Below are 57,671 nucleotides of genomic sequence, written 5' to 3' on the forward strand. Positions count from 1 at the left end.
TTACATCGGTTACGCCTTCTAGCTTTTCAAAGTCACTTTCCATACACCAAAAACAACCTCCAGCTAAAACGGCTTTTTCGGTTTTAGCTGCATGAGTAAATGTGCTAAACAATATTGCGGCAGATGTTAATGCGAGTGCGAGTGATTTTTTCATAAAATTATCCACCTAAAGTGTGAGTTTAAATACTTATGAAGTTAGACCCGCTAAGTGCTAATACTATTTCATTGTAGAGGCATAGTTTTAGCTGGCTAACTTATATATGGTGCAAACTAATGTGCTTATGATGTTTTATAAACGTAAAGCTGGTATTTAGATCACTTTTTAGTTAGTAGCATTGTTTAATTAGTTTAGCCAAATAAGCGTTATTTAATGGGGTGTTGAATTATGCTGGCTTGTTCATTAAAGTGACAACATTCGAGATATAAATTAGCAGGTGATAAATGAACCAGTTAACTGAAAAATCAATAAGCTGCCCTTATTGTGGAGAAAGTATAGAAGTATTACTTGATGCAGCAGATATTGATGAGCAATACATAGAAGACTGCCAAGTATGCTGTAAGCCTATTTCGTTTGTAGTATTTGAAGATGAGGACGAGTTAAACGTTAATGTTTACAGTGAAGACGATGCATTTTAATTAGATATTAGGCTGCAAAATTGCAGCCTTTTTATTGTGTATGTGTTTGGTTAGCTATTTTGCTCACGCGCTAATTGGTTAGGAAGAAGTTCTTCTACTATTTCGCGTGCTGGAAGTGTATAGCGTGTGCCGTCAAACATTACTGAGGTAAACTCGTTAATATTAGTAATGCCTGTTAAGGTCCAGCCTTCGCCGCGCTTTGGGCAATATACTGTGGTAGTGGGTTGTATTACTTGAAAATCGTCACTCATTACGTTCTCTTACTCTTTTTGCTTTAAAGATAATGCTTGTTAATGGGGTATGGTAAGTTAATAATGCCTGCCCATAAAGAGCTAATTTAACTAACCACTTAAATAAAATGTTTAATACCACAAAGCTTGAACGCGTTACGCTGCGTTTAATTACCCACAAACACGCTGCGTGTTTATTTAATATTTTAAACCACCCGCATGTGTCAGAATTTAACGACTACGAAACACCGCTCAGCAAAACACAAATCAAACAATTAATACAAGATGATATTAGTGCCTATTACGAAGGTGAAGTGATTAGAGTTGCAATTGAACATAATACATCTGGGGAGTTAATGGGTACTTGTGGGCTTTATAATTTAACGCCGTGTAAAAGTAATGCGTTTATAGGATTTGAGCTGCACCCCGACTTTTGGGATAAAGGCGTAATGTTTGAAGTAGTCACCGGTTTTATTGAAGCGCTACTTAAGGAAATTGCGCTTAAACATTTATCGGCTGAGGTGAGTACACACAATGCACGTTCCCATAATCTACTTATTAAGTTAGGTTTTAGCTTAAGAGAAAATTCTATTTGGCATAAATCACTTTAACTCAATACTACAATTATAAGTGCTCATCTTTTTTCAATCCTGAAAGGTCAACGCCTCCAAGTGTAAATAAAATACAAAAAATAACGGCTTTCTATTATAGTTAAGCGTAAGCAAATGAATTTGTTACCCGTGTTTTATTAAATATTTACGCTTAACAAGGATTTTATATGCTAGAAAAACTATCTCAAGATGCGCTTGTTATTTGGGCTACCATTGACCCAATAGGTACTATGGCGCTGTTTGCTGCGCTTACTTCTCATTTAACAGATCAACAACGTCGTAAAACAGCCTTTAAAACGGTCCTTTATGCTGGTTGCGTACTATTGGGTTCTATTTTAATTGGGCAGCTAATACTTAATGCGATGGGAATTAGGTTGGTGTCGTTTCAGTTAGGAGGCGGAATTATATTGTTTTTGTTTGGCCTGCAAATGATATTTGGAAACGATTCTAACAAAGCTAAACAAGACCCCGATCACGATATAGCAGTGTTTCCGCTAGCTATACCAGCAACTGCGACCCCTGGCGCTATTTTGGCGGTGATACTACTTACCGACAACCACATACACCCAATTACTACTCAGATAGGCACAGCGCTTGTTACAATTGGTGTGTTGGGTATTACTTTAATACTGTTGCTGCTTTCGGGTAAAATAATTAAGCTTATTGGTACTGGCGGCGCGTCTATTTTAACGCGTGTGATGGGGATGATTTTAGCCGCGTTTTCGGTTGAGCTTATTATGACTGCGCTTGAAATAAAACAATGGGTTAAGCTCGATTAAATAACTCCTAAACATTTAAAGGAATGCCGCATGGCAATAAAAATAACAAAACACTATTTTATTAATTTAAGTTTAGCCGTAGTCATTTTTGCTATAGGTATTTTAGCCATACGTTATTACAACCATTATGTATCGGCCTATACAGATGTAACAATTAACTCAAGCGTGCTTAATGAGTCGCGCAAAGTGTTTATAAGATTACCCGCTAATTACAATCCTAAAAAAGCGTATCCGTTAATTATTAAAACCGATGGTAACTTTAATTTAGATACATGGGACAAAGCACTTACAAAACAAGCTAAGAGCGAAAAAGGGGATAAGGCTATATTGGTGTCTATTCCTAATTTGTTTTTTACAGATACACGTAATCGCGATTTAGTGCCTCCTTATGCTCGCCAAGATGTAAATACACAAGCGCGCCCGGAGGGCGAAACACTTATAGAGCCTAATGGTGAAGCCGACAAGTTTTTAGCGTTTATTGAAACTGAGTTATTCCCGTATTTATCGGCAAAATATAAGCTTAGTAATAACCGTGTATTAAGTGGTTTTTCGGCCGGTGGCAGCTTTGTACTTTATACACTGCATACAAAGCCTGAACTGTTTAATGGCTATTTTGCTTTTAGCCCTGCGGCTTGGTATGACGACATGACAGTGGTTAATAATGTAGAAGCGTTTTTAACTACTCAAGCTAACAAAGTTAAGGCGCCTACTTATTTATATCTATCGGTGGGTGGGGCAGAGCATCCGTTAATGTTAAAAGCGTTTAATAATTTAGAGTCTGCTTTAAAAGCAAACCCTAATAATAACCTTGCGTGGCAAAGCGCTATAAACGAAGGTGCTGAGCATTCAGATAATCCACCACTTAGTGTATCAAAGGCATTAGCTGGTTATAGTGCGTTTATTAAAAAGTAGGTTAGATAGGTTTAAGTGGCAGCTGTATGTATATACAGTTGCCGCTGTTTTGTGTATTTAGAATGCTCAATCAGCTTTATAGCACTTTACTTAGTTTAATATTATTAACGACTTACAAAGGGAAGTTGGTTTAAGTTATTTTTGACAGGAAATATATTCACTGTGTTTATATACAGTACGCAGCTATTGAGTTAGAATCCAGTCAGTACCTATGAGCATATACACATCTATTTGTTACTGCTTTTAATCAGCTTTGTGATCAGTGATAAGCAGTGTAAGTACTTTGCAATTTCAATATAATTTCAATATAATTTCACCATCTTTTTACACTCTTAATGCCGTTAATATAAATTAGCTGGTGGCTTTATAGTAAAAGAACACATCATACTAAATGTTATTATAATGCTAAACTTAGCAATAGAGTCAAATTAAAAAAAAGTAATCAGTAAGGTAGTGCAAATAATAAAGCGGGAGGTTTAGGTAAAAAAGAGCATTTATAAAAATGCTCTTTTTTAAGTTACTACTATTTTGCTTTGATAGGTTTAAAAAACAATACCAGTGCAATTATAAATGCTGAAACGCTACAAATTATAAATACGTTTTTTTCACCACCAGGTATGTACTGCATAAATGAGGTAAAAAACTGACCCGAAAATACAGCCATCGTAAAGTACGATAAGTTACGGCCGCGTACTTTCACATCACTGAGCTCTACCGTCATATGGTTTAAAAGCGGGATACTAAAACCAAATCCTATACCTATTAATATTGCGCCTAAAATTAAAAGTAGGGTGCTTACTTGTGTAAAACAAATATACGATAAACTAAACGCTAAAAAGGCAAATGCCAAAACCTTGGGCTCACCAAGCTTCTTTGTTATTTTAGGCATAAAGCCTGCGGTAACTACAGCCACTAAAGATATAAATGCGAGTAGTTGGCCTATTTGTGACTCATTAAAGTTTTCCTCGTTCATTGTAATGGGCAGTAACACAGTAGACGTAAAAAATATGGTCATCGCGAGTGTTGAAATTACATAAACGCTTTTTAACGAGAGGCCATTGTTAGCTTTGTGGTGTATATGTTCTGACACTTCATCGCTATTACTAGCCAGTGAGTTTTTACTTGGCACAAACAATAAAAGCATAGCCAAAAATACCCACGCTATTAAATAAAGTAAAAATGGCAGTGCCCAAAATTGCGACGCTAATAATCCGCCTAAAAATAAAAATATAACACCGCCTAACTCTATCGCCATGCCTTGTTTTGCAATCATGCCAAGGCGTGCTTCGCCTGTGTACCAAGCAGAAATTAAAACCGTACAACTTGCCATTACCACAGCAGTTATACCGCCGAGTAAAAATCGATTAGCAAATACAAGCGTTGGGCCTTTTAAAAAGTAAGCACTGGCACCTGCAACCCCATATAAAAATAATCCAATTACTAAAAGTTTATAAGCTCCGTATTTATCTATTAATTTTCCTGCTAGCGGCGCAAAAACCACAGCGCCTAACGATGGCAACGTAATTAAAAGTACGGTGTTATCGGTTATACCTAATCCTTGTGAAATACTTACTAAACCTGGCGCAAGTAGGGTTCCCACCATAATAGTTAAGCTGGCGATACACAGTAATGTAAAGCTACCCGCTGTTTTTAACATACCCATTTTTACTCCTTAAGTTTTAAGCGATTACTTTTTAGCAAATGAATTAAAAATGCCACTTAGCAAAATAAATATAATGCTTACAGCAACAACGCCAGGCCATTGATAAAGTGCAAATGCTTTAACACCAACCATTGAGCCAACAGCGCCTCCAATGTAATAACCCAGCATGTAAATTCCATTTATGCGACTTTGCGCAGTGGGGTCAATACTAAAAACACGCACTTGGTTAGCCACTTGCGCACTAAATATGGCAAAGTCGATTAGAATAATGCCAATAACTAACGACGCTAAACTGCCATTAAACAAACCTGTAATAGCAAAGCCGATTGCCGCAAGCGTAAGTGCAATCATAATTAGAGCTTTAGATCCCAGTTTGCTGACCCATTTACCCGATGACTTAGCCCCAATTACGCCAGCCAATGCTATTAAACCAAATAAACCAGCTTGTTGAGCGTTGTAGTTAAATGGCTCGTTACTTACATAAATTGCAAGTGTTGCCCAAAGCACATTAAATGATGCAAACCAAAATGCGCCCGAAAGTGTAAAATGCTGCAGTGATTTATGTTTAATAAACAACGCCAACATACTTTTAATGAGAGGCCAGTAACGCAAATTAGTGTGTGGCTTATTGCTAGGTAAAAACACGCGCAGTAATATACCAAATAATGCTGCGAGTACTGCCGACATTAAAAATACACTTCGCCAACCAAATTGCTCACCTACAAACCCACTTAACGTTCTTGAAAGTAAAATACCGATAGTTAAGCCCATCATTAATGTGCCTAACGTGGCACCTTTTTGCTCACTCGATACAAGCGATGCTGCAAAGGGTATTAATTGCTGGGTTATATTGGCGCTTACACCAATTAAAAATACCGATATAAGTAATAAAGGTAAGTTAGGTGCAAGCATTGCTGCACTACAAGCCACTACTAATAAGCACGACAAAATAGTAATTAAATGCCTGCGAGCAATCGAGTCACCCAAAGGAGAAATAAATAATAACGCAAACGCGTAACCAATTTGTGTAAGCGCGGGAATACTCCCAAGCTGCGAATCAGTTAAATTAAATTCGTTCGCTATAAGCGGTAAAATAGGCTGGTTGTAGTACAAGTTTGCTGCTGTTGCTGCAATTGCAGTGGTCATTAGTAATAAAATAAATCGACTTAATGACTGATTTTGTTTGGGTTTGGTCATAGCTGTCTTGTGTTGTTAACATATAGCTATGGTATGAGTTCTTTACCTATAACAAAAATGATATTATTTTATAGAATCTATACAGATAATGTATTTAAGGTGCATGATGGATATTAAAACATTAAAAAGTTTTGTCAGCGTGGCTAAGCATCAGAGTTTTTCAGAAGCGGCCAAAGAGCTACACACCGTGCAACCTGCAATAAGTAGGCATATTGCACAGCTCGAAAGCGAGCTTGATGTTGTGCTGTTTATAAGAAACTCACGCGATGTTGCAATAACTCAAGCGGGTGAGCAGCTATTAAAAGATGCACGCGCTATTTTGGCTCTAGCTGACAAAGCTAAAACTCAGGTTAAACGTGCCCACAACGGGCAGGTAGGTACACTTAATATTGCGCACTTAAGCTCGGCATGTTTAACCTTTATGGCAGCACTGGTTCGAGAATATAAACAGCAATACCCAAGCGTGCACGTTACATTGTTTGAAATGACTGCAACTGAGCAAATACATGCGTTTAAAAATGATTTAATTGATGTGGGTTTTTCACGGCCTTTACCTGATTCAATTAATGATGAATTTGTAAGTCATACTATTTATGTAGATTCATTGGTGGCCATCGTTAATCAAAACCATGCGCTGGCAAATTATAAAAATATTGATTTAGCTAAGCTAAAAAATGAACCCTTTATTATTTTTAATAGAGAGGAAGCACTTGGTCTTTTTGATGAAACCATTTTGCAATGCAAACAAGCTCATTTTTCACCTAACATTATTAGCCAACCTAGGCATATGCAAACATTAGTTACTGAAGTGGCTGCTGGCCTTGGTGTGGCCATTGCGCCTTATTGCGTACGTAAATTATATAGTGAAGGGTGCCATTTTATAAAACTGAGCGACGTACTCACGCAAATTCCGGTGCTATTACAATTTAAAAAAGCCGATACCAACGCCGCTGTTAAGGCACTTGTTAAAATAGCTTTAAACGCAAAATCGAGTATTGAAAAAAGTATGGCAGAAAAAAAGCCCAGTTAAAAAAGTTAAAAGGGCTAAAAGGGTTGTGCTTAGGGAAGTTGTAGTCGTTTTTAACTTATATTTAGAGCTTATATTTAGAACTTATATCTAAAACCAAATGCTATACCGTCATCTTCCGACTGCTCCATTTGTGCTTGTTGATCGTCGTTATCACTTTCAAAGTCGCTAAAGTCTTTACGCGCTTCTACGTAGGCAATAGTGTCTTCGTCAATTAAGTAGTGAAGGCCAATAACAGCAAACTGACGCTTAAATACATCGTCTGGATCGGCGTTAAAGTTTGGCTGAATTACGTAGTCATCACCTGCATCAAACACGTTGTAGGCAATAAAAGGGCGAAAATCGTTATCAAAGCGGTAAGATGCAAATGTTTCTACACCTATTGCGTCATCAATTAAGCGACCAATATTATCGGTGTCGTGGTTTTTGTTTTTATTTATGTTGGCAGCAACGTAAAGGCCGGGCTTATCAATATTGCCCCACATAATGCCTGCACCGTAAATTAAATCTTCAACATTGCGAGTAGAACCATCGCCAAACGTTAAATCAAACTCGCCACGGTTAATACCCGCTGTAAGCGTGAGCATATCGGTAGGGGTATATGTTACAGATGCACCAAATGTGTAGTTAAATTCAACTTCTTGGGCTGCACTATCGCCAGAGTTCCATAGCGTTTCGCATTCTTCTTCTGAAATATCGCTTACGTCACAGGTATAAAATTCGCTGTTTTTAAGCTGCGCTTGTACTGCAAAACTAAAATCGTTATAGCTATTGCGGTACTGCACTAACTTATCGCCACGGCCAGTGCCATTTACAGCGCCATCGTCTTTGTTATAGGTGTAAACGCCAGCTGCATTACCATCCCATACAAAGCTATTATTTGTGCCATAAACTACGTCGTACCATGCACCCCATTGTTTACCAATGGTAAGTTGACCATACTTTTCGTGTGAAAGGCCTGCGTAACCTAAACGGTTATACAAAAACTCGTCCTGAATTGATTCAAAACGATTGTTATAAATTATATCGCTACTGCCTACAGGGTTTACACCCCATTCTACGAGTGCAAGGGCAGTCCAGTCTTTCTTGAGCTTTCGGGTAAAGCCAAAGTTAATGCGCGAAGTACCGTTAACAACTTCGGTTTCGTTTTGTGTGTTAATTACACGCACATCAAGATATCCACCTACTTTTAGAGTGTTTTTATCATCTTTGTATAACTCTACCGCCGAAACAGCGGGTGCTAATACAATACTTGCGCTAATCAGTGTCGCTAATTTTTTGCTCATCTTGTGTGTTGCCCTGTGTAAATTTCAGTGTTTTTACGTAGGTAAAAATTCAGGTTCGAAGATTAACAAAGCAATAAACGGCTCAAAAGTGAAAAAAAATCAACAAAATTGGACGGCAAACTTAATTGACATTCACTCGAGGTTAATTTTGTTTTTCAGGTGTTGCTGAGGTTTGTTTTTTTAGTTGTTTTGTAGGTAAAAAGAATTGGTAATAAGCGGTGTGTTAAAATTCTAATTTGAATTAATTTCATCTTGGTTAAAAAATAGCGACTAGTGCAAAAGCTCTAAAACTGCTTTATTTTCATAAATATAGCTTTTTATTACTATAGGTTGTACAAAAATGAGTTAAGTAAACACACATACACGTTAAAAGTGTTTTTACTCTAGGGTCTGTTGATCTTTGCGGATTAAAATTTGTTCAAATTAGGGGCTATTTAATCGCGGCTCGAGGTTTGTAACCTAGTGGGCTAAGTAAAAACCGAGCTACAAAGAGTAAATAGCCCCTAGGAAGACCCCTTTGGGCAGCGCCTGTTTGGCATTAATGCTACGTTATCGCCCATTTATGGGGAATAACCACACTACATAGACTCTGCCTTGCCTTAACACCAAACAGACTGCTGAAAATTCAACCTTGAAAGTTCAACAGACCCTAATATATATAACAAATTATAAACACTCATATCGGTTTATTATGAATGTATTTATGAATTTTAATTTATCTAAATTGAATAACAGTTTGCAAAAACACTAAATTTAATTTGTTATTTTAATTACGAGTAGCTCAGTGATAATAATTGCCTTAAACGACGTGGCTTGCCATTAAACTTTCATAGAAAAACAGGCCATTTTGGTTTAAACTGCGCGCAATTTAATTACATCCTTACTCCCTTGGAGGGTAGCGCTATTATTAGTACAGCTAATGTCACCATGCAATTTGGTGCTAAACCATTATTTGAAAATATCTCAGCAAAATTTGGCGATGGAAACCGTTACGGTTTAATTGGCGCAAATGGTTGTGGTAAATCAACATTTATGAAAATTTTAAGTGGTGAGCTTGAAGCGTCTTCAGGTAATGTAAGTACTGATCCAAATGAACGCGTTGCTAAACTAAACCAAGACCAGTTTGCCTACGAAGAATACTCAGTAATTGATACTGTTATTATGGGCCATAAAGAACTGTGGAAAATTAAACAAGAACGCGACCGTATCTATTCTTTACCAGAAATGAGTGAAGACGACGGTATGAAAGTAGCCGATCTTGAAACTGAATTTGCTGAAATGGATGGTTACTCTGCTGAATCTAAAGCAGGCGAGCTTCTATTAGGCGTAGGTATTGGTACTGAGCAACACTTTGGCCCAATGTCAGAAATTGCACCTGGTTTTAAACTACGCGTGCTACTTGCACAGGTGTTGTTTTCAGACCCAGATATAATGCTACTTGATGAGCCTACCAATAACTTGGATATTTACACTATCAAGTGGTTAGAAGATGTATTAAACCAACGCGACTGTACCATGATAATCATTTCGCATGACCGTCACTTTTTAAACTCTGTGTGTACTCACATGGCCGATATTGACTACGGTGAGCTACGTATTTACTCAGGTAACTACGACGAATACATGTTTGCAGCAACGCAAGCACGTGAGCAGCTACTTAGCGAAAACGCGAAAAAGAAAAACCAAATTGCTGAACTTCAACAGTTTGTATCTCGTTTCTCTGCTAACGCATCTAAAGCTAAGCAAGCTACATCGCGCGCTAAACGTATCGACAAAATTCAGTTAGACGAAGTTAAAGCGTCATCACGTCAAACGCCGTTTATTCGTTTCGACCAAGAAAAGCAGTTATTCCGTAACGCGCTTGAAATGAACAATTTAACGCAAGGTTTTGACGACAATACGTTATTTTCTGGCCTTGAAGGTTTAGTAGAAGTTGGCGAACGTATTGCTATTATTGGTGAAAATGGTGTTGGTAAAACAACATTACTTAATACATTAGCAGGGCGCTTAGCACCTAAAGCCGGTGAGTTTAAGTTTTCAGAAAATGCGAACATTGGTTACTACGCGCAAGATCACGCAGATGAGTTTGCAACCGACATGAACTTGTTTCAGTGGATGGAGCAATGGCAACAAGAAGGCGATGACGAGCAAGTGGTTCGTAGCTTCTTAGGCCGTATGTTGTTTTCGCAAAACGATATTAAAAAGTCAGTTAAAGTAATTTCTGGTGGTGAGCAAGGCCGCATGTTGTTTGGTAAAATTATGATGCATAAACCAAACATATTGCTAATGGATGAGCCAACCAACCACATGGATATGGAATCTATTGAAGCGCTTAACTTAGCACTTGAAGCCTACGAAGGTACATTAATGTTTGTATCGCACGATCGTCAATTTGTATCATCGGTAGCTACCCGGATTTGGGAAGTTAAAGATGGTAAAATCATTGACTTTAGAGGCAACTACGCAGAATACCTAGCGAGTAAAGAAGCTTAATTAGCTATTTACCCGTTAACCCTAAAAAGCCATGTTTAAACATGGCTTTTTTTGTTTTTGTGGCTTTGTATTAGTCGCAATTAATATGGCTTTGGGTATAATACCCGGCTTAAACAGGACATAAGTCCGCTATTTTAAAAATACATTACTGAGGAGTATTTATGACTGTTGGCATTATTATGGGTTCTAAATCAGATTGGCCAACCATGGAACATGCAGCACTTATGCTTGAGCATTTTGGCATTAAGTACGAAACTAAAGTCGTGTCTGCACACCGCACTCCTCAATTACTTGCTGATTACGCAAGTTCAGCCGCAGAACGCGGTATTAAAGTTATTATTGCTGGCGCTGGCGGCGCGGCTCATTTACCAGGTATGGCTGCTGCTTTTACATCGCTTCCTGTACTGGGCGTGCCTGTAAAATCAAAAGCATTAAATGGTGTTGATTCACTTTTATCTATTTGCCAAATGCCTAAAGGCGTTGCAGTGGGCACACTTGCAATTGGTGAGCCGGGCGCAGCAAACGCAGGTTTACTAGCCGCACAAATTTTAGGGTGTCAAAATCCAGAAATTTTTGCAAAAATTGAAGCGTTTCGTAAAGCTCAAACCGACACTATATTAGCTAATCCAAACCCTGCAGAGTAATAATGAATATTTTAATATTAGGTGCAGGGCAACTTGCACGTATGATGAGTCTTGCAGGCGCGCCGCTTAATTTAAATGTGGTTGCATACGATGTAGGCAGCAAGCAAATTAAGCATCCGCTAACTGGTGAGGTTTATAGCACGTCACTTGAGCAAGCAATATTAAACGCTGATGCAATTACTGCAGAGTTTGAGCACATTCCTGATGACGTACTAACACTTTGCTGTAACAGTAATAAGTTCTACCCTGGGAAAGCCGCTATTAAAACCGGTGGCGATCGCTCGCTTGAAAAAGCATTGCTTGATAAAACAAACGTAACTTGTGCGCCGTATCAATTAATTACTGAAAAAGCGCATCTAGAACACGCAGTTAAAACCCTAGGCAAGCCACTTGTTATTAAAACATGCCAAGCGGGTTACGATGGAAAAGGCCAATGGCGTTTAAAATCGGATAGTCAAATAGACGAAATTTGGTCACAAATGTCTGATTTTATTGCATCGGGCACCGAGCTTGCGCCACATACAATTATTGCAGAAAAAATGATCCCGTTTGATCGTGAAGTATCTATTATTGGTGCGCGCGATAAACACGGTAACGTTGCTATTTATCCGCTAACAGAAAACGAGCACACCAATGGTGTATTAACGCTTTCTATTGCCGGTAAAAATAATCACAGAGTTGAAGCGCAAGCAAACGATGCATTTACAAAAATAGCAAACGAGCTTAACTACGTTGGCGTATTAGCAATTGAGTTTTTTGATGTACAAGGCACGTTACTCGTTAACGAAATTGCACCGCGTGTACATAACTCAGGCCACTGGACGCAACAAGGCTGCCATTGCTCACAGTTTGAAAACCACATGCGTGCTGTTGCAGGTTTGCCGCTTGGCAATACAGAGCTTAAACACATTACCGCGATGATAAACGTACTAGGGCAACCTAATATCCCAGCTGACGTACTAAAATATGCAGATGTGACTAGCCACTGGTACGGTAAAACTGCAAAACCAGGTCGTAAAATGGGCCATATAAACGTATCGGCCACTAGCATGAACGATCTAGCAGATAAATTAGGTGAGCTTACTGAATATCTACCTGAGCAAGATTATCCAGGTATTTTAAAAGCGGCGGCAAATTTAATCCTTCATTAAATGGCTAACCGTTTTATTAAATGCCGAGCTTGCTCGGCATTTTTTTTGTACTTAAAAAAAGCGCAAGGTTACCTAGATTGTGAAATAATGATTGAGTCTAAAATTTTACAGTGAAATTATTTAATGAAACTTAAAGCAATTTATAGCGCACTACTTGTTGCCGCTTCTTTTAGTCCTTTTTTTAGTAACAGTGCATTTGCATCAGACTCTCTTCGTGTTGCTACTTTTAATGTAAGTATGGATGCAACTAATCACACACCTAAAGGTGAGCAAGTTAAAAGTGATGCTTTAGTTAATGCACTTAAAGCAAACCACCAGCAAATTAAGAATATAGCGGAAATTATTCAACGTGTTCGCCCTGACATTATTTTACTTAACGAATTTGATTACATCCCAAAAGAGCAGGGAATTGAATACTTTAATAAGCATTATTTAAATGTAGGTCAGCAAAAACAAGCCGCTATTAATTACCCTTACTCTTATATTGCCCCTGTAAATACAGGCCTAGCCACTGAGTTTGATTTAGATAACGATGGCAAGAAAAATGGCGTGATGGGCGATGCACAAGGTTTTGGCTTTTTTGAAGGCCATTACGGTATGGCTATTTTGTCAAAATACCCAATCGATTTTGATAAAGTAAGAACCCTTCAAACCTTTAAATATAAAGACATGCCAAATGCACAAATGCCCGTAATGCCTAAAACAGGCGAAAACTGGTATAACGCACAAGAATGGCAAGCACTTAGACTTAGCTCTAAATCGTTTTGGGATTTACCTATTAACGTAAATGATAAAACCATTCATGTTATTGCATCTCACCCAACACCCCCTGTATTTGACGGTGAAGAGGATAGAAACGGCAAACGTAACCACGATGAAGTAAGGTTAATTGCCGATTACGTTTCAAACGCTAAGTATATTTACGATGATAAAGGCGAAAAGGGCGGTTTAAAAACTTACTCTCGGTTTGTTATTTTAGGCGATTTAAACGCCGCACCAGAGGGCGATAAAGCCCGCACAAATACCACCGACCAACTACTTAAAAACCCATTGATAAACGCTCACTTTGTTCCAAAAAGTGAGGGCGCTAAAGAGCAGTATGATGTGCCTTATGCACAAAATTACAGTGCTAATTGGCAAGCGCGTGTTGATTACGTTTTACCGTCAAACTACGGCTTAAAAGTTAAAGACGGTGGTGTGTTTTGGCCAACTAAAACGAGCAATGAATATCGTTTAATTAAAGACAGAAACGCATCGAGCGATCATCGACTGGTGTGGCTTGATTTAATCGTTGAATAACGCCTATTAACAGGGGATGCGCTAGTAAACTGAGCTTTACCCTGTTTAATGGCTATTTATCTTAAAAAATTGCAATAACTTGAGTGCTTCTGCTTAAATACGGCTTAATTATAATAACCGTATAGAAGCACTATGATTTTTAATTTTTCTTCATCTAAAACGTTAGTGGCCTTAGCTGTTGCCTCAAGTGTCATGCTTGCAGGTTGTAGCGCGACCGCTAACACCTCATCAACACAGCAAAGTGCTTTACCAGCAACATCGGTTGCTGCGGTTGTAAACACGCCAGCAGATATCGGCTCACAAAAAATAACGTTAGAACAAGCAATGGCCGATCCTGATTGGATGGGCAATCAACCAGAGAGCGCTTATTGGGCTAGCGATTCGGCTACTATTATTTATGCTCAAAAAGAGCAAGGTAATACACTACGCGATTTATTTAGCCAATCGGTTACTAGCCAAACAGCAGAGCAGGTAGCACTTAATAAACTTCATACTGTGGGTTCAAATAAAGCTGTTTATTCAAAAAATAAAACAATGGCGGCCTACACGTTTAAAGGCAATGTGTTTGTTAAAAACCTAAAAACCGGTGAACTTAAACAAATTACAGCGACATCAGCAAGCGAATCTAAACCACAATTTTTAAATAATGGCGAATTAGTTTACCGCCAAGGCAATGTATTTTTTAAAGTTGATTTAAAAACAGGCTTAACGAGCGAGCTTGCTAACTTAAAACTTGGTGATGAGCCAAAAGGGATTGAAGAGCCAAGCACGTATATTGCTAAAGAGCAGCATAAATTGATTAAGTTTGTGGCGCTTCAACAAAAAAACAAAAAAGATAAGCAAGCACGTAATGAGCAAATTAATGAACAAAACGATTCAATTGCTAACACGGCTTACTACTTAGGTGATGGTAATAAAGTTGCAGAAGCACAGCTTTCGCCAAATGGTGATGCGCTGTTAGTCGTTGTACAAAAGCAAACAGATTGGCGCGGTGATGGCGATATTATGCCTAACTACATTACAAATGACGCCACTATAGAACCTAAAAAAGCACGCCGCCGTGTAGCCGATGCTAAAGAAGAAACCTCAAAGCTTGTGTACATCAATTTAACTAACAAAGAGCAAACATCACTTAGCTTTAATACCTTACCGGGCTTTGATGAAGATGTTTTAGCCGCAGTTAAAAAAGAAAACTATGCACGTGATGGTAAAACATATAAGTCTAAAAAGGCGCCTCGTGGCATTAACCTTATTATGGACTGGGGGTTTGAGCAAAGCCCAATAGTATGGAACGATGACGGCTCGCAAGTAGCTGTCATGCTTGAAGCATGGGACAACAAAGACCGCTGGCTTGCTACCGTTGATTTTAAAAACAACAAACTTGTCTCGCAACATCGCCTGCATGACGATGCATGGATTGCTTACGCGTTTAACGACTTTGGTTGGTTACATAACTCAAACACGCTTTATTACCTATCGGAAGAGTCAGGTTACAGCCAGCTTTATAAAAAACCAATTAACGGCAAAGCAACTGCGCTAACACAAGGCCAATTTGAGGTTTCTAACTTAACGCTTGCCAGCGATGACAGCGCAATTTATTACAAAGCGAATGTTGAGCACCCAGGCCTGTACGAAATTTACCGTGTTAACCCACAAACAGGTAATAGCGAGCAAGTTACTGACTTAAATGGCATGACTGATTACACGTTAAGCCCAGATGAAACTAAGTTACTCCTTAAGCACTCTACAATTACCATGCCTAATGAGCTTTACGTAGCTGACGCTAAAGCAAATACAAAAGCCACGCGCTTAACGCATACTGTGTCGGATGAGTTTTTAGCTAAAAAGCTAACAGCCCCTAAAATTGTTGCTGTGCCATCGAGCCATACAGATCAACCGATATACGCAAAAGTGTACTACCCAGCTGATTACGTAGAAGGTGAAGTAGGTAAAAACCGCAAAGCGGTTATTTTTAATCACGGCGCGGGTTACTTACAGAATTCACATATGGGGTTTTCGGTTTATTTTCGTGAATTTATGTTCCATTCATTGCTCGCTGATGAAGGTTACATAGTAATGGATATGGATTACCGCGCATCTAAAGGTTACGGCCGTGATTGGCGCACCGCGATTTATCGTCAAATGGGCACACCTGAAACACAAGATTTAGCCGATGGCGTTAAATGGATGGCGCAAAATGCCAATGTTGATACCAAAGCAGTCGGCACTTATGGCGGCTCATATGGCGGCTTTATGACCTTTATGGCATTGTTTACCGCGCCTGAGTTATTTCAATCGGGTGCGGCACTACGACCTGTTACCGACTGGGCACATTACAACACAGGTTACACGGCTAATATATTAAACCATCCTGATGTTGACCCGATTGCATATGAGCGCAGCTCACCAATTTATTACGCTGAGGGTTTAAACAAACGTTTACTCATTAATGCACCCATGGTTGACGATAACGTGTTTTTTCAAGACTCAGTGCGTTTAGTACAGCGCTTAATAGAGCTTGAAAAGCAAAACTTTGAAACAGCTATATTTCCTGTTGAACCACATGGCTTTGTACAGCCTTCAAGTTGGTTAGACGAATATCGCCGTATTCATAAATTATTTAAAGAAACGCTTTAATCTCTAATTCTTAAAGTATAAAAAAAAAACGCCGCATTAGTTTAGTTAACTAATGCGGCGTTTTTATTAGAGGAGCAATAGCTTATGCGCTATTTTTGCTTTTTTAAGAGTTCTATAGCCAGTGGTATGGCAAGTATAGTCCCACCTATAACTCCAATTAAATGTGCATCAATGGCCACTGTGGAGTTAATAAGTTTTCCTATATCGGCATTTGGGCCGCTAAATTGCTCAAACGCTATTTTAATCCATACGCCTATAAATAATAAATAACCCGATTTAAGCCCTACAGTTATATCTTTAACTGCCCCCCAAATAATTACGCCATGAAGTAAAGCACTTAACCCAGTGTAAATATGTATGCTTGGGCAAAACCAATATACACCGAGTCCACACCATAATGCCAGCAAGCATATATTAAACGCATAACGAGTAGGGGATGTATATTCACCATGCAAAAGCCATATTAATAAAACACCACTGGCATTTAATCCCAAATGAGCCCAATTAGCATGAACAAATTGGCTGGTGAAAATTCGCCACAGCTCACCTTCATCAATTAAGCTTCGGTTAAATTCAAGTAAATTATTTAAATCAAATGCAGCAAAAATGGTACTAAAAAGCAGCAAAATTATAGGCGGTAATATATAACGAGGTTGAATAGGTAAATTAAGCATTTTATTATATTTTTTTAGTCAAAATTTTTGCATATTGTGCCCGTTTAACTTTAAGATGCCAAATACAACTACGTAATTAAGTGTTTTTAGTATTTTTATGCATTTTAAACTTAACTCATTATTTGCCATTGGACTGTGCGCAGTATCACTGCCTTCATTTGCACAGCAAGCAACTCAAATTGAAACTCGCGAACCTGAAGCCGCTACTGGATTAATCCATAAAAAAGTAGTGCAAGGTGATAAATACATGGTTGCTGCTGCAAATCCATATGCCTCAAGAGCCGGTCAACAAATTTTAGCCCAAGGCGGCAGTGCCGTAGATGCTGCCATTGCTACTCAACTAGTGCTTACTTTAGTTGAACCGCAATCGTCAGGTATTGGCGGTGGTACATTTATGATGTACTACAACAAAGCAAACAATAAGCTGACTAGTTTTGATGGCCGCGAAACAGCACCTGCAAATGCAGACGAAACGCTGTTTTTAGATAAGCACGGTAAAGCCGTTAAATGGATTGAAGCAGTAGTAGGTGGGCGCTCTGTTGGTGTGCCTGGTATTTTACATGCCTTTGCAAGCGCGCATAAACAATACGGTACCTTGCCGTGGGAAGCGCTTTTTAAACCGGCTATTGAACTTGCAGAGCAAGGCTTTGTAATTTCGCCGCGTTTACATGGCTTATTAGCACGCCAGTTAAACCCAGGCGTACTGAGCATGCCGATTATTAACGAATACTTTTACCCAAATGGTAAATTAATCGAAGCGGGTAGCGTTAAAAAGAATCAACCACTTGCTGATTTATACAAAGACATTGCAAAGCAGGGCATTGATGCATTTTACAAAGGCGAAAACGCTAAACAAATGGTTAATGCTGTACAGCACTCTAAAATTGCCCCTGGTAAATTAAGTGTGCAAGATTTAGCAGATTACAAAAGTAAAGAACGCGATGCGGTATGTATACAATACCGTGCTTATAACGTGTGTTCTATGGCGCCACCAAGTAGTGGCGGTGTAGCAGTACTACAAATGCTTGGCCTACTTGAGCATAAAGATATGAGCGCACTTAAACCAAATGGCGAAAAGGCGATTCATTACTTTAGCCAAGCTTCGCGTATTGCATTTGCCGATCGCGATATGTACATGGGCGATCCCGATTTCACTCAAGTACCTACAAAAGAGCTTTTAAATAAAGATTACATTGCCTCACGCGCTAAATTAATTACCGAAACAGACCAAAAAGCCGTAGCCGGTAATCCAGTAGGGTACTTAAGTTATGCAATGGATGATTCATACGAGTTACCTTCTACTTCGCATGTCTCTATTGTAGATAGTAAAGGTAATGCAGTGTCGATGACCAGTTCAATTGAGATGGCGTTTGGCTCTACGGTTATGGTTAACGGCTTTATTTTAAATAACCAACTAACTGACTTTTCGTTATCGCCACGTAAAAACGGTAAGCTAGTAGCAAACCGTGTAGAGGCTGGTAAACGCCCGCGTAGCTCTATGTCACCGGTAATGGTATTTAATAAAGACGGCAGCTTACGTTTAATTGTAGGCTCACCTGGTGGTAGTCGTATCATAGATTACGTTGCACAAGTTGTTGTGGGTGTTATTGACTGGAATTTATCAGCACAAGACGCTATTAACTTACCGCGTACAACAAATCGTAACGATTACACCAGCCTTGAAAAAGGCACAACCATTGAAGCCATTGCGCCTGCGCTTACTAAACGTGGCCACAATGTACGTATTATTGATTTAAACTCAGGCTTACACGCAGTTGAAGTTAAAAATAATACCTTATATGGTGGTGCGGACCCTCGCCGTGAAGGTGTTGCGTTATCTGATTTAACTGATAATAACGCCACTATACAATTTTAAATTATGTATAATATGCATGTGGGCAGTGAAGCCCGCATGTATTTTCTCTCAATGGTCTGACTAGCTTAATTGTCGTTGCAATTAAACCTTTAACACTGATAATGACAGATCATAACTTAAGACTCCGTTAAAGCCTGGAAATATGACAACTAATACTGATCCTAACTACTTATATATTCATCATTCTGGCCCTGGCCTAATTGAAACACCGCTATTAAATAAAGGCAGTGCCTTTAGTAAAAAAGAACGCGAAAATTTCAATCTTGCTGGTTTACTTCCTCCTCGCTTTGAAACAATAGAAGAGCAAGTTGAGCGTTGTTATCAGCAGTATTCTAGCTTTACCGACAACCTTAATAAGCATATTTACTTACGTGCGATTCAAGATAACAACGAAACACTTTACTACCGTTTAGTGCGTGATCATCTTGAAGAAATGATGCCAATCATTTACACGCCGACAGTTGGCGACGCTTGTGAAAAATTCTCAGACATTTATCGCAGCGCACGCGGCTTATTTATTTCGTATGAAGATCGTTACCAAATTGACGACATTTTACGCAACGCTACCAAAGGTAAAGTAAAAGTGATTGTTGTAACTGATGGCGAGCGTATTTTAGGCCTAGGCGATCAGGGTATTGGTGGCATGGGTATCCCAATTGGTAAATTGTCACTTTACACTGCGTGTGGTGGTATAAGCCCAGCATACACATTGCCTGTAATGCTTGATGTGGGTACTAATAACGAAAAGCTTTTAAACGATCCTATGTACATGGGTGCACGCCATAAGCGTATTGCTCAAGACGAATACGATGAGTTTTTAGATTTATTCATTAAAGCGGTTAAACGTCGCTGGCCAAATGTATTACTTCAGTTTGAAGATTTTGCACAACCAAATGCAATGCCGTTACTTAAGCGCTACCGCAATGAAATTTGTAGCTTTAACGATGACATTCAAGGTACTGCGGCTGTAACGGTCGGTTCTTTACTTGCTGCGTGTCGTGTTAAAAATTCAACCCTAAGCCAACAAAAAGTAGTTTTTGTGGGTGCAGGTTCTGCTGGTTGTGGTATTGCTGAGCAAATTATTAGCCAAATGGTTTTTGAAGGTATTACAGAAGCTCAAGCGCGTAGCCAAGTATTTATGGTTGACCGTTTTGGCCTACTTTCAGAGGGTATGGAAGGCTTACGCGATTTCCAACAAGCACTTGCACAACCGCAAGGCTCGTTAAGTGATTGGACTTACAGCGGTGAATACGCATCACTTCTTGATGTTATGCACTGTGCACAACCAGACATTTTAATTGGTGTTTCAGGCCAACCTGGTTTGTTTACTGAGCAGGCTATTCGTGCAATGCACGCCGGTTGTGAACAGCCAATTATTTTCCCATTGAGTAATCCATCTAAGCAGGTAGAAGCGCATCCTGCTGATGTGATTAAGTGGACTGACGGTAAGGCGCTTGTTGCAACAGGTAGCCCGTTTGATCCGGTTGAACACAACGGTGAAATTTTCCCAATCCCACAATGTAACAATAGCTATATTTTTCCTGGTATTGGTTTAGGGGTTATTGCCGCTAAAGCGACACGCATTACAGATGCTATGTTAAGTGTGTCTAGCGAAATGCTTGCAGAGTCGTCGCCGCGTGCAAACACAGGTAAAGGCAGTTTATTACCAGCCTTAACTGAAATTGAAACGCTAAGTAAGCGTATTGCATTTGCCATTGCTAAAAAAGCAATCGAAGAGGGCGTTGCTCTTGAGATTACTGATGATGCGTTATGGGCAGCAATCGACAAAAATTACTGGTTACCAAAATACCGTAACTATAAACGTTGTAGTGTTTAATTAGGTTTATACGTAATTAAAAATAAATAACGTTGTAGGCACAGTTACAACGCTTAACAAAAAACAGGCAATTGCCTGTTTTTTTGTGCTTGTTCATATTTAATTAACCACGTAAGGTCTTTAATAGCATTTACAAAATTAAAGGATCGACTAATGAAAACACTGACTCTTGTTTTAGGTAGTGCACTGGCTTTAAACGTACTTAGTTTTGATGCACTCGCGGCAGCGACACCCGATGCTCCTCATATTTATGTTAAGGGCGAAGCGACTCTTACTACAATGCCAGATTACGTACAGCTTAGTGTAGGTATTACCGAAGTTGATAAAGACTTAATTGCAGCTAAAAATAAAACCGACTTAACCATCGCTAAGGCAATTAAGCTCGTAAAAGAAATTGGTGTTAAAGAGGGAGATATAAACGCCGGGCAAATCTCAATAAACCGTGATAGCCAATACAACCGCACTACCGGTAATCAAGAATTTAAAGGCTTTAAGGTTTCTCGTACGTTAACAGTAAAACTCAGCGATATAAATAAATACCCAGAGTTACTACAAAGCTTAGTTAACAACGGTATTAACGAAATTAATCAAACGCAATTTTTAGCAAGTAACTATAACGAGCTGCATAAAAAAGCGCAAAAGTTAGCAATTAAAGATGCACGGGATGCTGCAAAAGAGTTTAGTGAAGATTATGGCGTTGACTTAAAAGGTTTGTACAGCGCATCACTGAGCCCACTCAATGTGCAGTCGCAGCCTTATATGCGCGCAGAAAAAGTAATGATGGCTGATAGCGCACCAAGTAACTATGTACCTGATGCCTACCATGCTGGAGAGATTAAAGTTACTGCCTCAAGCTATGCTGTGTACTACATAGATTAAAATATAGGTTCTTCCTAGGGACGATTAACTCTATGTTGCTCGGTTTTTACTTAGCCCACTAGGTTACAAACCTCGCGCCGCGATTTAATCGCCCCTAGATTGAACAAATTTCAATCCAAATAATTCAACACGCCCTAGTGGTGCTCAAAACGTGCCACCAACTTCTCACCTTGCTCTTGGCTGATACGCGCTATTGAGTTAAGCATATTAGTTACTTCGCGTCTGTCGTATTCATTAGTTACATGTTCATTTATGTCATCAACAATTGCATTTAAATAATTAAATAAACTGTTTCGTGCATCGGTATCTTTATGGGCAACAAACAAAATATTTTTAAATGCCTCAAGCACGTTTGTCATTACGTATGCATCGCCTTTGGCGTAATTACGCAGCGGTGTAAAGTTGTCGTGTAATAACTCATCAAAGCTTGTTTCGTGAAGGTACAACAATGGGGCATTATCACTGTGCTTAAACGAGTAGTTAATATCGTTAATTGACAGCCTTTGAATAAGTAAAATACTCAGCATATCAATTGATTTAACCGCAGTACCTGGATCGTTGATACCCGGGCTCATTGCCTTAACTGCAATCTCAGATATTTGCGTTAACCCATAACGGTAATGATCGCTAATGTACTCTTCTATATAAAAAATAAAGCAGTCGAGAATTTTATTTATCAGCTCTTCATCGTTTGCTATATCTTTATTACATTTTAAAAACGGGTAACCTTTAACTGTAAAATAGCCTTGGTTAACAGAGATATACACCTTTATATCTTGCTCTGCCAAAATGGCACACAGCTTATCGGTATGTACGCCTTTATAATATCCCTCTGTTTTACTGCTTACCGAATGCCACTTGCTAAAGTCTGGAAAGTCTTCAACTGGGTTCTCTTGTTGTCTTAGTATTATTGTTTTAATTTCGTTTTTAGTTTGGCTAAACAAGCCATTTAATACGTTATCAACCTGAATGGCACGAGAGATTGAATGTATAAAAAACACAAATAAACCTAATGAAATCAAGCCAAAAACAAGTGCAAACAACACACCAATTGAAGGAATAGCCGTACTGCCACCTTCAAGTTTATTAATGTTTATAAGCATAATAATTGAGTAAATTATGCTGCCTAAATAAAAGCCCAAAACCATTTGGTGTGATTTACGCGTAATAAGCCCAGGCACTACGCGGGGCGATAAACTCGCACTGGCCGAATTTAAAACCACCATTACCATCGAAAAACTAAACACGGTAAGCGAAATAATACTCCCCGCTAAAGTGCTTAAAATAGTACGCGCGTTTTCGGCGCTATCAACAAGTACAACCGATATAAACGATTTTAGCTGCTCAATAGGGGCTAAATATTCAACCGACATAGTTATAATGGCAAATACTAAAAAGCCCACTGAAAGCATAGAAGGGTAAAAGCCAATACTGTTAATCATTTCACGGTAACTGTCGGCTACTTTGCGAGGTACAAACATAAAATCCTTATGTAATTTTCTACTTACTTAATACCCTTAGCTTAGCATAGGCATTTATTAAACTTCTGATAATGCTGCTCAAATTTATATGTTATTATCACGCCCACAATAATAAAGCGCATGCTTATGCGATAAAAATAACAGGAAAACGCCGTGATCATTTCAACTTATGCTGCATTACTTGCATTCTTTTACATTTATTTGAGCTTTAACGTAATAAAAGTGCGCCGCGCGGAGCAGATATCACTTGGTGATAATGGTAACGCAACGCTACAACGTGCTGTGCGTGCCCACGCTAACTTTATGGAGTACGTGCCAATTGCTTTAATTTTGCTTTTTTTAGCAGAATACCAAGGGCTTGCTAGCCATTACTGTCATATATTAGGTGGTGCGTTATTAATAGGGCGTGTGTTTCAAAATTTAGGCATAGTAGAAAAAAGCCTGAAATATCGCCAAATTGGTACCATTACTACATTTTTGGTGATTATTGTTAGCGCCTTTGTATTGCTAGTGACACGTGGCTAATTAAAGAAAAGTTAATGAGCAAAATATTTATAATAGGTTTACCGCGTACCGGCACTACTAGTGTGTGCCACGCATTTTTAGAGCTTGGTATTACAACGGCGCATACCGCGTATACTAATGCTTGTTTTGAAAATGCTAACGCGATTGCCGACACTCCCATATTTAATGACTTTAAAGCGCTTGATATTCATTACCCAGACTCTAAGTTTATTTATTTAGAGCGCGAACTTGGTGCATGGCTTGTATCAATAAAACAGCTTTTAGCGCGTATGCACACTAATTTAACCCGTGCAGATGGGGGCTTTAATATTCATATAAAACGTTGTTATTTAAATACGTTTAGTGAGCTTTCGCTTAATAATATTAGCGACGATAGTTACTTAGCTCACTGCTATAAAACACATTTTAATGATGCTCAAACGTACTTTAATAACCGTGACAACGATTTTTTATCCATTGATATAGCAAAGCCTGATAGCTATAAAAAGTTATGCAATTTTTTAGCGTTAAAAAGTGATAAAACTGATTTTGAAAAAATGAATATGGGCGGCAAAGTTACCGCGTGGAACGATATTAAACACCCGTTAAAAGTTGAATCTACGGCTAAAGGGCGGATAGATAAATTACTGCCTTACAAGATTTTTTAAATCAAATACGTTAAAATCCCCGCATTATTATTTAAGTTGTACAGAACATGTTTGAATTAAAATATCACACCCCATTTGAATGGACCGAAGTTGTCCTTGCTGACTTTAATACTTTTTTACAAGATCACGCCGCTGCAGAAAAAAAAGCATCGGGTATGGCTATGTCTATGCTTTCGCATTATCCAGACAAACGTAAATTAGTAAAAGCTATGACCGACTTAGCGCTAGAAGAATTAATACACTTTAAACAAGTACTTAAATTGCTTTTAGAGCGAGATGTAAACTTAGGTGACGACAAAAAAGACCCGTACATAAAACAAATACGTGCACTGTTTAGACACGGTCGTGATGGTTTTTTAATGGACCGATTACTGGTTGGCGGTGTAATTGAAGCACGTGGCCACGAGCGTTTTTCTTTAGTTGCACAAGCGCTTCCTGAGGGTAAAGAAAAAGACTTTTATGTTGCTATTGCTAAGTCAGAAGAAAAACATAAAAACCTATTTGTAGAACTAGCTTACGAATACTTTGAAAAAGAAGAAGTTGATGTTCGTCTAGAAGAGCTGCTTATAGCTGAAGCTAAAATCTGTGAAAGCATCCCGTTTACAGCCGCTTTGCATTAATTAAAACTAGCGTAAAGCGTATTTTCACTCGCTTTGCGCCACACACCTCTGCTCTTATTTCTTTGTTAACCTCTTCATGAATTGTTGATTTGCAATTTGCGAATCAAAATAATAAAAAACACGTTTATACATCTTAATCCACTGATTATAAATACAAAAACCCTTGGTCTCATACTTGCTACCTATACAGTAAGCAAATTGAGGGAAAGGCTTATGTTAAAATTTATTTTTATACTATTACTAATATCTTTTACCGCTATGGGCAGTGAAAGTCATTTAGATTATATAGAAAATGCAAATGGTGAGCGGGTACAAAAAGTATCGCACTTAGTTAAATGGACGCATACTCGCTTTGTGTTTACCCGTGATATTTCTCGTATTGCACTTGGCCACGAAACAACACTTGATGTGAACGTGGTAAATGGCCGTGAGCTACTAATTTTAGCTAAAAAGTTGGGCCGTACATCTATGATGGTGTGGTACGACGATAAAAGCTCTGAAACATTTTTACTTGGCGTAACCGAAGACTACAGCGTACTAGAAAATGCCTTAAACGACATCCATCCTGACGTACAGCTAACCATAGCGCCTGATCGCCATGCTGTTGTATTACGTGGTGAAGTACCTACTATAAATTATCGTCATGCCGCTTATGAAGCTGCAAAAAACTACCTTTATGCCAGTAGCTCACAAGCATCACAACCCGTTATCACCTCAAATCCTAACCAAGGTATGTTTAATTCACTTGCTCAACGCTTGCAAGGCTTGGGTAACGCAAACGGCGGCAGCTCTCAAAACTCGAGTAAAGTCGCTATTATTAATTTAATAAAAGTAACTCAAGCACCCAAGCCTAAAGAAGAACGTATTAGCGAAGTAATAAAATCAATGGGCGCAGATAAAGTGACCATTAAACGCATCTCGGTTGATGAGTTATCAAATGACGACAACGATGTGTTTTTACTTTCCGGCTCTGTAAAAAACCAGATAGAGCTAGTGCGCTTATTAAATACAATTAATAAATTATTCGAACCAGAGCAAGCATTACAAACTCAGGGTTCTCCTCTTGATCCTAATAATTTAATGGGCGGCGCAACGCAGGATAAAAGTTCAGGTATTGAAGTACTTGCCAACGAGTCAGGCGGTTTAATAAATGATGCTACCTCAGGATTAAATTTAAGTAATGTGAGTTCTAATATTGCAAGAGCAACGTTGCTGTCAGTGGCTGGCGGTAAAGTTTTGTCGAGTATTGAAGTTGAAGATTTACCGCAAGTGCGTGTATCGGTGCAGCTATACGAAGTAAATCAACGTAGGCTAAAGCAATGGCGCCCAGATATTAGCGTGCTCTCTAATGGATATGAAAAAGAAGCGGGTTTATTTGGCCGTGACGGTATGACTAATCGTGAATCTGGCTCTGCAACAATAGAAAATGCGCTGCAATTAATTGGCGGTCAATTAACTAATAACTTACAGCTTTCTACCTCACAGTTTGCCATTGATATGTTATTTTCATTACTTGAACAAGAAGGTATTTCTCGAACGCTTTCTCGCCCTACAATCACGGTTTTAGCCGGTGAAAGTGCCGTGTTTAAAGTCGGTGGTGAAGTACCTGTACCTACAAGTTATAGCCCTTCAGGAATTACAAGCGGGCAGCAAGGTAGTAGTGGGTCGGTGTTTAGCGGTACAGAATTTAAATCATTTGGAGTTGAATTAAATGTACGCGCCATGGTTGACGACAAAGACAGAATAACACTTGATCTAAACCCTGTAATTTCATTACCCGATACCACGTTAACCGCCGAAATTGCACAAAGTACAGGCAGCAGTTTAAACAGTAGTGCATTTAATACACGCAGCATGCAAACATCAACACGTTTAAAAGACGGACAACCTCTTATTATTGGTGGCTTAATTAGCACCGATAACAACGCAAGCCACGACTTTGTACCTGATGGCAACGGCAATAGCATGCTAGGAAAGTTAAGCGAAACAACCAGTAAAAGTGAAAACAACCGCGAGCTAATTATTGTTGTTACTCCAAACCTGGTGCGTGAGCCAATTAATACCTTACGTTCGTGGGAGCAGGCAAATATAGACACCCAGTTACTTAGTTACATACAGGAGCAAGGGCTATGAAAATATTTTATATAATTTTACTGCTTACTTTATCGGGTTGCGCTCATATTGATTACAAGCCAACAGTAAATCCTTACAACGCGTTGAGTGACATCGTTAAAAAATACCAATTAAATTCCCAACCATTAAAGTGTGAAGGTATAAATGCAAGTAACTGTTTAAACCTAGTGCATGAGGTGAATCAGTTAATGCTTGAACACCCCGATAACAAGGCAATACTTTCAATATCGGCCTACGTACTTTATAAAAGTGGCCGTGCTAATCAATCTCAACAAGTTATAAACACATTACTGAATAAAGCTAATCCACCATTAAATGCAATTACTTTAGGGGTTACGTTAGCAATAGAGCAAGGTAATTTAGCTAAAGCAAAAAGTATTGCTCAATACGGCGTTGATGTTTTTGGTACACATGCTTCACCATACCTGCAAATGGCCTCTATACATTATGCTCAGGGCAGTTACGTTATAGCTTCAAACTACTTAGAGCTTTCGGTTAAGTTTGGTTTAAATAGCACTGCCTATTTTTACCATAAAGGGTTAATTGAAGAAGCTAATACCAATAATTTATTGGCTTGTGGCTACTATGTGCAAGTTTTACGTGCAGAACCCACGCATAAAAAAGCACTTGCTAGGCGCGGTAAACTCTCCGTTTTAGGTAATTGTTATTCTTAAGGCCTTCGGGCCTTTTTTTATACCTAAAATTTGGCATTATTTAGGGCCAAAACCACTTTATTATTTATCAAAAATACAAGTAAAGCTTACGCTCATCCTACGTTTTATACGTAACCTCACAAGACTGCTTTTAATATTTACCCCTTACACTATCCATCAGTTTTAATAATACTTTCAATAACGTAAACCTAGCATTATTTATCTAAAATATTTTTAATATTGATTTGCATTTTGCAAATCAAAAATTAAAACATCTAATAAACAGTAACCATTAAAAACATAACCAACTGTATTTAATAGTTATTTATAGCTGGCATGGTCCTCGCAATATGTAAAGTGAGCATAAGCTCTTCTAATTTAAAGGCTACGATTATGAAAACTATTAAACATAACTTAAATAGCAAAAAGCAAAAAGGTTTTGTACTAACGTCAGAGCTAATCATTCTTTCTACTTCAATGGTAGCAGCACTTGTAATTGGTTTATCTACATTACGTGACTCGGTAACCAGCGAACTTGAAGATGTAGCTGAAGCAATTGGCTCACTTGACCAAAGCTATGTATTTGACGGCATGATTAACGCCGAAGGCACTGCTGAAGTGTCTGGCTCTGGGTTTGTAGATTCAGTTGATGTGTACGCAGGCGATGGCAGTTCATTCACTTTTGTTGCATCAGACTTTAGTGAAAGTGCCGCACTTGTTAATGCAACACCAAGCGGCGATGCTGCAACACGTACAGCAGCAGGCGGTTCACAAGGTAACTAACGCAAGGTACCCAATATAAGGCAACCAGGTTTGAATACCAAGCTTAAGGCTCACTGCCACAAAAGTGTGGCAGTGAAAGTTACTCTGGAGGAATATTATGAAAAGTAAAAGTAACAAAGGCGCAACCACTGCGGCTCTCACATTACTCATCACCTCTGGCATGTTAGCTTCGGCTTTGGGCATTAGACAGGTAAGCGATGAAAATAGCGTAACAGCCTGGGTAGTAAACAAAAATATGTCGGCCGGTCAAACAGTAACCGTTCACGATGTAGAGCAAAAGAGTATAGATCCAAGTAACTATTCAAATATTGCACTGAGCGTTCAAAACCCACGTGCATTAATTGGTCAAAAATTAGCAACTAATAAAATGGTTGAACAACCTTTGTTCGACACCGATTTTATTAGAGCGAAAAGCCAAAATTTATCAGAAGCCATACCGGCAGGGCGTGTTTTATATACTTTAAAACTAAACACCTTAGATATTCCGCTTTCGCGCATACACAAAGGTGACCGACTCGACATAGTCGCTAAAACTAATCGCTTAGTAAGAACAGTTGCCCGTGATGTACAGCTTATTGGTGTTTCAAAAGGTCCTAAATCGCAAGCCGCTAAAAGTGGCGTAATGGATAATTTAGCTAAAGAGTCTAATTCTGCTACGGGCGGTGTTTCATTAGTCCTTGCGGTACTTCCAAAAGATGTTTATTCGTTGGCGGGTATAGATAACGCCGACAAAGTTTCAATTATTGTGCATAGCGCTTATGACATTGAACAAGGTCGTTTGCAAAACTTTTCACGCTTACAAACCAGTCGCACAATCGAAGTGGTTAAAGGCGTTAAAAATGAAGCTGTATATGTAGCTAAGTGAGTTTTTATGTTTAATTTATCAAGCAAACATGAAGAAGTTCAAACCAGTTTAAGTACCTTTGAAGAGCTTAAAAAGCTATTGCACGATGCCGTTATCGAAGAGTACGAACAAGAACCAACCGCGCTTTTATCAAGTAATGTTCTCGAAAAAATCTCTGCTTTGTGCAGTGAAATTCCACAATTTAATCAATCTTCATTTAACCAACACCAACAAGAGCAGGTTGTTCAGGCTGTATTTGATGAAATTCAGGGTCTGGGTCCTATTGCACAGTTTATGCTGGACGATCAGGTGAGTGATATTTTAATAAACGACACGCAAGATATTTGGATTGATAAACAAGGCAAACTACTTTGCACAGCCAGTAAGTTTGATGACGAACGCCATTTACGCCGATTTGTTGATCGCTTACTTGATGGTTGTGGCCGACAAGTGAATGCGCTTATGCCAATTGTTGATGGCAAACTAAAAGATGGTAGCCGAGTTCATATTATTGTACCGCCTGCGTGTACCAGCGCAGCTATTGTGTCTATTCGTAAGTTTAATCATAAAAAAATAAACGATGACTTTTTAGTTAATAATCATTTTTTAGATAAAAACATCTTATCATTTTTAAAAAGCGCAGTTAAAACAGGCGTTAATATTTTAGTGTGTGGCAATGCAGGGGCAGGTAAAACATCATTATTAAACGTACTTGCCAACTCAATTAATCCGAATGAACGTGTTGTAACCATTGAAGAAAGCGCAGAACTTAATTTGCATCACAACCACGTTGTGCAATTAGAAGCCCACGACACAAACAGCGATGGTAAAGGTGCAGTAAGCCTAAGAGATTTAGTAAAAGCAGCCCTAAGAATGCGCGCAGATAGAATACTTGTAGGTGAGGTACGCTCAGGCGAGGTAATCGATATGCTCCAAGCAATGAACTGTGGTCACCAGGGTTCGATGACGACCATACATGCTAACAGCGCAAATGATGCCGTTATTCGTTTATCTACCTTAGTGCAGTTACACAATGCACAACTGAGCGATACCCATACAAGTTCGCTAATCGCGTCGAGTATTCAACTTATTGTGCATGTTTCTCGTTCAACTAATGGCACCCGAACTCTAAAAAGTATTGGTGAAATTAAGCGTGTTAATGGCGGCGCACATTTTAGCCCGCTTTATAGTATTAACGAAGCAGAGCCAGTACAAAGTGAGTTAATAGATAACTCAAGTGTTATTGAGTTTATGAAAGGCCAAGGCGCAAATGCAAAAGAATTAAAAGCATTACTGCACAATAACCCGGAGGCTAACAATGACTAAACTTGATTATTTATTAGCTATAGCGGCGGTTATAACCTTTGTACTTGCAACTAGTGTGTTGGTTTCTTTGTATGCTAAAAATAAAAGCAGCCAAGGCACTAAAAAAGTAGATATTTTAGAAGAAAAAGACGTACTTACTCTGTCACTACGAGTGCTAGGCTTAAACATAAGTAACGCCTGGTTTATAAGCATGGCGTGCTCGCTCTCTAGTAGCTCATGGTTTTTAGCTAAATTATATTATCCAGAGGCATCAACCAGCGCGTTTATTATTTCAATCGTGGTTTTTGTAACCTGTTTTATAACTGTGATTGACTTGGCTCATTATAAATTAGCAAAATTTGAGCATCATTTTTTAGAATTTATTGAAACCGTACAATCGTGTTTAAGCACTGGGCTATCGCTACAGCAATCAATGCAGTTTGCTGATGAACATGCAGACCCATATATAAAAAAGCAAAGCACCTTACTAATACAACGCATGAGCATGGGTAGTGATGCCGAAACGTCGTTTGCCCCTTTAATTGAAAGATACAACTGCGAAACCGTAAGATTGTTTGCTCATAGCATCATTACACATACACAAAGCCAGTGTGATTTAACCGACATGCTAAAAAGCGTATGCAACATGATGTCGCTTCGGACCCTCGACCGCCAACAGCTAAAAGCTAAGCTTTCGGGCACTAAGTACGCTGCTGTATTTAGTGGTTTTTTACCTTACGCACTAATTCCTTTATTTAGCTATACCGATCCAACCTGGTTTGAACCATTATTAAACGACCCTAATGGGATTGCATTTATAACGGTTGCGCTTCTTTGTCAGCTATTTGGTTTTTTATGGCTACGCCTTAGCTTAAGGGTAACATTATGATTGATATACTTTTACTTATCGGACTTTTAGTAAGTATGGGGTCATTTATCCATATTCATAGGCAATCTCTTAAAGTTGAATTAGAAAAACCCGATACTAAAAACATTAATTGGTATCCGCTAATCATCATCTCTAAACGTCAACTAAGACAAGCAGGGATTCAAATTAATAAAATATTAATAAGTCTGTACTGCTTCAAAGTGGCTGCTACTTTTAGTGCATTTACGGTTATAGAACTAACAGGTTATGAGCTGAGCCAATCGATTAAATTATTACTGTGTTTTATGTGTTTTTTTGCACCCGAATGCTGGTTTTTATTACGTAAAAATCAACGTCAAACCACTATTAATAATAGTTTAGAGTTTTTTTTACGGGTGTTACTGGTTTACATGCGCGCTGGATTTTCACTAGAGCGCTCATTTGCACTGGCGGTTGATCATGGATTAAGTCAAAAACACCCATTATACAAAGAGCTAAAGTTATTTTTATTCGAACTAAGCGCAGGTAAAGATCGTGAATTTGCATTTAATTCACTTTTTGAAAGAACTGGCGTATTAGGAATTAAAAAACTCGCCAACTTAATGTTAATAGGGTCAAAACTTGGTACGCCACTTATCCAAGCAGTAGAGGCTCAACTTGAAGGCCTAGCTTTAAAAAAGAACATTTTACTCGCTAAAAAGGTAAACAAAAAAGCGATGCACACAACCTTTCCAATTATCTTAATTTGTTTTCCGATGTTTTTGGTATTGGTGTTTTTTCCCGCAGCATTACAAGTAATGAACGTACTTAAAATGCTTGTAGAAGTGTTATAGGAGCCTGATATGAAAAAGCATTATCAACAAGGGTACATACTTACTATTGAGCTTATATTAATTATTACAATTTTAATTATTGGCTCAATTGGTGGAGTTATTTTAGTCAGGGATGCCCTTATTAAGCGCCATCAAACTAAAGTAGATAATCAAATTACTGTCGTTGATGCTAACAATAGACCACTCGGTATTGCAGTAAGTTTTGATGAGCACCAAGCACCACTCGTTTTTTATACAGACCGGGGAGCAAACAGCACATACAGAGCATTAATAGGCATACGAGATGATAGGTTTACCTCGCGAGAAGCTGTTTATTACGATGCTCCAAATTGCCAAGGTAATCCGTGTTTAAAGGGCTTAAGCGACGAAGCAACAGACAGCCAAGGTGTGAGCAAACTAAATAATACCGGTAATGTAAGTTATATAAATGCGCTGCAGCAAGGTCCAAATTATGCAATAGGGCAGTTAGGTAATACCGTTATTGGTCAGTTATTAAGAAGTACACCACAACAATGCCCTGCTAATAGTGAACAAATTCTATCTCGTTATGTATCGCAAAAAGTAGTAACAGGCTCACCTTGTGAAAGCTTTGAAATAGATAAGCAGCCGGCCGACAGCAGTTGTTTAGTTGGGGTAACAGCTTTAGGTAATTCACTTTTAGGTACAAGCGATCAAGGTTTATCGCAATCGTGTGATACATGCCAAACGGGGTACGAATCGCAAGGTGACATACTTGATTTATATTTACCCCAGGTAGAACCGCTTTTAAATACAGCCCTTAATGCACTGTCATTAGTTGGTATTGGAACAAGTGTTGATATAGAGCTTGGTACAATATGCTGCCCAGAAGGGACACGCTTAGAAGAAGATGAAAACATTGTAGAGACACTTGTTTTCACTATTTTACAAACTACATTTGAGCTCGCCGGTATTGATTTAGTAAATAACCTTATTATTAGTGAAACACTGAGCTTAATAGGGATTGAGCCAGGCATTACATATTGCAAAACATCACTTAATTTAGTTAATGCAGAACAAGTAATTAATATCACTACAGGCGAACCTGCACTTAGTAGCTTAACACCACCATTTAAAGTTTTACTGCCAGTACACAGCGGCCAAAACAGTACAACGTGGATACATACTCCCCCTAAAGGGGAAGGAGAACGTCAATGAACGCCTCAAATATATTTACCTCACATGCTAATGTAGCAGATACACAAACTGATGAAATATCAACAGAAATTAAAGAAACGCTAACACTACTAAAACAGTTTTATGATGTTCCAATTGTTAAATTTATCGATTTTAGAGAAGTTTATTCAGAGCAGTTAATAACCTGCAACGATAAAGAAAGCGTCGAAAATGAGTTATTAAGCTATCAAAAACGCTGTACACAAGAAAAACTATATCTATTTGAAGATACTTTTTTTGATGATGTATCAAACAACACGCACAAATTCATTCGTTTTTATGCACAATATCCAATTTATAGTGTCACTAATAAATTAATTGGCGTAGTGCTGATGGCCGATTTAGCACCTAAAACATTAATAGGTTCACAAAAAGATCAGTTTATTTCATTTGCTCAATTATTGCAGACACAGTTAAATAAAAATTCAGATTTAGTAAGTAATCAAAGTACTAATCCTGCGAAAAAAAATTATAGGGAAAAGTATATTCATGTATTTAGTTTAGCGCCCGTCGCATTCTTAATTGCATTAGTATTATGTTCATTCACTGCATTACTTCTTTATACTATTGAAAAAAAGGAGCTGCAAAGTAATTACAATCAACAAACCCAGCAATTACGTAAAACGTTATTTAATGCATTAGAGCGATTTGATAATCAAGGATTGTATATATCTCAAAAAGATTTAGTTATTGCAGGCTTTTTGCAAAGCCAAAATAATTATACAAAAGAGCAACTTAGTAATTTAGTGCAGAGTCAGGTTTCACAAAATTTAACTTACAAAGGGTATGTTGTGTTTGATTATGAGTATAACCAGCTTGCACTTTGGTCAAAAAACAATTTTGATTTAGCCGCGTATGGGTTTACAAACTGGTTAGAAAAATTTAATAAAAGAGCGAATAAACAAGCAGTAGAAGTATTTACGGTTGCTGATACGGCCTTCTTAATTTCTGAAATAAAAATAAAACAAGGTTCTATTTATACGCTTACAGCATTTGATTTAAGTAAGTTTTTAAAAGCCGTTATTGGAAAATTAAACACTGAAAATTATAACGTTTTTATAGCAACACCACAGTTTACTTTAGGAAAACAAGGAGAAGTAAACCCGAGTATAATTAAAAATAGTATTAGCGCTTTAAGCAGTCGTTTTCCACCTACTTGGCGTTTGCATGTGCAACCAATGAATAAAATAGTACGACCACAAATAACTAAATACAGTTTAATTAGATTAGGGTTAATCTCTTTTTGTGTATTCGCGTTTGTGTATTATTTTTTACGTTTACCAAGGCGTTTACACAGTGAAATAAAACAAAAAAATCAGTTAATACTCAATAGAGAGGAGCTTTTTTCAAGTTCTCTGGATGCACTGCCGCATGGGTTTGCTATTTTTAATAGCCATGAATTTCCTGTGATTACCAACAATGCTTTTAATCTTTTATTTGCACAGGTGAATAAACAAAACAGTCAGCTATCGTATAGCCAGCTGATAAGTATTGCGCAGCAGCATAATATTATAAATCACTACCATGAACATCATAAGCTTGATGATGACCGTAACCAATTAATAGATATAGGTTTTACAGACGGGAAGTGGATAACTGTATTACAAAGACATACAGATTTTAATGGTTTCGTTTGCTACTTTAGAGATGATACAGAGGCACATCAAAAAGAATGTTTACTCGCTGATGTTCTCGAAAAATCAAAACAGACAAATCAATTAAAAGAAAAATTTGTTACAAGGCTTAGCCGTCAGTTAAAAACGCCTTTATCATCTTTAAAGTCATTAGTTGAAATATCTAAAGATCCAATAAGCTTTAACGAATTTAAAAACAATGTGGAGAATATTTCTGATGCATGCGACCAGCTCGAAAGTGTAATTCAGCAACTCGTAAATATAAATAAATCGGAAATAGGTAAGTTAAAGCTTCAGGCCAAAAACGTAAACCTAAATCAAATGATCAATAATAATATGTCGATTTTAGCTAAAGAGGCTGAAAATAAAAGAATCGTTCTTAAAAATAATATTACGCCTGAATTAACGGTCGCAAGCGATGAAAAGTTAATTTCTCAATTGGTTATTCAATTAGTGACTGAGGTTTTGGATTCATCAAATAATACAACGCTTTCAATTAACGCTCAGATTAAAAATGAAAGTAAACGTAATTACTTATATCTCGATTTTTCATTAAGTAATTTGATCGACAGTAGTAACTTTATAACTGAGCTTAAAAGTATATCGGGTGATGATATAACGCGCTTTATAGATGATAAAGACGTGTCATTAGAGTTAAAGTTTTTTATTTCAATATTTAAAATGTTAGGTGGTAAAGCGATAATTGTAAGTAGTAACGCGAATAAATCAACGATATCACTTTCTATGTTGGTCAACATAGCAACCAAACAAGGTAAAGACAATGAGCAAGAAGTACCAAGTAGCTCGTTAACAAATAATGATTTAGTAAAAGCTAGTTTAGTAACTAACAAACACCAAAACACGCTATTACTGGTTGATGACGATCCTCTTGTTGAGATTGTAATTAGAGCGATGCTAAAAAATGAGAATATTAAAATAGATTACGCGCGCAGTGCAATAGAAGCGATGTTGATGGTATCGCAAAACAGTTACGACATTATTTTAATGGACATAGTAATGCCAGAATTGTCGGGAACTGACGCTATGTTAAAAATTAAAAAACACAGTGACAATTTGAAAACTAAAATAATTGCGCATACATCGACACCCGATACAGATTCAAAATACGTTAACCAGGGCTTTGATGACATGCTATTAAAACCAGTAAAACAAGGTGTATTAATAAACCAAATAACACGCATTTTAAAAGATAAGTCGTTATAAATTAGCGTATATTACTGGAACAGTAATGAGGTAAAACATGAAAAACACTATTGAAAATATGGCTGAAGTTATCGAGTTTAAAGTAACGCCAATAAATAAAACTAAACGACTGCTTTTAGTAGATGATGACTTGCTAATAGAAATAGTAATTAGAAAAATGCTTAACGAAGAAAATATTTTAATAGATTTCGCATCAAGTGCTATAGAGGCGCTACTTATGGTTTCTCAAAATATTTACGATATTATTTTAATGGATATAGTAATGCCGCAATTTACAGGCACCGACGCAATGCTAAAAATAAGAAAGCATGCTGACGCATCAGCAACAAAAATTATCGCTCATACATTTAGTGAAAACGAAAATAGTGATAACAAGTATGTAAAGCTTGGGTTTAACGGCCTGTTATTGAAGCCAGTTAAGCAAAGTGTATTAATAGAAAATATTAGATATTTTTTGGAATGATAAATAGAAACAGTAGGGCGGTTAACTATTTTTTATTTATAGCTTACTAAAAAGTTAAATTATAATTTTTGAAAGCACTAATATTTATTAGTGCTTTTGCGTATATGAACCTTTAATTTATTTAAATTTGTAAAAGTTCTTTAATAAGAATAATTATTTCAAATTATTCCTTCAAAGTATTACAAACTACGCTTTTGTAATTGTTGCATATATAAGAGTCATCGTTTCACACTTCCTAAAGCAATTTAATAATCATAATTATTAAACCTATAATTTTATGGGGTAAGTAAACTAACTTAGCCTAGAGCCTACGTATCACAAGGGTTTAACTTTAAAAACATTATGATGCTTCAATAACTAATAGATACTCATCTTGGGATGAAATTTGCTTTATAGGCTTATATTCCGGTTTTATCGGTTACTAAATATTATAATTTTTTAAAATTAACGAGGCAGAAATATGAACAAAACACAGTACGTTACAGTAGAAGGTCATAAAATTGCATACCAAGAAATGGGTGAAGGCACACCTTTATTATTAATACATGGTATACCAACCAATAAATTTTTATGGCGAAATGTGATGCCAAAACTTGCATCACAACATCGAGTAATAGCGCCTGATTTACTAAACTTTGGTGAATCTGATATGCCAATTAACACCGATGTTTCTATAAATGCGCAATGTAGAATAATGTGTAAGTTTATGGATGAACTCGGTATTTCTAAAGTTAATATTGCTGCACATGATATTGGTGGTGGTGTTGCTCAATTAATGGCTGTAAATCATCCGGATAAAGTAAACGGGTTGGTTTTAATTGATAGTGTATGTTTTGATTCTTGGCCAATACCAGAATTTGAACCTTTGCTAGAACCAGGTGTAGAAGAAAAAACAACTGTAGCTGAATTTGTGGATACATTAAGAGATTTCATGCCCAAAGGTGTTTACGACTCGAGCGTAATGACTGAAGAGTTGATGAAAATATACTTAGCACCATGGAGTAATGAAAAAGGAAAAGCCGCTTTATTTAGTAACATGCGCAGGCTCAATAAAGAATATACCGAAGCTATTACAGGCGATCTTAAAAGCTTACCTCATGAAACACTCATAATATGGGGTAAAGAAGACAAGTTTCAAAAGCCAAAGTATGCGCCAATGTTAGAAGAAGCAATTCCAAATTCATCATTGATTTGGATAGATAGAGCCGCTCATTGGGTTATTGATGAACATCCAGATAAAGTGTCTGATCTTATTAGTGAATTTATGAATGATAAAACATTCTAGTGAATTACTAGGTTTATTAAAAAGCTATTTGTTTCAATACGTTAAGTTTGATTGGGTAAAGTAGCGAATAGGCAATCATTGTAATACCGCTTGATAATATTAATAACCAAGCGGTATTTTTATATGTTCAAGAAGCTAATACCGTAAATGGGTAAGACACTGACTATTAAGATAAGTAGGTTAATGCTTATTAAATAGTCAAAATATCGCGTTTATACGTTAATTAATGAAGGTGAGTAACTTGGTTATGTATTTATTTATGCTATTTAACATAATATAAATTATAGGTAGTTAATGCACATATAGAAAGAGCGCTTAAATGCGCCCTTGCTATGTCCAATACTAGGCGGTATCGGACATTAGGTGGTTTTATTACAATAACAGGTATTACTAATACAGATACTTTATTTATCAATTTGTTTAATCAATACTTAATAAACGCTCAGCTGTATATTCGTTAGTAATTAATCCGCTGATCATGTTTGACCTTACTGCGCCCAAAATGGCTAACACTTTTTCTTCGCCAGCAGCTATCGCATAAATCTGTTTGTTAGCATTTGTTTTTAATGGCGTACTTGCTACACGCTGATTAACTGTGCAATCTAAAAGCTTACCCTTTTTATCAAACACCCAACTAATCATTTCACCAACGGCACCAAGATCTTGTAACTCTTTAAGTTCTTGCGCATCAATAAAACCATCTATATGTAATGGCGATTTTTCACCTAAGCTACCAATACCCACAAATGTTACATCGGCATCTTTAGCGAGTTTTAAATTACCGGTAATATTTTGTTGTGCATGTAACTGTTCTTTTTCTTCAATGCTTCTTGGTAAAACTGGCAATGGCATTGGGTAATGTTTTGCATTGGTGTGTTCGGCCATTCTTACTACAACATCATAAGGTGAAGCCGATCCGTCCAAAGCCATATTACCCAGCATTGCTACAATTTTATGTTGCGGACAATCAACAGTTCTTAGCTCATCTACACATGAACGTAAAACTCGACCGGTTCCCATTGCAAGTACTTTGGGTTGTTCTGATTTTAAATGTCGTTCTATTTCTGCCGCGCCAGCTTGTGCCAAACCTAATGTAGATGAAGGTTCAGACGGATCGCTCGGTACAACTTCGCACGAATCTAACCCAAAACGGCTTTTTATTTTTTCGGCCAGATCCATACATTTAGCAATCGGGTGGTCAAGTCTAACTTTAATTAGACCTTGGCTCACAGATAATGCGACCATTCTTTGTGCAGATTGACGAGATATATTTAGCTTTTTAGCAATTTCATCTTGTGTGTTACCGCCAACATAATATAACCACCCTGCTCTGGCTGCATCATCTAGCTTTCTAATTTCTGTATTTGATAGCTTTACCACGTAAACCTCTTAAAATAGAAGGAAAACTAAATCCTTATTTTCATTACATAATTTTAATTATATGTGCTGCTATATAAATTATTTTATTAATTTTGGAATATCTATTTATCAATAACGTTTTTGTTATTTATAATTGTAAATATACCATTCCTTAATAAAAAATACCTAGGTTTCATAGGATTATGTAATTAGAATTTAGTTAATAGCACCCTTATAAAGGTGCTATTTAAGGTAATTAAAAATTGGCTTTAGCTAATTGTTAAACCATTATTATCAAACTTTAATACTTTATCTGCAGGTGCGCTTAGGTAAATACTGTCGCCATATTTTAATGGGCAATCACCATCAGCTTTTACTGTTACGGTACCTTTGCCTTCAATATTTATATGTAAAAAGCTCTCCGATCCTAAGTGTTCAATAACACCGACAGTACCCGCCCAAGTGCCGCTTTCTGAAGAGAGTGTTATATGCTCTGAGCGAATACCAATACAACTAACATTCGTATCTTCATTTTGTGGCTCTTCTATAAAATTCATTTTTGGCGAACCAATAAAACCCGCTACAAATTTGTTTACAGGATTTTTGTAAAGCTCTAGAGGTGTACCTACCTGTTCAATAATACCGGCATTAAACACAGCAATTCTGTCTGCCATTGTCATGGCTTCAACCTGATCGTGCGTAACATAAATCATTGTTGTGGCTAAACTTTTATGTAATTCAGATATTTCTAAACGCATATTTACACGTAGCGATGCATCAAGATTTGAAAGTGGCTCATCAAACAAAAATGCCGACGGTTGACGTACAATTGCGCGCCCTATTGCTACGCGCTGACGTTGACCGCCCGATAATTGCCCAGGTTTTCGGTCTAAATAATCGGTTAAATTAAGTATTTTAGCGGCGTTTGCAATTTTACTTTCGATTTCTGCAGGGCTCACTTTTGCTCTTTTTAAAGGAAAAGCAATATTGTTACGTACGCTCATATGCGGGTATAACGCATATGATTGAAACACCATTGCTAAGCCTCTTTTAGCAGGCGGTGTTTTTGTAGCGTCAACGCCATCTATTTCTATATTACCGCTGGTTGTATCTTCAAGCCCTGCAATCATTCGTAATAAAGTAGATTTACCACAGCCCGACGGACCAACAAAAACGATAAATTCGCCATCTTTTATTTCTAAGTCGAGTGGCTTAATTACGTTAACTTCATCAAAGTTTTTAGTTACTTGTTTTAGTGTGATGCTGCCCATGTGTATTCTCCTATTTTACTGCGCCGAAACTTAATCCGCGCACTAATTGTTTTTGACTAAACCAACCAAGTATTAAAATTGGCACAATGGCCATGGCAGATGCTGCCGATAACTTAGCGTAAAATAACCCTTCAGGGCTTGAGTAACTGGCAATAAATGCCGTTAAAGGTGCAGCATTAGCAGCGGTTAAAATAAGAGTCCAAAATGCCTCATTCCACGACAAAATAACATTTAACAATAACGTTGATGCTATACCAGGTAAGGCTATTGGCAATAAAACATGAAATATCTCTTCGCCAATTGTTGCGCCATCCATACGTGAAGCTTCAAGTATTTCGTTTGGTATTTCTCTAAAGTAGGTGTAAAGCATCCATACCATTATTGGTAAATTAATCAGTGTCATTACAATCACTAAGCCTAACTTTGTATCGAGTAACGCAAAGTCACGAAACAATAAGTAGATAGGAATAAGCACGCCTACTGGTGGTAACATTTTGGTTGAAAGCATCCACATTAATAGATGCTTTGTTTTTTTAGTTTGAACAAAAGCCATAGACCACGCAGCAGGTACGGCAATTAATAAACCAAGTAAACTTGAACCTAATGATATAACCACTGAGTTCCAAAAATGGTTAAAGTAAGGTGAACGTGACAATACATCTCGGTAGTTTTCGAGTGTCCAATCGAACGCATATAAACTGGGGCTTACTGAAATTGCTTCGGCTTCAGTTTTAAAACTGGTGATTAGCGTCCACAAAATAGGAAAGAAAATCATACCGCTTATTGTCCATGCAGCAATGGTATAAATTAGTTTGGAACGACGGCTATCTTTTATAGTCATAATTAACCCTCCAAGTTTTTGCCAATTAAGCGCATTAAGAATATAGCGACAATATTTGCGATGATAACTGCAACTATGCCCCCTGCCGAACCGCCGCCTACATCGAACTGAAGTAGTGATTGCGTATAAATTAAGTACGTAATATTGGTTGATGAATACCCTGGACCACCACTTGTGGTCACTAATATTTCGGCAAAAATTGATAACAAAAATATAGTTTCGATTAAAATAACGGCCGTTACGGCGCGCGATAAGTGCGGTAATACGATGTAGAAAAACTTACTAAATGGACCTGCGCCATCTAAATCGGCAGCTTCTAATTGTTCACGGTCGAGTGATTGTATTGCTGTTAGCAGTATTAATGCTGCAAACGGTAACCACTGCCAAGAGACAATAATGATGATTGAAAATAACGGCATTTGAGCAAGAAAATCTATTGGCTCAAATCCGAGCCAAATTGCAAAGTGCGCAAATAAGCCATTAACTGGGTTCATTAGCATGTTTTTCCATACCAATGCCGACACAGTTGGCATTACAAAAAATGGTGCAAGTACCATTATGCGAACGTAGTTTCGACCCCATATTGCTTGGTCTAGTAAAATAGCTAAACCAATACCACCACAAATGGTGATAAGTAAAACACCGGTTACTAGGTAAAGTGTGTTAAAAAATGACTCAAAAAATGCCGGATCAGTTAGAAAAAATTCGTAGTTTAGAAAACCTACAAATTCTTTATCTCCTGGTACTAATAAATTGTAATCGATAAATGAAAAATACAATGTCATGCACAGCGGTACTATCATCCAAGCAAGTAATAAAATTACACTAGGAAGTAGCATAAGCCGTGCAAGCGTGCGCGAGTTAGTTGTTGCCATATGTAGACCTTAAAAAAGCCAACTCTATTTACTCTTAGCTACCGAGTGAAAATCAGAAACCCTTGATAGCGTTTATAACCAACAAGTAAATAGAATTGACATAAAATACAGGGTAAGCGTGAGGGCTTACCCGCCTATTACATGCTATTTGGGATAGCGAGCTTTACGCATTGTTCGCTCAACAAGGTGTTGAGATGTACTAAGCGCTTGTTTTACGGTCATTTGGCCTGTTAATGCAGCTGAAAACTGTTGGCCCACAGCGGTACCAATTCCTTGAAACTCAGGAATAGCAACAAACTGAATACCTACATAAGGCACCGGTTTAACGGTCGGGTTTTTAGGATCTGCAGATTGGATAGAATCTAACGTAATTTGTGCAAATGGTGCAGCATCCATGTACTTTTGGTTGTTGTAAAGGGATGTACGTGTACCAGGGGGGACTTTAGCCCACCCTTTTTTATCAGCTACAAGCTGAGTATATTCTTTAGATGTTGCCCAGCTAATAAATTTCATCGCGGCATCTGGTTTTTTACTACTTGCTGGTACAGCTAAAGTCCATGACCATAACCAATTACCACGTTTACCTAAGCCGTTATCTGGAGCAAGTGCAAAACCTACTTTATCGGCAACTTCAGAGTCTTTTTTGTTAGTAACAAATGCGCCTGCAACGGTTGCATCAATCCAAATACCACATTTCCCGGTTTGAAATAGTGCAAGGTTTTCGTTAAAACCATTTGCAGATGAACCAGCTGGTCCCGACTCTTTCATTACATCTACATAATACTGAAGGGTATTTTCCCACTCTGGGGTATTAAACTGTGGTTTCCAATTTTCATCAAACCAACGCGCACCAAACGAATTAGCCATTGATGTAATAAGCGCAACGTTTTCGCCCCAACCTGCTTTACCACGTAAACAAAGGCCATAAACACCTTCTTTTTTATCTGTCATCGCTTTAGCAGCTTTGCGTATAAAGTCCCATGTTGGCGCTTTAGGCATTGTCAGCCCCGCTTTTTTCATTAAATCAGTGCGGTACATAACCATTGAGCTTTCACCATAAAATGGTGCAGCATAAAGTTTGTCATTAATTGTTAAACCGCTACGGATTGCAGGGATTAAATCGTCTAAATCGTAGTTTTCACCTAAACTATCTAACTCTTTTAACCAATTTTGTTTGCCCCAAATTGGTACTTCATAAGTACCTATGGTCATAACATCGTATTGACCGCCTTTTGTTGCAACATCGGTAGTGACACGTTGGCGAAGAATGTTTTCCTCTAAAGTAACCCATTTTAGGTCTATATCAGGGTTTTGGCTGGTAAAGTCACTACTTAACTCTTTCATGGTGATCATGTCACCATTGTTAACAGTCGCTATTGTTATGGTTTCTTTTGCCGCAGCGCCCATGCTTATAAAGCCACACGCGAGCATAATTAATTTATTTTTCATCGGGTAATTCCCCATACACGTTATGTTCTAACAAGTGCTATTAAATTTCAATCTATTGCCAATTCTATATATGGCAGTTTTAAAGCATAAAACTGCCCGCAAAGTGCCTTTTTAGGCGCTTTGTATAAATAGATAGACTAGTTGGATAATGATTTAAAATTTAACAGATATTTCAGAAGTGAAGCCGTCAAATCCTTTACCGATTTGGCCGCCCGAATTAACACCTTCTTCTTGGTTAACATACTCAACTTTTAAAAGCGTTTTATCGTTAAACCAGTAACCTGCGGCTACTTGAATACGCTCTACTGTGTTGTCTGTCTGTTCAATTAAGTCGGAAGTGTTTTCGGCTTCTGCATAACGAGCCGCTACATATAGCTTTTTAGGGATTAGATATTGTTGTGCTTCAAACACGAAGTACTCAACCGATGAGTCGCCTTCTATTACACTGTTTGAATCAAAAGTCGTGCCATTTTCATCAGCTATGCCGTTTGTACCAAAGTAGGTAATACCGGCAACTGCATTACCAGCGGCATCTGCGAACGTGTAGTCATCAGATGATTTACCAACCATAAAAATTAAGCTAGTTTCATCAGATGGTTGATAAGCTAAGTTAAGCTGGATGATTGATTGCTCAAGCCCTGGCATTGCGCCAACATGAGTGTCACGCTCGTTCGAAGGTGACGCTGAGAAGTTATAGTTTTCACCATCGCCAAAGCGATAGTTTGTTGTGGTTACACCATCAAGACTGGCTACACCGTTTTCAAAACGTAACTGGTCGCCTTGATTGGCTTTTAATAAGTTTAAACCTGCTTTAAAGCCACCTTCAAATTCTAGAGTACCTTGAAGTCGGTAGTTATAACCTCTGTCTTCTTGAAACGCTTCACCGAAACTTGAAGTCGTAATGTGACCTGTAACATTATAAGCATGTACTACACCACTATCGAAAGTTTCGCTGTAACTTAGCTGTGCGCCGTTTTCTGCGGTTGCGTAATCGGTAATACCATTACCAATAAGTGCATTACTTTGGTTATCTGCGCCGTCTTGAAAACCTTTAAATTGAAATGGTGAGCCACCAATATTACCCAAACGCAGTGTTAAATTTGCGTTTTCTTTTGGTGTGCCATAAAGACCTAGTAGGTCAAATTCAACACCTGCAAAATCGTTGTGAAATGAAAAGTCACGATCTTCGCCACCAAAGTCATTAGGCTCTTCTGCAATATCTATATCGGCAGTGATGAACTCGTTAATATGAAATTTAAGCATTAGATTAGCTCTAATACGGCCAAATCCTGATTCTTGTTCTTCATCTTCTGGACGAAATGCGCCGTCTTTAGCTTGAATTGACTGAAAGTTTTGCATTAGTAAAAAGTCTACGTCAACGCGATCTAAATATTCAGAAATATCAGCCTGTGCTGGAGCCGATGTAGCCATAGCTGCCGCTATGAGAGAAATTGCAAATTTAGTCTTTTTATTATTCAACATAATAAGCTCTTTATTTAGTGTGGTGTGTGATGCCAACTTTATTAAATTGCATATTCATTTAATGAAATTGGTATTAATTCAGTGTGTATAGATGAGGCTGGCTGAGCAAAACATTAAATAGTTAATGAAATTGCACTTGTGAGCATAAGCCCATCTACTGAGCATAATCACAGAATGAATTTAGAAGGTCAACGATTTTTTATTACAAAACGTTTACAAAAAATCGAATTTTTATGTAAATATTTTTGAATCAATAAGTTAAGTAGCAAATTTGTTACATCAGATTTTGAGGAAATAAAGTGTAGGATTAAGGGATTTATTGTAGATACGTCATTATTGTTCAATACAATTAATAAAAATATAAGTTAGTAGAAGCTATGAAAGCAGGTAATCCTTTAAAAATAGGTTGTTGGGCAAACCTATAAACAGTTTATTTATTAGTGTTTTTTAAGTAACGTTCTTGAGCTTATGATGGGGTTAGCTTAGTATTAAAGCACTTAGATGTATTCAAAATAGAAGTAACCTACATATGGAATTTGTTCGCCCGCTAGAGCCCATCCTCATTATTGATGACGTTAAGGAAATTCGTGATTATCTAAACCAAATTTTAACTGACTTAGGGTTTGAAGATATATTAGAGAGTGCTGATTTTAGCTCTGCCAAACCTATTATGGACAATAAACCGCCAGGCGTTATATTTGTAGATGTAGATTTACCTGACTCTAACGGTGCAGATATATTGGAATACATTAATAGTACTTACCCGCACACTCATGTTGTTATGTGCTCTGGCCACAATAGTCTCGAAAACGTACAAAACACGTGGGAAATGGGCGCTAAAGGCTTTATTGCAAAACCTTTCAACACAAAAAAAGTAGACACTGTAATGAAGCGTCTTGAAATAATAGAATAATAATAAGGTTAGCATGCATAGTACTGTTACTGCGATTATAGACGATCTTTCGAGTGTTATATTTGGTAAACAACAACAAATAAAACTGGCACTTACATGCTTATTTAGCGAAGGGCATTTACTCATTGAAGATTTGCCTGGTATGGGAAAAACCACTCTTTCTCATGCATTGTCAGCTGTGCTAGGTTTATCGTATCAGCGTATTCAATTTACCAGTGATCTTCTGCCTGCTGATATTCTGGGTACTAATGTGTTTAACTCTACCGAGCACAGTTTTACGTTTCATAAAGGCCCTATTTTTAGCCAAGTTGTTTTAGCTGATGAAATAAACCGCGCCGGACCCAAAACACAAAGTGCATTGCTTGAAGCAATGGAAGAGCAACAAGTAACAGTCGATGGAAAAAAATATACGCTGCCAAATCCATTTTTTGTGATAGCAACACAAAACCCGATTTACCAATCAGGTACTTATCCGTTACCTGAGTCGCAATTAGACCGTTTTTTAATGCGTATTAGCTTAGGTTTTCCACCTAAAGAAGCCGAAAAACGCTTAATTTTGAATATGCAAAAACGAGATTACAGTCAGTTACCTAGGCGTATTAACCAACAAGAGTTAGCGGTAATTCAAACCCAGATTAGCCAAATTACTTTAAGTAGCCCAGTTATTGACTACATTATAGAGCTTGTTAATTATACACGCACAAGCAACGCTTTTGCAGCATCGTTATCACCGCGTGCCAGTATGGCTCTGGCTAAAGCGGCTAGGTCGTGGGCCTTTATTGAGGGTCGTGATTTTGTAATGCCAGAAGATGTTCAAGCCGTATTTGCAAGTGTGTGTCAGCATCGATTAGGTTTGCATAATGAGTCCGGTGAAGCGCAAGTAAACGATATTTTAAAAAACGTTTTAGTTCCGGTATAAACTTTCATGCCAAAAAAAACAGCTAAGCGCCCTTCTTTATTTAAGTCATTTAAGCGAGGTGTATTTAATAAATTATTAAAAAATAAGCATTTAAAAAACTCAATTACACTTGAACACAGAACAATTTATGTATTGCCATCATCCCTTGGTTGGTACTTTGTAATTGTGGCTATTTTAAACTTTGTGATGGGCATTAATTATCAAAATAATTTAATTTTAATAATGTCTTATCTTATGTTTGTGGTGATGATTATTGCTGTATTAATGGGCTACAGTAACGCTAAAGGCTTAACGGTTAAATTTAAAGATGCATTTAACAGCTACGCTCCTCAAAAACCGAGTATTGTATTTGAATTACAAAGCGCTAGAGTTACCCAATCTATTAATTTAACATATCAAGGTAGTGAGCAAACTCACAAACATACCGACGAAGTTGATAGTAAGACTCAGTTACTTACACTCAACTTACCCTACAGCTCACGCGGTAAGTACTCAGTGCAACGTATTAAAATAGCGAGTAACTACCCCTTTGGCTTAATAACTGTTTGGAGCTACATTCAATTACAAACAGATGTTTTTGTATACCCGTCGCTTGAACAAGTACACAGTGATGCGCATGTTTCTATGCTTGATGAGCAAGCCGATAAAGGTATTTCTACACAATCTGGTAGCGAAGAGTTTGAGTCGTTAATCCCACATTTACCAGAGATGGGCTTGCAAAGAGTGTCGTGGAAGCATTACGCAAAAACACAGCAGTTGTTAGTAAAAGAGTTTGTAGACTTTAAAACAGCGAATGCGCTCTTCGATTTTACGTTAATGAATGGAGATACAGAACAACGTTTAAGCCAGTTATGCTTTTTAGTGTGTGAAGCAACCGAGAAAAACACCCCTTTTATGTTAAAGCTACCGAATAAAACAATAAATACAAATACCGGACAGCAACATAAGCAGCAATGCTTAGAATTATTATGCTCATTTAATGGTGATGTGTAATGGACATACTTAAAAACGAAAAAGTAATAAATTATTCGCTGTCTTTTATATATGCATGTTTAATTGTATTTTTTGTATCACATTTACCGCTTGCTTTTGTAGGTGTACTTTCACTTATTTGTGCATGGAACTTTTACATAACGCTGAGTAATAAACCAAAGCCAAATGCTTGGCTGGCAAATATACTCGCAGGTGTGTCACTAGGTTTAATGCTCTACACAGTAGGCATGTCGGATACGGTTATTTTATTTGTGGCCATGCTGCTACTTGCTAGTTTATTTAAGCTGCTGCAGGCTAAAACCAAAAAACACTATCATGTAATTACAACGCTTACGTTTTTTTCACTCTCATCGGTGTATTTATTTAACCAAAGCATTTTAGCGACTTTAACTGTAAGTAGTTTATACATATTAAACTTTGCAGTACTTGGCTTACTCGAATCCAAACATAATTTAAAAATAGCCTCTAAGCAAAGTGGTAAATTACTACTTTTAGCGCTTCCTTTAGCTGTATTTTTACTGCTTTTTTTACCAAAAATGCCCGCCTTTTGGCAGCTCCCTGGGCCTAAGCTTGCAAAAACAGGGCTTTCTGAACAAGTCGATCCTTTCGATATTGCAAAGCTTTCAAACTCAGATGAACTTGTGTTTAGAGCTAAATTTAACGAAGAAAAACCTGTAGCGCCTTATTATTGGCGAGCAATAGTTCATGATGAGTTTAATGGTAATGCGTGGCTTACGTCTGACTTTTTAAAATATAATAATGTAAAAACAAATACGCAGAGCGAAAATGATGAGCAACTTATTGCAAGCTACTCAGTTATTACAGAGCCTGCTACACAAAAATGGCTCTATGGTTTAGCGTATTCCAGTAGTAACTCACCAAATGTTGAAGGTAATTCGCTAGGCTTATTGCGTAAAAAAAGTCGTCAAGCTAAAAACTTACAATACGATGTAAATAGCTTTAACTTCACAGCTTTATCGCTTGGCGAATTTGAAGAAAAACGCTACAAATACCTCGCTTATAAAAAGAATGTAAAAACATCATCACTTGCTAAAAACTTAAAGCAAGATACACACTCTGACCGCGATTTTTACAATAGCTTATTACAATACTTTGCAGGTACAGGATTTACTTATACGTTAACACCCACTCCGATGAGCGGCGATAACACGATTGACCAATTTTTATTTGAAAACCAACGTGGATTTTGTGGTCATTATGCAAGCGCCGCTGCGTACATTTTTAGAACCGCAGGTATACCCGCTCGATTAGTAAGTGGTTATTTAGGCGGTGAATTAAACCAAGATAATAATACGCTAACAGTTCGCCAGTACGATGCGCATGCGTGGGTAGAAGTATATTTACAAAACGAAGGTTGGGTTATTTTTGATGCAACCGCTGTTGTCGCACCGGAGCGTTTAAATGGCTCGCTTTCGCAAAACGAAGAGCTGAATGACGAATTTAAAAGTAATCTTGATTTTGGTTTAGTGAGTTTAAGTAATTTCCCCGCTATTAATTGGTTAAGGTTGGAACTTGAAAATCTCGATTATCAATGGTCTAGCTGGGTACTTGGTTTTGACGAAGAAAAACAAAATGATTTTTTAAAATCAATTTTTGGTAGTAAAAACATTTGGCTTGTACCATTAATGGTTTTACTAACAGCTGGTTTTTGTTTTGTAGGTTATTTTGTGTATTTAAACTTACCAAAACGCCCGACTAAATTAGCGCCTATGGTTAAAGAATTTTATGAAGTAAAAGCATGGGCGAAAAAACAAAAAATAAATACACCCGATAATTTAACACCGAGTCAGCAGTTACATTTTTTTGCTGATCAACTTCCTCGTTCTGCACAATCTATAAACACATTTAGTCAGTTATTTAACCAAGTACGCTATAGTAAAAAACCTTTTACGAAAGAGCGTAAAACTCAGGCTAAAGATCTGATAAAATTAATTAAAATTTCCAAATAGAGAATACTATGAATGCTGTTGTTATAGGCGTTATTTTAATGCTCGGGCTATCTCTGGCTCGCGTTAACGTCATTGTTGCCATGATCATAAGTGCTTTAGTTGCTGGTTTAACAGCAGGCTTGGGTATAAAAGAAAGTGTTGATGCATTTAATTCTGGCCTTTCTGCCGGAGCTGAAATTGCACTAAGTTATGCCATGCTCGGTGCATTTGCCGTTGCTATTTCTAAGTCGGGTTTAACACGCATTCTCGCTGATAAGTTACTTGCTAAAGTAAATGCTAAAGGCAGCGGGAATGAAACATTTTTAAGTTACTTCATTTTATTAATTATTTTAGGTTGTGCAATTTCTTCGCAAAACTTAGTACCTGTACACATAGCGTTTATTCCTATTTTAATCCCACCGTTACTCGTTGTTTTTAATCAGTTAAGATTAGACAGGCGTGCTATAGCGTGTATTTTAACATTTGGATTAGCAACTTCTTACATGGTGCTGCCTTATGGTTTTGGGGGAATTTACTTATATTCTATTTTGCATAAAAACCTAGTTGATAACGGCCTAGACATTGTAAATACACAAGTCCCTATGGCGATGATAATTCCTGCATTAGGTATGTTTATTGGATTACTTATTGCGGTATTTATTACCTACAAAAAACGTCGCGAATACACAGAGCTCCCATTAACAACTCAGAGTAAATCGGCTGAGGTAGAAAACCCTAAAAAAGTAATGATTGTAGGGCTATGTGCGGTACTTGCCTCACTTGTTGCACAAAACCTAAGTGGCTCAATGATTTTAGGCGGTTTAGTAGGTGTAATGATATTTAGTGTATTTGGTGTAGTTAAGTGGGAAGAAAACGGCGACGTATTTAGTAAAGGCGTTGCGATGATGGCCATGATTGGCTTTATTATGATATCGGCACAAGGCTTTGCTTCAGTTATGCAAGCAACCGGCGATGTAGCAAGTTTAGTACACAGCGGTGCTGCCCTTTTTGATGGTAATAAACCTTTGGCGGCCGGTGTTATTTTGTTAGTCGGGTTATTAATAACAATGGGTATTGGTAGCTCGTTTTCAACAGTGCCTATTATTGCTACTTTGTTTGTACCATTGTGTTTAGACCTTGGCTTTTCGGTAATGGCCACTGCAGCACTTGTTGGTACTGCAGGCGCTTTAGGTGATGCAGGCTCTCCAGCTTCAGACTCAACGCTTGGACCAACATCTGGCCTAAATGCCGATGGGCAACACGACCATATTAGAGACTCAGTTATTCCAACGTTTATTCACTTTAACATTCCACTACTGATATTTGGTTGGATAGCAGCAATGGTGCTTTAAGCCGTATTCATGTATTTATTTAAAGCTGTATGAGATTAAAAAGGTATGTATGAAGCATGCCTTTTTAGTTTTTACAAACCTCAATATCACACATTAACAACTCCCCTATTTTGATTACCTTATTTGTGAGTATTAACTTTGGTGTTTAGGTTATATTTAATAAAATATACAGTATGATGTGTTCTTTATGGTTTTTTATATAAGCACCAATTAAGGTGCTTATATAATGTTACTCTACCGCGTCTTTAAAGCTCTAAATTACTCAAAACCATAAATCATTTTATCGCATACTACCGGTGTTGGTCTGTGATTATCATCGACAGCAACAAACGTAAAGCTACCACTAATGGCAGAGTGCTTATCATCTCTGTGCATAGTTTCTAATAGTATATCTACATCAACTTTTAAGCTGGTGTTACCTACATGGACTACTTTAGCAATTAACTCTGCAAAAGTACCTGCTGGTATCGCTTCTTTAAAATCAACTCTATCGGAAGATATGGTAACCAAAGGCTTACGGCAAAAACGAGTCGCTGCTATAAATGCCACTTCATCCATCCACGCCAGTGCATCACCACCAAATAAAGTATTGTGATGATTAGTACGCCCAGGAAACACGGTCTTAGTTACCGATGTAGTTGAGTCTTCAATACGCTGAGCAATTATTGCATCGCGATTTACGTCAGTCATAATCTCTACTTTTTGTTTGCTAATGTATCTTGCATTAGTAATGCAGGATCGAGGCGTTCGCCTTTCCAGTTAAAACGCCAATCTAGGTGAGGACCCGTTACACGCCCTGTTGCACCAATTTCAGCCACTTTGTTACCTTGCTCAATTTTGTCACCCACTTTTACATCAAGCTTACTTAAGTGAATGTAAGTTGAGGTAATGCCATGGCCATGATCAATAATTAATGTACCGCCTGAGTAGTATAAATCAGGCTCAGCAAATACCACGGAACCACTAATCGGCGCATAAACAGGGGAGCCTGTTTTATTGGCAATGTCTAAGCCAAAGTGCGGACGACGAGGCTCACCATTAAAATAACGTTGGCTGCCATAAACACCCGATATACGCCCTTCTGCAGGCTTTAACACAGGGTCTAAAAAGTACAGTAAATCAGAGTCAACTTCACGTGCTTTACGCACAGCAACTGCTTCGCGGCTTATACGTGCGCTAACTTCTTTTGGCGGTGAAACATATTTTTTAGCTACGCCGGTAATTTTATCAATTTTATATTCACGCTTGGTAATAGCTATCGGCTGAGAATGTGACTTGTCGCTGCTATCTACCCATTTCAAAGTATGAGTAGTGTCAGCATCACGACCAAAACCAAATACAAAATCACCACTAGATGAAAGTTTTAACTCTTTGCCATCTAAGCTTACCGATTTAGCATTTTCAAGCTTACCAGTAACCAAGCCGCCTTGTGTTAAGTGCCCTTTTAACTCAAGTGCCATAGCACTAAGGCTAGTAGAGGCAATAAGTGCTGTTGCTAAAAGTGTTTTAAACATAGCTAATCGATCCTTTTCCTACCCCTTCATAAGCGGTTACTTTTACTGCTTTTTCTGGGTATTGGGCTTTAATTTGACCAGCTACATGTTCAGCAATACATTCTACGGTTGTATCTACTGGTAAAATGTCGCAACGAGATTCGCTAATAGCCATTTCAAAATAGCCTTGTGCCGATGTATAGGCAAAACATACGTCATCAGCTTTAGCTGTAATGTGTTTTAAATCACTGCCGCTAATTTGATCTTCACTGGTGGCTAAGTAAATATCTTCCCACTTTTGAGACCATTCTTTTTGCAAGCGCGGCATAGAAATACCATCTAAACTAATACCAATTTGAGAACGATGCCCGTGAATAATGCGTTGGCAATTACCGTCATGCTTTTTAAGACCATGGCTGTAATGATAGTAAAAGCTTTGGCTGTGTTCAGGCTTAAGAGACAGCTCAATTTTTTCAATGTTATCTGGGAGTTTTGGTAAAATAGTCGCAATTAAAAATTCAGTAACCGATTCAACCGTTACTTCGTCTGCGTTAATCATACAATAAGCTTGATGAGGGGCGCTCATAGCTAAGTGGTTGTTTTCACCAAATGTACAGTCGAGTGTTTTATGCTCGTCAAACTCAGATACAGTCCCATTAAGGCCCGTAGGAATTGCTAATCGGTGATCAATACACTCATCTATAATGCCTTTAATTTGCTTTTTAACTAAACCAAAGTCTAAAACCATAGACTCTTCGTTAAGTTTACCGTGCAAAGTTAAATCAACAATCCAGCTCTCGCCAACGGCGCCGCGTTTGTTACATAAGTAAGAAAAATCAATCACAGTTAGTGAGTTAACAAAAAGGATCATAAACTTCCTTTAGACTGGTTATAAGACAGCGCTAATTATAATGATTTCTGATTGTAATTGCGCGGTTTTATAGTGCAAAAACCAATCGCGTTGATTGATTGGTGATTTAATATGCAATATTTTGATTTTTTAACTGCTCCGAGTTGTTTAGCGTACAAGTGTACGCTAAAGTACTTGGCAATTTCTAAGCGAAGATAAGTGTTATGGAACCTAAAAATAGCTATACAAAAGAAGATTTGATCCTGTGTGGTCAAGGTGAAATGTTTGGTGAAGGCAACTGCCGTTTACCAAGTGACAACATGTTAATGATGGACCGCATTACCTCTATTACTGCTGATGGCGGAATTCATGGTAAAGGCGAAATTGTTGCTGAGCTTGATATTGACCCTAGCCTGTGGTTTTTCGATTGCCATTTTAAAGGCGACCCAGTAATGCCAGGTTGTTTAGGATTAGATGCTATGTGGCAACTAGTTGGCTTTTACTTAGGTTGGTCTGGTGGCCCCGGTCTTGGTCGTGCGCTAGGTGTGGGTGAAGTTAAATTTACTGGCCAAATTTTACCAACTAATAAAAAAGTAACTTACCGTCTTGTAATGAAACGCGTAATTAAACGTAAATTGTTTATGGGCGTTGCTGATGGCACTGTAGAAGTAGATGGCCGAGTAATCTACGAAGCAAAAGATTTAAAAGTGGGCTTATTCCAAGACACTAGTGCGTTTTAATTTTTAAATGCACAAACAAAAAGGCCTCCAATGTGGAGGCCTTTTTGCTTAAATTCGATTATTGATTTTAGGTTTTGTACATGTTGCGGTTTTCAATCGCCTCACGCCACCCTCCTAACCACTCTGATTTTGGATCTACTTGTTGATAAGGGCATAGCTCTTTTGAGCGACCTGCTAAACCTGCTTTAAAACCTTGAGAATGAGCTCTTTCTAAACGATCTCTTTTCTGTCTCTTCATCGGTAATATCCTCACCTTTTTATTTATATATTGTGTAGCATTAGTGAAATCTACATTTAATGAATAGTTAATAAAAATGTAAAATTCAAATTGTAAAAGCAATTAAATTGTTTGACTTTAACTAAGCTGCTGATGCAAAAATGAATTAACATTTAAAAAAGTAAGTGGTCATACAACATTTAATTTGACCGGTTCGTAATAACAAATTGGCGATTTAATAATCGCTAAAAAGCACTTGTGTGCTTTAATTGTGACCGACTAATATTGACTAAGTTCCAAACAAAAATGTAATCGTGACACTTTTATTTCATTAATCTTAAATTAGTAGCCCGCCCCTAAATTTGAACTATTTTTAAACAATTTAAATTTATACTTGATTATTTAAAGTCGATCGGTCTAATATAGGTTCATGAACAAAAATACATCAACACCAATACGCCGTGGTCGCCCACCTAAAATAGCCAGAAAAAACGCCGATACAAAAGCGTTACTTATTCGCACGGGCCTTGAAACCCTAACTGAATTTGGTTTTAGCGCCACGGGGCTCGATACTATTTTGAAAAAAGCGGCTGTACCTAAAGGCTCTTTTTATCATTACTTTAAAAGTAAAGAAGCCTACGGTATTGCGTTAGTTGATGCATACGACAGTTATTTTATTGCCAAGCTTACCCATTACCTACACCAAGAAGATGTTCCCCCACTTGAGCGAATCGTTAATTTTACTCAAAGCGCAATTAAAGGGATGAAAAAATACGATTACAAACGTGGCTGTTTAGTCGGTAACTTAAATCAAGAGCTTAACCATTTAAGTGATGAGTTTAAAACCAGATTAATGCAAAGCTACACAGCTTGGCAAAACCATGTAGAGGTTTGCTTAAACCAAGCTAAGCAACAAGGCACTATTGCAAGCCATGTAAACACACAATTAATGAGTGAGTACTTTTGGATTGGTTGGGAAGGTGCTGTTATGCGCGCCAAGCTCACCAAATCAAATACCCCACTTACTTTGTATACAGAAATGTTTTTACGCGCATTATTAACCTAATGCGTTTTTATTTACCAATTAAAAGACGATCGGTCTAAAAGGATATCCCATGAGTAACCCAATTAAAGCCATTGTTATTAATAAAGAAGATAATAACTACAGCGCCTCATTATCGACTATCGAACATAGCGATTTACCAAACGAAAATGTATCTATTGACGTGCTATACAGCACACTTAACTATAAAGATGGTTTAGCAATTACTGGTAAAGGCCCCGTTGTACGCAGTTTTCCTATGGTGCCAGGTATTGATTTAGTGGGTACGGTTACACATTCCACCAGCGATGAATTTAAAAATGGCGATAACGTAATATTAAATGGCTTTGGTGTAGGCGAAAAACATTGGGGCGGACTTGCTCAAAAAGCAGCTCTTAATAGCGATTGGCTAATCCCCTTGCCTGCGGGTATTTCACCTAAACAAGCTATGCAAATTGGTACAGCCGGTTATACCGCTATGCTAAGTGTGATAGCGCTTGAAAAACAAGGCATTACTCCAGAGTCTGGCGAAATACTGGTAACCGGTGCTAATGGCGGCGTGGGTAGCTTTGCTATTTATTTACTAAACCAACTTGGCTATAACGTAACGGCGGCAACAGGTCGATTAGATCAAAGTGAGTATTTAAAAGAGCTTGGCGCATCAAACATAATTGACAGAAGTGAGCTTTCAAACCCGGGCAAACCTTTGCAAAAAGAGCGATTTGCAGCAGCAATAGACTCTGTGGGTAGCCATACACTGGCAAATATTTGTGCTTCATTAAAATATGGTGGTGTAGTAACAGCATGCGGACTTGCACAAGGTATGGATTTACCAGCATCGGTGGCACCCTTTATATTACGTGGTGTATCTCTTATAGGGATTGATAGCGTAATGCGTCCTAAAGCCGACAGAATTGAAGCATGGGATCGCTTAGCTAAATTAGTAAGTGCTGATTATTTAGATAAAATTTCGACAGAAATATCACTTGAACACGTAATTGATAATGCAGAGCAACTTATGGAAGGAAAAATTCGTGGTCGTGTTGTAGTTAATTGCCAAAGTTAAGCTATTTACTCTGTTAAAGCCTCGTTATTAAATTTATAATGCAATTTGTATTTTAATAATGAGGCAACACCTATGAGCAACCAAGAACTTTTCAGTAATAACCCACTGCAAGGCGTAAAATTAGAACAAGTGGTTGAAGAGCTGGTTGAACAATACGGGTGGGAACTCCTACACGCTTATTTACAACTTAACTGCTTTAAAAATAATCCTGATGTTAAGTCTGCGGTTAAATTTTTACGTAAAACACAATGGGCACAAGAAAAAGTAGATAACTTTTACCTTTATCGTCTTAAAAACTTACCTAAGCCTGATGATGTGCAATACGAATTACCGCCACGAGATCGCGTTATCCCCGCTGATCATAAACCTGGTGAGCCGTGTGAACTTAGTTTTGTTGATGCTAAACGTATTGTAGAGAAAAAAGAATCTAAGCAACGTGCTCGCGATCGTAAGCAGCGTTCTAATTCTAGTAACCCTTGGGGTAACTAAAAACTTACTAATTTAAGGTTGAAGAGCTGTTTATAAATAGCTCTTCGA

At 37.8% G+C, this 57,671-nt stretch carries 53 protein-coding genes (1 of these 53 only partly in view); 36 read left to right on the plus strand and 17 right to left on the minus strand.

Going from position 1 to position 57,671, the window contains the following annotated elements:
• A protein-coding gene (msrA, locus tag I6F50_RS01655; RefSeq protein WP_166379321.1) for a peptide-methionine (S)-S-oxide reductase MsrA crosses the window boundary here: on the minus strand, nucleotides 1–154 show its 5' end (the start). It extends 446 nt beyond the left edge of the window; the window shows 154 of its 600 coding nt (coding positions 1–154); its start codon is at nucleotides 152–154; its stop codon lies off the left edge, out of view.
• Nucleotides 155–441: 287 nt separating this feature from the next.
• On the opposite strand from msrA, the gene I6F50_RS01660 reads away from it, so the two are divergent.
• The gene (locus I6F50_RS01660; RefSeq protein WP_169060935.1) at nucleotides 442–636 is read left to right on the plus strand and encodes a CPXCG motif-containing cysteine-rich protein; all 195 of its coding nucleotides are present in this window, start codon (nucleotides 442–444) and stop codon (nucleotides 634–636) included.
• 50 nt (nucleotides 637–686) lie between these two features.
• Here the strand turns inward: I6F50_RS01660 and I6F50_RS01665 are convergent, their stop codons facing one another.
• Nucleotides 687–887, minus strand: coding sequence for a hypothetical protein (locus I6F50_RS01665; protein ID WP_007586727.1), 201 nt, complete (start codon nucleotides 885–887; stop codon nucleotides 687–689).
• A 107-nt stretch (nucleotides 888–994) separates the two neighbouring features.
• Here I6F50_RS01665 and I6F50_RS01670 point away from each other — a divergent pair, with 107 nt between their 5' ends.
• The 3 genes from I6F50_RS01670 to I6F50_RS01680 all read left to right on the plus strand — a co-directional run bounded on the left by I6F50_RS01670 (nucleotide 995) and on the right by I6F50_RS01680 (nucleotide 3,168).
• On the plus strand, nucleotides 995–1,477 hold the full coding sequence (locus I6F50_RS01670) for a GNAT family N-acetyltransferase (protein ID WP_197175175.1): 483 nt from the start codon (nucleotides 995–997) through the stop codon (nucleotides 1,475–1,477).
• A 167-nt stretch (nucleotides 1,478–1,644) separates the two neighbouring features.
• Complete coding sequence (locus tag I6F50_RS01675; RefSeq protein WP_010552776.1) at nucleotides 1,645–2,256, plus strand: MarC family protein; 612 nt, start codon at nucleotides 1,645–1,647, stop codon at nucleotides 2,254–2,256.
• A 30-nt stretch (nucleotides 2,257–2,286) separates the two neighbouring features.
• Nucleotides 2,287–3,168, plus strand: coding sequence for an alpha/beta hydrolase (locus I6F50_RS01680; protein ID WP_197175177.1), 882 nt, complete (start codon nucleotides 2,287–2,289; stop codon nucleotides 3,166–3,168).
• A 523-nt stretch (nucleotides 3,169–3,691) separates the two neighbouring features.
• Here I6F50_RS01680 and I6F50_RS01685 read toward each other — a convergent pair.
• Nucleotides 3,692–4,831, minus strand: coding sequence for an MFS transporter (locus I6F50_RS01685; protein WP_197175178.1), 1,140 nt, complete (start codon nucleotides 4,829–4,831; stop codon nucleotides 3,692–3,694).
• Nucleotides 4,832–4,855: 24 nt separating this feature from the next.
• Nucleotides 4,856–6,028: an MFS transporter gene (locus tag I6F50_RS01690; protein WP_197175180.1), complete on the minus strand. Its 1,173-nt coding sequence runs from the start codon at nucleotides 6,026–6,028 to the stop codon at nucleotides 4,856–4,858.
• Nucleotides 6,029–6,134: 106 nt separating this feature from the next.
• Between I6F50_RS01690 and I6F50_RS01695 the strand changes: the two genes are divergently transcribed.
• Nucleotides 6,135–7,058, plus strand: coding sequence for a LysR family transcriptional regulator (locus I6F50_RS01695; RefSeq protein ID WP_197175182.1), 924 nt, complete (start codon nucleotides 6,135–6,137; stop codon nucleotides 7,056–7,058).
• Between the two features lie 74 nt (nucleotides 7,059–7,132).
• Here I6F50_RS01695 and I6F50_RS01700 read toward each other — a convergent pair whose 3' ends face one another.
• A complete protein-coding gene (locus I6F50_RS01700; RefSeq protein ID WP_010552780.1) occupies nucleotides 7,133–8,341 on the minus strand; it encodes a porin in 1,209 nt (402 codons plus the stop codon).
• Nucleotides 8,342–9,244: 903 nt separating this feature from the next.
• Here I6F50_RS01700 and I6F50_RS01705 point away from each other — a divergent pair.
• The 5 genes from I6F50_RS01705 (at nucleotide 9,245) to I6F50_RS01725 (ending at nucleotide 16,565) form a co-directional block, all read left to right on the plus strand.
• Nucleotides 9,245–10,834 carry an ABC-F family ATPase gene (locus I6F50_RS01705; RefSeq protein ID WP_165741752.1) on the plus strand — a complete coding sequence of 530 codons (1,590 nt, stop codon included), beginning with the start codon at nucleotides 9,245–9,247 and terminating at the stop codon, nucleotides 10,832–10,834.
• Between the two features lie 161 nt (nucleotides 10,835–10,995).
• Nucleotides 10,996–11,478 (plus strand): 5-(carboxyamino)imidazole ribonucleotide mutase, encoded by a 483-nt coding sequence (gene purE, locus I6F50_RS01710; protein WP_002962540.1) that lies wholly within the window; start codon nucleotides 10,996–10,998, stop codon nucleotides 11,476–11,478.
• Between the two features lie 2 nt (nucleotides 11,479–11,480).
• Entirely contained in the window at nucleotides 11,481–12,629 is a 1,149-nt protein-coding gene (locus I6F50_RS01715) for a 5-(carboxyamino)imidazole ribonucleotide synthase (RefSeq protein ID WP_166379307.1), read from the plus strand.
• A gap of 123 nt (nucleotides 12,630–12,752) precedes the next feature.
• Nucleotides 12,753–13,928, plus strand: a complete 1,176-nt coding sequence (locus I6F50_RS01720) for an endonuclease/exonuclease/phosphatase family protein (protein WP_197175184.1) — start codon at nucleotides 12,753–12,755, stop codon at nucleotides 13,926–13,928.
• Between the two features lie 132 nt (nucleotides 13,929–14,060).
• Complete coding sequence (locus I6F50_RS01725; protein ID WP_197175186.1) at nucleotides 14,061–16,565, plus strand: prolyl oligopeptidase family serine peptidase; 2,505 nt, start codon at nucleotides 14,061–14,063, stop codon at nucleotides 16,563–16,565.
• 89 nt (nucleotides 16,566–16,654) lie between these two features.
• On the opposite strand, the gene rrtA is transcribed toward I6F50_RS01725, so the two are convergent.
• Complete coding sequence (gene rrtA / locus I6F50_RS01730) at nucleotides 16,655–17,239, minus strand: rhombosortase (protein ID WP_197119850.1); 585 nt, start codon at nucleotides 17,237–17,239, stop codon at nucleotides 16,655–16,657.
• A 97-nt stretch (nucleotides 17,240–17,336) separates the two neighbouring features.
• Here rrtA and ggt point away from each other — a divergent pair, with 97 nt between their 5' ends.
• From ggt to I6F50_RS01745, 3 genes are all read left to right on the plus strand, one after another.
• Complete coding sequence (gene ggt / locus I6F50_RS01735; RefSeq protein WP_165726052.1) at nucleotides 17,337–19,115, plus strand: gamma-glutamyltransferase; 1,779 nt, start codon at nucleotides 17,337–17,339, stop codon at nucleotides 19,113–19,115.
• Between the two features lie 142 nt (nucleotides 19,116–19,257).
• The gene (locus I6F50_RS01740) at nucleotides 19,258–20,952 is read left to right on the plus strand and encodes an NAD-dependent malic enzyme (RefSeq protein ID WP_007586692.1); all 1,695 of its coding nucleotides are present in this window, start codon (nucleotides 19,258–19,260) and stop codon (nucleotides 20,950–20,952) included.
• A gap of 153 nt (nucleotides 20,953–21,105) precedes the next feature.
• Entirely contained in the window at nucleotides 21,106–21,831 is a 726-nt protein-coding gene (locus tag I6F50_RS01745) for an SIMPL domain-containing protein (RefSeq protein WP_007586691.1), read from the plus strand.
• A gap of 134 nt (nucleotides 21,832–21,965) precedes the next feature.
• Here the strand turns inward: I6F50_RS01745 and I6F50_RS01750 are convergent, their stop codons facing one another.
• Complete coding sequence (locus tag I6F50_RS01750; RefSeq protein ID WP_165728638.1) at nucleotides 21,966–23,312, minus strand: DUF2254 domain-containing protein; 1,347 nt, start codon at nucleotides 23,310–23,312, stop codon at nucleotides 21,966–21,968.
• Nucleotides 23,313–23,465: 153 nt separating this feature from the next.
• On the opposite strand from I6F50_RS01750, the gene I6F50_RS01755 reads away from it, so the two are divergent.
• The 14 genes from I6F50_RS01755 (at nucleotide 23,466) to I6F50_RS01820 (ending at nucleotide 38,323) form a co-directional block, all read left to right on the plus strand.
• On the plus strand, nucleotides 23,466–23,837 hold the full coding sequence (locus I6F50_RS01755) for an MAPEG family protein (protein WP_007586689.1): 372 nt from the start codon (nucleotides 23,466–23,468) through the stop codon (nucleotides 23,835–23,837).
• Nucleotides 23,838–23,851: 14 nt separating this feature from the next.
• Nucleotides 23,852–24,484 (plus strand): sulfotransferase, encoded by a 633-nt coding sequence (locus tag I6F50_RS01760; protein WP_165740806.1) that lies wholly within the window; start codon nucleotides 23,852–23,854, stop codon nucleotides 24,482–24,484.
• A 47-nt stretch (nucleotides 24,485–24,531) separates the two neighbouring features.
• Nucleotides 24,532–25,104 carry a tRNA-(ms[2]io[6]A)-hydroxylase gene (locus I6F50_RS01765; protein ID WP_007586685.1) on the plus strand — a complete coding sequence of 191 codons (573 nt, stop codon included), beginning with the start codon at nucleotides 24,532–24,534 and terminating at the stop codon, nucleotides 25,102–25,104.
• Nucleotides 25,105–25,317: 213 nt separating this feature from the next.
• Nucleotides 25,318–27,237: a pilus assembly protein N-terminal domain-containing protein gene (locus tag I6F50_RS01770; RefSeq protein ID WP_165728636.1), complete on the plus strand. Its 1,920-nt coding sequence runs from the start codon at nucleotides 25,318–25,320 to the stop codon at nucleotides 27,235–27,237.
• Nucleotides 27,234–27,911 carry a lipopolysaccharide assembly protein LapB gene (locus tag I6F50_RS01775; protein WP_165740807.1) on the plus strand — a complete coding sequence of 226 codons (678 nt, stop codon included), beginning with the start codon at nucleotides 27,234–27,236 and terminating at the stop codon, nucleotides 27,909–27,911. The genes I6F50_RS01770 and I6F50_RS01775 overlap by 4 nt, the downstream gene beginning before the upstream one ends.
• A 372-nt stretch (nucleotides 27,912–28,283) precedes the next feature.
• Nucleotides 28,284–28,673: a hypothetical protein gene (locus I6F50_RS01780; protein ID WP_010552792.1), complete on the plus strand. Its 390-nt coding sequence runs from the start codon at nucleotides 28,284–28,286 to the stop codon at nucleotides 28,671–28,673.
• A 97-nt stretch (nucleotides 28,674–28,770) separates the two neighbouring features.
• The gene (locus tag I6F50_RS01785; protein WP_165741299.1) at nucleotides 28,771–29,538 is read left to right on the plus strand and encodes a hypothetical protein; all 768 of its coding nucleotides are present in this window, start codon (nucleotides 28,771–28,773) and stop codon (nucleotides 29,536–29,538) included.
• 6 nt (nucleotides 29,539–29,544) lie between these two features.
• Nucleotides 29,545–30,843 carry a CpaF family protein gene (locus I6F50_RS01790; protein WP_039487860.1) on the plus strand — a complete coding sequence of 433 codons (1,299 nt, stop codon included), beginning with the start codon at nucleotides 29,545–29,547 and terminating at the stop codon, nucleotides 30,841–30,843.
• Nucleotides 30,836–31,711, plus strand: a complete 876-nt coding sequence (locus I6F50_RS01795; protein ID WP_024589373.1) for a type II secretion system F family protein — start codon at nucleotides 30,836–30,838, stop codon at nucleotides 31,709–31,711. Before I6F50_RS01790 ends, I6F50_RS01795 begins: the two co-directional genes overlap by 8 nt.
• A complete protein-coding gene (locus I6F50_RS01800) occupies nucleotides 31,708–32,523 on the plus strand; it encodes a type II secretion system F family protein (protein ID WP_197175187.1) in 816 nt (271 codons plus the stop codon). The genes I6F50_RS01795 and I6F50_RS01800 overlap by 4 nt, the downstream gene beginning before the upstream one ends.
• A 9-nt stretch (nucleotides 32,524–32,532) precedes the next feature.
• Nucleotides 32,533–33,699, plus strand: coding sequence for a hypothetical protein (locus I6F50_RS01805; protein ID WP_197175188.1), 1,167 nt, complete (start codon nucleotides 32,533–32,535; stop codon nucleotides 33,697–33,699).
• Nucleotides 33,696–36,575 (plus strand): hybrid sensor histidine kinase/response regulator, encoded by a 2,880-nt coding sequence (locus I6F50_RS01810; protein ID WP_197175189.1) that lies wholly within the window; start codon nucleotides 33,696–33,698, stop codon nucleotides 36,573–36,575. The genes I6F50_RS01805 and I6F50_RS01810 overlap by 4 nt, the downstream gene beginning before the upstream one ends.
• A 37-nt stretch (nucleotides 36,576–36,612) precedes the next feature.
• Complete coding sequence (locus I6F50_RS01815) at nucleotides 36,613–37,038, plus strand: response regulator (protein WP_010552799.1); 426 nt, start codon at nucleotides 36,613–36,615, stop codon at nucleotides 37,036–37,038.
• Between the two features lie 460 nt (nucleotides 37,039–37,498).
• Complete coding sequence (locus tag I6F50_RS01820) at nucleotides 37,499–38,323, plus strand: alpha/beta fold hydrolase (protein WP_165742007.1); 825 nt, start codon at nucleotides 37,499–37,501, stop codon at nucleotides 38,321–38,323.
• A gap of 420 nt (nucleotides 38,324–38,743) precedes the next feature.
• On the opposite strand, the gene I6F50_RS01825 is transcribed toward I6F50_RS01820, so the two are convergent.
• From I6F50_RS01825 to I6F50_RS01850, 6 genes are all read right to left on the minus strand, one after another.
• The gene (locus I6F50_RS01825; protein ID WP_197175190.1) at nucleotides 38,744–39,703 is read right to left on the minus strand and encodes a sugar-binding transcriptional regulator; all 960 of its coding nucleotides are present in this window, start codon (nucleotides 39,701–39,703) and stop codon (nucleotides 38,744–38,746) included.
• Between the two features lie 248 nt (nucleotides 39,704–39,951).
• Nucleotides 39,952–40,953, minus strand: a complete 1,002-nt coding sequence (locus tag I6F50_RS01830; protein ID WP_197159405.1) for an ABC transporter ATP-binding protein — start codon at nucleotides 40,951–40,953, stop codon at nucleotides 39,952–39,954.
• A gap of 10 nt (nucleotides 40,954–40,963) precedes the next feature.
• A complete protein-coding gene (locus I6F50_RS01835; protein WP_197159404.1) occupies nucleotides 40,964–41,794 on the minus strand; it encodes a carbohydrate ABC transporter permease in 831 nt (276 codons plus the stop codon).
• A gap of 2 nt (nucleotides 41,795–41,796) precedes the next feature.
• The gene (locus tag I6F50_RS01840; protein ID WP_165741182.1) at nucleotides 41,797–42,669 is read right to left on the minus strand and encodes a carbohydrate ABC transporter permease; all 873 of its coding nucleotides are present in this window, start codon (nucleotides 42,667–42,669) and stop codon (nucleotides 41,797–41,799) included.
• 144 nt (nucleotides 42,670–42,813) lie between these two features.
• Complete coding sequence (locus I6F50_RS01845; RefSeq protein WP_197175191.1) at nucleotides 42,814–44,118, minus strand: sugar ABC transporter substrate-binding protein; 1,305 nt, start codon at nucleotides 44,116–44,118, stop codon at nucleotides 42,814–42,816.
• A 153-nt stretch (nucleotides 44,119–44,271) separates the two neighbouring features.
• Nucleotides 44,272–45,600 carry a hypothetical protein gene (locus I6F50_RS01850; RefSeq protein WP_197175192.1) on the minus strand — a complete coding sequence of 443 codons (1,329 nt, stop codon included), beginning with the start codon at nucleotides 45,598–45,600 and terminating at the stop codon, nucleotides 44,272–44,274.
• A gap of 529 nt (nucleotides 45,601–46,129) precedes the next feature.
• Here I6F50_RS01850 and I6F50_RS01855 point away from each other — a divergent pair.
• The 5 genes from I6F50_RS01855 to I6F50_RS01875 are packed head-to-tail and all read left to right on the plus strand — an operon-like array spanning nucleotide 46,130 to nucleotide 51,726.
• Nucleotides 46,130–46,513: a response regulator gene (locus I6F50_RS01855; protein ID WP_165741180.1), complete on the plus strand. Its 384-nt coding sequence runs from the start codon at nucleotides 46,130–46,132 to the stop codon at nucleotides 46,511–46,513.
• Between the two features lie 13 nt (nucleotides 46,514–46,526).
• A complete protein-coding gene (locus I6F50_RS01860; RefSeq protein WP_165741179.1) occupies nucleotides 46,527–47,432 on the plus strand; it encodes a MoxR family ATPase in 906 nt (301 codons plus the stop codon).
• A 6-nt stretch (nucleotides 47,433–47,438) separates the two neighbouring features.
• The gene (locus tag I6F50_RS01865) at nucleotides 47,439–48,425 is read left to right on the plus strand and encodes a DUF58 domain-containing protein (protein ID WP_166420327.1); all 987 of its coding nucleotides are present in this window, start codon (nucleotides 47,439–47,441) and stop codon (nucleotides 48,423–48,425) included.
• Nucleotides 48,425–50,395, plus strand: coding sequence for a DUF3488 and transglutaminase-like domain-containing protein (locus tag I6F50_RS01870; RefSeq protein ID WP_197175193.1), 1,971 nt, complete (start codon nucleotides 48,425–48,427; stop codon nucleotides 50,393–50,395). Before I6F50_RS01865 ends, I6F50_RS01870 begins: the two co-directional genes overlap by 1 nt.
• A gap of 8 nt (nucleotides 50,396–50,403) precedes the next feature.
• A complete protein-coding gene (locus tag I6F50_RS01875) occupies nucleotides 50,404–51,726 on the plus strand; it encodes a Na+/H+ antiporter family protein (protein ID WP_165721880.1) in 1,323 nt (440 codons plus the stop codon).
• A gap of 258 nt (nucleotides 51,727–51,984) precedes the next feature.
• On the opposite strand, the gene I6F50_RS01880 is transcribed toward I6F50_RS01875, so the two are convergent.
• The 3 genes from I6F50_RS01880 to I6F50_RS01890 are packed head-to-tail and all read right to left on the minus strand — an operon-like array spanning nucleotide 51,985 to nucleotide 54,090.
• Nucleotides 51,985–52,416, minus strand: a complete 432-nt coding sequence (locus I6F50_RS01880) for an acyl-CoA thioesterase (RefSeq protein WP_010552809.1) — start codon at nucleotides 52,414–52,416, stop codon at nucleotides 51,985–51,987.
• A gap of 5 nt (nucleotides 52,417–52,421) precedes the next feature.
• The gene (locus I6F50_RS01885) at nucleotides 52,422–53,240 is read right to left on the minus strand and encodes a M23 family metallopeptidase (RefSeq protein ID WP_165739853.1); all 819 of its coding nucleotides are present in this window, start codon (nucleotides 53,238–53,240) and stop codon (nucleotides 52,422–52,424) included.
• Nucleotides 53,233–54,090: a 6-carboxytetrahydropterin synthase gene (locus tag I6F50_RS01890; protein WP_165739852.1), complete on the minus strand. Its 858-nt coding sequence runs from the start codon at nucleotides 54,088–54,090 to the stop codon at nucleotides 53,233–53,235. The genes I6F50_RS01885 and I6F50_RS01890 overlap by 8 nt, the downstream gene beginning before the upstream one ends.
• Nucleotides 54,091–54,293: 203 nt before the next feature.
• On the opposite strand from I6F50_RS01890, the gene fabA reads away from it, so the two are divergent.
• The gene (fabA, locus tag I6F50_RS01895) at nucleotides 54,294–54,809 is read left to right on the plus strand and encodes a bifunctional 3-hydroxydecanoyl-ACP dehydratase/trans-2-decenoyl-ACP isomerase (protein WP_007582756.1); all 516 of its coding nucleotides are present in this window, start codon (nucleotides 54,294–54,296) and stop codon (nucleotides 54,807–54,809) included.
• Between the two features lie 67 nt (nucleotides 54,810–54,876).
• Here fabA and rmf read toward each other — a convergent pair whose 3' ends face one another.
• The gene (gene rmf, locus I6F50_RS01900) at nucleotides 54,877–55,047 is read right to left on the minus strand and encodes a ribosome modulation factor (RefSeq protein ID WP_002960897.1); all 171 of its coding nucleotides are present in this window, start codon (nucleotides 55,045–55,047) and stop codon (nucleotides 54,877–54,879) included.
• 409 nt (nucleotides 55,048–55,456) lie between these two features.
• Here rmf and I6F50_RS01905 point away from each other — a divergent pair, with 409 nt between their 5' ends.
• From I6F50_RS01905 to I6F50_RS01915, 3 genes are all read left to right on the plus strand, one after another.
• The gene (locus I6F50_RS01905; protein ID WP_165739849.1) at nucleotides 55,457–56,092 is read left to right on the plus strand and encodes a TetR/AcrR family transcriptional regulator; all 636 of its coding nucleotides are present in this window, start codon (nucleotides 55,457–55,459) and stop codon (nucleotides 56,090–56,092) included.
• Nucleotides 56,093–56,141: 49 nt separating this feature from the next.
• Complete coding sequence (locus I6F50_RS01910; RefSeq protein WP_165739847.1) at nucleotides 56,142–57,134, plus strand: MDR family oxidoreductase; 993 nt, start codon at nucleotides 56,142–56,144, stop codon at nucleotides 57,132–57,134.
• A 72-nt stretch (nucleotides 57,135–57,206) separates the two neighbouring features.
• Nucleotides 57,207–57,623, plus strand: coding sequence for a VF530 family DNA-binding protein (locus I6F50_RS01915; protein ID WP_007582761.1), 417 nt, complete (start codon nucleotides 57,207–57,209; stop codon nucleotides 57,621–57,623).
• The last annotated feature ends 48 nt before the right edge of the window (nucleotides 57,624–57,671 follow it).

The organism is Pseudoalteromonas sp. NZS127_1 (assembly GCF_015864295.1).
GTDB classification, from domain to species: Bacteria; Pseudomonadota; Gammaproteobacteria; order Enterobacterales; family Alteromonadaceae; genus Pseudoalteromonas; species Pseudoalteromonas arctica.

What these genes read in the sequence shown, in the direction of transcription:
- I6F50_RS01750 (WP_165728638.1), bottom strand. Translation starts at nt 23,312, where the DNA reads ATGTTTGTACCTCGCAAAGTAGCCGACAGTTACCGTGAAATGATTAAC.
- I6F50_RS01725 (WP_197175186.1), top strand. Translation starts at nt 14,061, where the DNA reads ATGATTTTTAATTTTTCTTCATCTAAAACGTTAGTGGCCTTAGCTGTT.
- ggt (WP_165726052.1), top strand. Translation starts at nt 17,337, where the DNA reads ATGCATTTTAAACTTAACTCATTATTTGCCATTGGACTGTGCGCAGTA.
- I6F50_RS01740 (WP_007586692.1), top strand. Translation starts at nt 19,258, where the DNA reads ATGACAACTAATACTGATCCTAACTACTTATATATTCATCATTCTGGC.
- I6F50_RS01685 (WP_197175178.1), bottom strand. Translation starts at nt 4,831, where the DNA reads ATGGGTATGTTAAAAACAGCGGGTAGCTTTACATTACTGTGTATCGCC.
- I6F50_RS01760 (WP_165740806.1), top strand. Translation starts at nt 23,852, where the DNA reads ATGAGCAAAATATTTATAATAGGTTTACCGCGTACCGGCACTACTAGT.
- I6F50_RS01780 (WP_010552792.1), top strand. Translation starts at nt 28,284, where the DNA reads ATGAAAACTATTAAACATAACTTAAATAGCAAAAAGCAAAAAGGTTTT.
- rmf (WP_002960897.1), bottom strand. Translation starts at nt 55,047, where the DNA reads ATGAAGAGACAGAAAAGAGATCGTTTAGAAAGAGCTCATTCTCAAGGT.
- I6F50_RS01815 (WP_010552799.1), top strand. Translation starts at nt 36,613, where the DNA reads ATGAAAAACACTATTGAAAATATGGCTGAAGTTATCGAGTTTAAAGTA.
- I6F50_RS01845 (WP_197175191.1), bottom strand. Translation starts at nt 44,118, where the DNA reads ATGAAAAATAAATTAATTATGCTCGCGTGTGGCTTTATAAGCATGGGC.
- purE (WP_002962540.1), top strand. Translation starts at nt 10,996, where the DNA reads ATGACTGTTGGCATTATTATGGGTTCTAAATCAGATTGGCCAACCATG.
- I6F50_RS01885 (WP_165739853.1), bottom strand. Translation starts at nt 53,240, where the DNA reads ATGTTTAAAACACTTTTAGCAACAGCACTTATTGCCTCTACTAGCCTT.
- fabA (WP_007582756.1), top strand. Translation starts at nt 54,294, where the DNA reads ATGGAACCTAAAAATAGCTATACAAAAGAAGATTTGATCCTGTGTGGT.
- I6F50_RS01820 (WP_165742007.1), top strand. Translation starts at nt 37,499, where the DNA reads ATGAACAAAACACAGTACGTTACAGTAGAAGGTCATAAAATTGCATAC.
- I6F50_RS01690 (WP_197175180.1), bottom strand. Translation starts at nt 6,028, where the DNA reads ATGACCAAACCCAAACAAAATCAGTCATTAAGTCGATTTATTTTATTA.
- I6F50_RS01865 (WP_166420327.1), top strand. Translation starts at nt 47,439, where the DNA reads ATGCCAAAAAAAACAGCTAAGCGCCCTTCTTTATTTAAGTCATTTAAG.
- I6F50_RS01880 (WP_010552809.1), bottom strand. Translation starts at nt 52,416, where the DNA reads ATGACTGACGTAAATCGCGATGCAATAATTGCTCAGCGTATTGAAGAC.
- rrtA (WP_197119850.1), bottom strand. Translation starts at nt 17,239, where the DNA reads ATGCTTAATTTACCTATTCAACCTCGTTATATATTACCGCCTATAATT.
- I6F50_RS01830 (WP_197159405.1), bottom strand. Translation starts at nt 40,953, where the DNA reads ATGGGCAGCATCACACTAAAACAAGTAACTAAAAACTTTGATGAAGTT.
- I6F50_RS01810 (WP_197175189.1), top strand. Translation starts at nt 33,696, where the DNA reads ATGAACGCCTCAAATATATTTACCTCACATGCTAATGTAGCAGATACA.
- I6F50_RS01775 (WP_165740807.1), top strand. Translation starts at nt 27,234, where the DNA reads ATGAAAATATTTTATATAATTTTACTGCTTACTTTATCGGGTTGCGCT.
- I6F50_RS01850 (WP_197175192.1), bottom strand. Translation starts at nt 45,600, where the DNA reads ATGTTGAATAATAAAAAGACTAAATTTGCAATTTCTCTCATAGCGGCA.
- I6F50_RS01765 (WP_007586685.1), top strand. Translation starts at nt 24,532, where the DNA reads ATGTTTGAATTAAAATATCACACCCCATTTGAATGGACCGAAGTTGTC.
- I6F50_RS01785 (WP_165741299.1), top strand. Translation starts at nt 28,771, where the DNA reads ATGAAAAGTAAAAGTAACAAAGGCGCAACCACTGCGGCTCTCACATTA.
- I6F50_RS01715 (WP_166379307.1), top strand. Translation starts at nt 11,481, where the DNA reads ATGAATATTTTAATATTAGGTGCAGGGCAACTTGCACGTATGATGAGT.
- I6F50_RS01675 (WP_010552776.1), top strand. Translation starts at nt 1,645, where the DNA reads ATGCTAGAAAAACTATCTCAAGATGCGCTTGTTATTTGGGCTACCATT.
- I6F50_RS01910 (WP_165739847.1), top strand. Translation starts at nt 56,142, where the DNA reads ATGAGTAACCCAATTAAAGCCATTGTTATTAATAAAGAAGATAATAAC.
- I6F50_RS01800 (WP_197175187.1), top strand. Translation starts at nt 31,708, where the DNA reads ATGATTGATATACTTTTACTTATCGGACTTTTAGTAAGTATGGGGTCA.
- I6F50_RS01795 (WP_024589373.1), top strand. Translation starts at nt 30,836, where the DNA reads ATGACTAAACTTGATTATTTATTAGCTATAGCGGCGGTTATAACCTTT.
- I6F50_RS01670 (WP_197175175.1), top strand. Translation starts at nt 995, where the DNA reads ATGTTTAATACCACAAAGCTTGAACGCGTTACGCTGCGTTTAATTACC.
- I6F50_RS01665 (WP_007586727.1), bottom strand. Translation starts at nt 887, where the DNA reads ATGAGTGACGATTTTCAAGTAATACAACCCACTACCACAGTATATTGC.
- I6F50_RS01890 (WP_165739852.1), bottom strand. Translation starts at nt 54,090, where the DNA reads ATGATCCTTTTTGTTAACTCACTAACTGTGATTGATTTTTCTTACTTA.
- I6F50_RS01770 (WP_165728636.1), top strand. Translation starts at nt 25,318, where the DNA reads ATGTTAAAATTTATTTTTATACTATTACTAATATCTTTTACCGCTATG.
- I6F50_RS01660 (WP_169060935.1), top strand. Translation starts at nt 442, where the DNA reads ATGAACCAGTTAACTGAAAAATCAATAAGCTGCCCTTATTGTGGAGAA.
- I6F50_RS01870 (WP_197175193.1), top strand. Translation starts at nt 48,425, where the DNA reads ATGGACATACTTAAAAACGAAAAAGTAATAAATTATTCGCTGTCTTTT.
- I6F50_RS01745 (WP_007586691.1), top strand. Translation starts at nt 21,106, where the DNA reads ATGAAAACACTGACTCTTGTTTTAGGTAGTGCACTGGCTTTAAACGTA.
- I6F50_RS01700 (WP_010552780.1), bottom strand. Translation starts at nt 8,341, where the DNA reads ATGAGCAAAAAATTAGCGACACTGATTAGCGCAAGTATTGTATTAGCA.
- I6F50_RS01860 (WP_165741179.1), top strand. Translation starts at nt 46,527, where the DNA reads ATGCATAGTACTGTTACTGCGATTATAGACGATCTTTCGAGTGTTATA.
- I6F50_RS01680 (WP_197175177.1), top strand. Translation starts at nt 2,287, where the DNA reads ATGGCAATAAAAATAACAAAACACTATTTTATTAATTTAAGTTTAGCC.
- I6F50_RS01915 (WP_007582761.1), top strand. Translation starts at nt 57,207, where the DNA reads ATGAGCAACCAAGAACTTTTCAGTAATAACCCACTGCAAGGCGTAAAA.
- I6F50_RS01805 (WP_197175188.1), top strand. Translation starts at nt 32,533, where the DNA reads ATGAAAAAGCATTATCAACAAGGGTACATACTTACTATTGAGCTTATA.
- I6F50_RS01720 (WP_197175184.1), top strand. Translation starts at nt 12,753, where the DNA reads ATGAAACTTAAAGCAATTTATAGCGCACTACTTGTTGCCGCTTCTTTT.
- I6F50_RS01840 (WP_165741182.1), bottom strand. Translation starts at nt 42,669, where the DNA reads ATGGCAACAACTAACTCGCGCACGCTTGCACGGCTTATGCTACTTCCT.
- I6F50_RS01695 (WP_197175182.1), top strand. Translation starts at nt 6,135, where the DNA reads ATGGATATTAAAACATTAAAAAGTTTTGTCAGCGTGGCTAAGCATCAG.
- I6F50_RS01855 (WP_165741180.1), top strand. Translation starts at nt 46,130, where the DNA reads ATGGAATTTGTTCGCCCGCTAGAGCCCATCCTCATTATTGATGACGTT.
- I6F50_RS01875 (WP_165721880.1), top strand. Translation starts at nt 50,404, where the DNA reads ATGAATGCTGTTGTTATAGGCGTTATTTTAATGCTCGGGCTATCTCTG.
- I6F50_RS01790 (WP_039487860.1), top strand. Translation starts at nt 29,545, where the DNA reads ATGTTTAATTTATCAAGCAAACATGAAGAAGTTCAAACCAGTTTAAGT.
- I6F50_RS01835 (WP_197159404.1), bottom strand. Translation starts at nt 41,794, where the DNA reads ATGACTATAAAAGATAGCCGTCGTTCCAAACTAATTTATACCATTGCT.
- I6F50_RS01905 (WP_165739849.1), top strand. Translation starts at nt 55,457, where the DNA reads ATGAACAAAAATACATCAACACCAATACGCCGTGGTCGCCCACCTAAA.